The following is a 45386-nucleotide window of genomic DNA, read 5'->3' as shown; positions in this document are numbered from 1 at the left end:
TGCCCATCCGGACGGACCCGTAGCGACGATCATGCCGATCTATCCGCTTGAAGCGCAACTGCCGGTCTATCCCGAACTGTCTACTGGCCCCTTTGCCTATCGGATCGCGCCTTACACGGAACCTGACTTGGCCTCGAAATACGTGATGGCGGATGCGGCCGGGTTGCAGGCAGTGTTTGATTCCAATCCTCCCTCCGCTTTCCTGCTGGGATATGATCCGGCTCTTGAGCAGCCATTGTTGCGCTATGCGGAAACAAACGGCTACCAGCCCGTGGAAATTTCGGGATTGGGCAACCGCTACGGGCAAGGTGTGGTATACTTAAAGCCATCGGGAGCAACGGAATGAGCCCAATTCGATCCGCGGTCTCTGGTGGTCGGTTCGTCAAGCGGCCGGTGTGAGGCCCACGCAGACATGCAGATTTTAGTAACAAGTATTTTGAGGGAGTGGCACGAATGAAAACGATACTGCTTGCTGGCGGTCTGGGGTCTCGGCTGGCCGAGGAAACAGTCTCGATCCCCAAGCCGATGGTCGAAATCGGCGGCCGGCCGATCATCGCGCGCGTCATGGATATCTACAGCCATTTCGGGCACCGCGATTTCGTCGTAGCCGCCGGATACAAGGCGCTTTTGCTCAAGCAGTTCTTCGCGAACTACCATCTCATCGCCAACAATATCTCGGTCGCTCTGGATACGGGAGAGCTCAAGCTGGTGCCTTCGGCGCCCGGCGGTTGGAACGTATCGGTGGTCGATACCGGGGCTCATACCATGACAAGCGGGCGCATCCGGCGTCTGAAGGAATGGCTGGATCCGGGCGAAACCTTCATGTGCACCTATTCTGATGGCCTTGGGAACGTCGACATCAACGCGCTGATCGATTTTCACAAGTCGCACGGTAAGCTGGCGACGGTTACGGCGGTTCAGCCGCCCGCGCGTTTCGGCAACATCGAGTTGAAGGGCGACCGCGTGGACGCGTTCACCGAAAAGGTGCGTCGCCGCGAGACCTGGATCAACGGCGGGTATTTCGTATTCGAGCCGGGGGTCATGGATTACATGGTCGACGATATGGAGCCGCTGGAACAGTCACCGCTGTCTCAGATGGCCCGCGACGGTGAACTGATGGCCTATCGCCACGAGGGTTTCTGGCATCCGATGGATACGATCCGTGACCGCAACGCGTTGGAGGCCCTCTGCGAGGATGATACGCCGCCTTGGCTGCAATTTGATGCCAAGCCCTCCTCTGATTACCCCGCCATAGCGATCTGAGGAACAAATGACTGGTCAGTCCGATCAGATCTTCGGCGGTCAATTCACCGACCGCCGGGTGCTTGTGACAGGGCATAGCGGTTTCAAGGGCGGGTGGATTTCGACCTGGCTGAACCGGCTGGGTGCGCAGGTCACAGGAATTGCCTTGCCGCCCGAGCCCGGGCCTTCCTTCTATCAGGCGTGCGGACTTGATCGGACAATGGACAGCCGTTTTGCCGATATTCGCGATCCGGCGGCCTTGGCACGGGCGACCGAGGGTCTGGATGCCGAAGTGGTGTTTCACATGGCTGCGCAACCTCTGGTGCGCAAATCCTATCGCGAACCGGCCGAGACATTTGCGACCAATGTCCAAGGTACGGTCAACGTTCTGGAGGCCGTGCGTCGAATGCCATCGCTGAAGGCCGTGGTCGTGATCACCAGCGACAAGTGTTATGACAATCGGGAATGGCTGTGGGGTTATCGCGAAAACGACCCTTTGGGCGGGAAGGATCCGTACAGTGCCTCCAAGGCGGCAACCGAGCTTGTGGCTCAGTCCTATGCGCATTCTTTCTTTTCTGACGCGAATGGCCCTCAGCTTTCGACGGTTCGGGCGGGAAATGTATTTGGCGGAGGAGACTGGGGCGAAGACCGGTTGATACCGGACATCATTCGAGCATGGAATGATGGCCAGCCGGTGACCATCAGAAACCCGGATAGCGTTCGGCCATGGCAGCATGTGCTGGAGCCGGTCGCAGGGTATTTGCTGCTGGCCCAGAAGATTCTGAGCGACGGACAGCGTTTTGCCGGGGCATGGAATTTCGGGCCAAACGTTTCGGGCACCGTCAATGTCCGGGATCTGGCGGATATGATGTGGCGCGCCTGGGGGGCAGGCGCGCCCGGGTTCCGGTTCCCGGATGAGTCCGCAACGGCGCCCCACGAAGCTGGCATACTTCGGTTGGACAGCACCAAGGCGCAGACCCGTTTGGGCTGGCGGCCTCGGCTTGAACTGTCTCAAGCCGTTGAACTGACAACCGACTGGTACAAGGCCCACGCAACGGGCGACGACATGGGTAAGGTCACCCAGTCGCAGATCGCCGCGTACCAAGACCTCATGTCCGGCACGGGTTGCGACCAAACCGGGCTGGCCGCACAGTAGATTTTCAGGAGATTATTTGATGAGAGTGAATTACGGACAGACAGTCCACGGCCAGGACGAGATCGACGCCGTCGTCGAGGTTCTGAAAACATCCACCCAAATGGGACCCAAAGTCCGGGAGATGCAGCAGAAAGTTGCCGCGCTGTTTTCGAAGGCACATGGGATCATGGTCAATTCCGGGTCCTCGGCGAACTATCTGGCCGTCGAAATCCTGGATCTTCCCAAAGGATCCGAGGTGATCACCCCGGCATTGACGTTTGCCACCACGGTCGCTCCGCTGGTGCGGCAAGGGCTTGTGCCCGCATTCGTTGATGCGGCCGAGGGAACCTACAACATAGATGTCGAACAGATCGAGCGGATGATTTCGCCCAAGACCTCGGCGATGATGATCCCCTCGTTGATTGGCAACCTCCCGGACTGGCGTCGGATCCGGGAACTGGCCGACGCACATGGCCTGAAGGTCATCGAAGACAGCGCCGACACATTGGGTGCCACGATCGACGGTACCAGCACGGGCGTCTGGTCGGATGTTTCGACCACCAGCTTCTACGGCAGCCATGTCATCAACGGCGCAGGAAATGGCGGAATGCTGTGCGTCAATGATGACGAGTTGGCACGCAAGGCATTGCTGATGCGGTCGTGGGGCCGCAGCTCGTCGCTGTTCGTCGAATCCGAGGCAATCGAGAACCGCTTCAACGTTCAGCTGGATGGGATCGAATATGATGCCAAGTTCCTGTTTGAGGCGCTCGGCTACAATCTTGAACCGTCCGAGATCAGCGCCGCTTTCGGCCTGGTGCAACTGGGCAAGCTTGAGAACAACATTCGGGTCCGCGAGGAAGCCTTTGCTGCGCATCGCGCGTTCTTTGCGCAGTATGAGGAATGGTTCATTCTGCCCGAACAGCTGCCGGGCGCACGCACCGGTTGGTTGGCGTTCCCGCTGACTCTGCGAGAAGGCGCTCCGTTTACCCGTCGCGAGATGCAGATTTTCCTGGAGAAGGCGGACATCCAGACCCGGCCGGTCTTTACCGGCAACATTTTGCGCCAGCCGGCCATGAAAGATGTTGAGTATCGCGCGGATGCCGCAGGTTATCCCGTGTCCGATGCCGTGATGCGCGGCGGCATTCTGTTGGCATGCCATCACGGGCTGACTCAGGCTCATATCGACTATATGCATGAAAAGACGCAGGAATTCCTCAAGCCGTATATGACCGGGATGCCGCGCAAGGCGTCTTGATCCGAGGTCTTCCAGTGGCCGCTTTCCGTCTGCGGTTGGTGGGTGCGGAGTGATCGGTGTTGGCTCAACTATCCCAATGGGCCCAAATTCCATAGTATCGAAGGGACCGGCCAGGGCGCAGGAATGAAGCTTATGACAACTGATCATGATACGGGTGACCCGCAAAGCGCCGGTTTCACCAATCCGGCCCAGAACATGGCCGGCGGCGATTTGTCATGACGAGGCGCGTTCTGATCACCGGGGCCGGAGGGTTCATCGGACAGAATCTGCTCCGAGCCTGTTTGGACAGGGGGGATCAGGTCGTGGCCTTGGTCCGACCCGGATTCCTCTCTGATAGAATGCCCGATGTCGAATTGCAGCATGTCGACCTGAACGACAGGGATGCTTTGCGCCGCGTGTTTGACACGTCCCGACCAGAGGTTGTGTTTCATGCGGCGGCAAACACCCGGGCTGTAGCGCGGCCCGGCCTCAAAGATGCCGAAGCCAGCGTGAGCGACAATCTTGTGCCATTGATGGCTGTGTTGGGCGCCGCTGCGACCTGCGACGCACCGCCGGATGTATTCATCCGTCTTGGAACCATTGCCGAATACGGTGAGGTTCCTTCTCCCTACACTGAAACTCAATGCGAAATGCCGCGCGACAGCTATGGGGCATCTATGCTGGCAGGGACCAAGTACTTGACCATGCTTCGGCCGCGCCTGCCATTCACGGCTATGACGGCACGGCTTTCGCTGACTTATGGTCCGGGTCAGACCGGGCCCCAGTTGGTCCCGTATCTGATCCGCACGTTGCTGAACGGGGATGCCGCGCGCATCGGACGCCCCGATGATATCCGGGATTTTCTGCATGTCGGCGATGCCGTGCGTGCCCTTCTGATGTTGGCCGATGCACCGCGGGTTGACGTTCCGGTGGTGAATGTCAGTACCGGAGTGGCTACTCGAGTCCGTGACGCGGCCGCGATCCTGGCTGAGCTGACCGGTTCCGGACCCGGTCAGCTCGACTATGCCGACCCGCCAAGTGAGCCGATGCACCTGGTCAACGATCCCGGACTTATCCATTCCCTTTATCCCTGGACCGCGCGGATCGGGTTGGAGGACGGCCTGCGGGATACAGTCGATTGGGCCATCTCTTTGGATGCGCGGAAGAACATGGCAGGACAAAACGCATGACGGTCATTTCCATTCTGATCCCCGCCTACAACGAGGAAGACAACGTCCGTATGGCCTATGAGCGCGTGCTGGCGGTGTTCGACAAACTGGATGGGTACGAGCCTGAAATCATCTTCACCGACAACCATTCCGAGGATCGGACGTTTGAAATCCTGTCCGAAATCGCGGGGGAGGATCCTCGGGTCCGTGTGATCCGCTTTGCGCGGAACATGGGGTACCAGGCTTCGGTTCTGACAGCATACAGGTCGGCGACCGGGGCCTGCGCGGTGCAGCTCGATTGCGATATGCAGGACCCGCCCGAGTTGATCCCTCAGATGTTGGATCTGTGGCGGCAGGGGAATCATGTCGTCTATGGTATTCGCCGCAGCCTGCCCGATGGCCCTGTCGTTGCCGCTGCACGGCGGGGGTTCTATGCACTGATCGACTTGATCAGCAACGATAATCTGCCGCGAAACGCGGGTGAGTTTCGTCTGACTGACAGGCGGATATTGGACGAATTGCGCCGGGTTGATGACCGCTCGCCCTATGTTCGTGGACTGATCAGCGGCATGGGGTTTTCGCAGGTCGGATTCGAATATGATCGCGCGGCCCGGACAGCGGGTGAATCCAAGTTTCCGGTCCGGGCGATGTTGGCGCTGGCTGTGGACGGGTTGATCAACCATTCCCTGCTCCCGCTGCGCCTGGCTTCGCTGATCAGCCTTACAGTAGGGCTGTCGATGTTCCTGTTGATGATCGGCTACCTTGTCGGCAAGCTGTTCTTTGGCCAGGATTGGCCCGCAGGTTTTGCAACCACGACAATCCTGCTGCTCTTGTCGATGACCCTGAATGCGATGTTCCTTGGCATCCTTGGGGAATATGTCGGCCGGATTTTTCTGCAGGCCAAAAACCTTAACCAGCCCGTGGTCGAAACCGAGTTGAATGGCCCGGTGGAACAATTGAACACGTCTGGGAAACAGAACCGTGCCGACAGCACGCAAATGGTGGAGCGGGCGCAGTGAAGATACTGATCGTTCAGGGTGGGTTCGGAGCTGGCGGTGCCGAAAAGATCGTCTCGGTTCTTGCAGCCCATCGGATCGGCCTTGGCGATCAGGTCTCGGTTGCGGGCATGACCATGCCCGAGGACGGGTCGTATTTTTCTTTCCCTGACGGCGTCAGCCTGCTGGTAGCCGAAGGCGGAAACGACGGGTTCAGGGGGCTGAAACAGCTGGCCCGCCTGCGCCGGATTCGTCGCTTCATCCGGGACGAGAACCCCGACGTGGTGGTATCCTTTCTGACTAAAATCAATGTCCTGACGCTCGCTGCAGCCCTGGAGCGGGATGTTCCGGTGATCGTTTCAGAGCGGAACAACCCGATCGTGCAAAACGCCAACCCTGTCTGGCGCCACGCTCAAAACATCCTTGGACATCGAGCCAGCACCGTGGTCATGCAGACTGAGCGGGTGCGCCAGGACCTGCCGCCATCATTGCGGAGCAAGGCGCGGGTCATTCCAAATCCCTGTGCGCCAATCGATGGTGCAGCCACGCTCCTTGGCTCGGGTGGCAATCGGCTGGTCGCGGTGGGGCGATTGGATCCGCAAAAGGGGTTCGATCTGTTGATCGACGCAATGTCGGAAATCATCCAGAACAACCCGGACGCGCGCCTGACGATTTTCGGGGAAGGCCAGGAACGTGCCGCGCTCGAGGCGCAGAGGGACCGGTTGGGTCTGCAGGACGTCATCTCCCTGCCGGGCGCAAGCGACACACCCGGAGCGTGGATGGATGGCGCAGACATACTGGTGTTTTCCTCCCGCTTCGAGGGGTTTCCCAATGTGGTGGCAGAGGCGACCGTCGCAGGCTTGCCGGTTGTGTCTTTTGATTGCCCCTACGGACCACGAGAATTGATCCGACACGGTGAGAATGGATTGCTTGTTGCGCCTGAAGACACGGAGGAACTGGCCCGCGCAGTGCTGCAGCTGAGCGACGATCCGGAATTGCTGGACAAGATGCGTCAAGGATACCAACACAACAGGGACTGGCTGGCTCCCGGCAGTATTCTTGAGAAATGGGACCGGATCATTGCCGATGCCGCTCATCGCAGGGTTGGAGCGGGGGTCGAACATGGCCATAGCAGCTGCCGCCGGGAAAGTTGAACCAAACCAGGCGGGCCGCAGCGCCTGCTCTGCCATCAGGAGTTGGCATTGTTGCAAAAGTTGAAACCGCAGGTCTCCCTCCCCACGCGGGCGCGACCACGGATCGTGGTTGTCGCCAATCTGACTGCGTCTTTGCTGAATTTTCGCTATGACCTGCTGAAGGAGTTGTCGGAGCGGGCTGAGGTCGTCGCCTGCGGTCCCGAGCGCCATGAAGCGACGGAAACTGCGCTCGCAGAAGTCGGTGTGGAGTTCGTGCAGTTTCCGCTGTCACGTGCCGGGATGAACCCGGTTGAGGACATGCGCACGCTGCGTGCTCTTGTGCGCGTTTTTAAGGAATTCAAACCCGACATTGTCTTTGCCTACACCATGAAGCCAATCATCTATGGTTGCCTGGCTGCAAAATGGGCGGGAGTGGACCGGATCTATGCCATGAACACCGGGTTGGGCTATGTCTACAGCACCCATGGCCTGACTTTTCGGAGGCGTGCGGTTCGCGCTGTGTCATCGGTTCTGTATCGTATTGCGCTGAAAGGTGTGGACGAGGTGCTGGTCTACAACCGCGCAGATGCCGAAGAGTTCCGAGAAAGGCGCCTTGTTGCACCAGATGCCAAGCTCAGCATCGTGCCCGGGTCTGGTGTAAATCTGGATCGCTACGGATTTACCGATCCGCCAGCTGGGCCGCCTGTATTTCTGATGATCTCGCGCCTGCTGCGCGAGAAGGGCGTGTTTGATTTCGTTCAGGCTGCCCGTTCACTGAAAGAAACGCACCCCCAAGCAAGATGCCAATTGCTTGGTCCGATGGACGCCAACCCGGATTCCATCGGCCAAAGCGAGATCGACGAATGGACGCGCGAAGGCGTGATCGAATACTTGGGAGAAACTTCGGACGTCCGGCCCTATCTGACGGCGTGTTCGGTCTTTGTGCTGCCGTCGGCCTACCGCGAAGGGGTACCGCGCACGATTCTCGAGGCGATGTCCGCGGGGCGGGCTGTCATCACGTCGGATGCGCCGGGTTGCGCTGATCCGGTCATCAGCGGCGAGACTGGCTACGTCGTGCCGGTCCGGAACCCCGAGGCCCTGAGCCGCGCCATGGCCTCGTTTGTCGAGAGTCCTGATCTGGTGGCCCGAATGGGTCAGGCATCGCGGAAACGTGCCGAGGATTCGTTCGACGTCCGTCGGATCAATTCGATCCTTCTCGGCAAGATGGGATTTTCGGCCAATACCCGAGAGGATAAGGCAAATTGAGGGTTGGGTGGCTCTGCCAAGCATTTGTTATTTAATGATAAACGGGAATATTTGAAAGAATTTGCAGAAACTACGGGAAACCCCTAATTCCCAGGCCGCCTGAGACTGGCTAACCTTATTTTAACAACGAAATTCGACCGGTGGGGCCGTTGGCCCGACCACTCACTCGACAAATGACCAGCATATGGGGTGCTGGTCATTTTGTTTTTTGGGGGCAGAAAAGCGCAGTTCAGACTGCGGTTGTGGTCGAAGGCAGCTGATACCCGAACTGACCTAAATCGAGGCCAGTCAAGGATTGGAGTTCAGCGTTGGACTCAGCAAAGGCACCGTCAAATCGGGACTGAATTCTGCCGACCAGCCGGTTTTTGAGCATCTGATCCAGCTTGTCGGGAAAGATGCGCCCGATCGGTCGGCTCAATTTTCCGAATCTGCGCGTTGCATTCGGAAATGGCAACAATGCGCCCTTGCTCAGTTGGTTGTCGCTGAGTGTGAAATTAACAAATCGCTGCAGAATCTGAAAACACTCCGATCTCTTCTCGTTCGTGACTTCAAATTCGCGCTTCTTGTGCTCGACGCCGACGAAATTGCACAGGGTTTCCACAAAAGAATCCGGCTCGGAAATGAACTGTTCGTAGGCCAATCCAAGCACACGATCCTTGCCGAACTTGTCCTGGTAGAACTTGAACAAGCGGTGGTACCGGTAGAACTCCTCCGAGAACATCGGCGCACGTCGCAGGTTCGGTTCAGGTTCGGACAGATATGTCTTGAGCGATCCGTGGCCGCCATCGGTGATGTACTGGCTGTACATCGACAGGATCGACGACAACTGCTCGCGGAATACGACCAAGATGTAGGCGTCGGGAAACGTGCGTTGCAGACGGTCGGCAATGATGGTGCTGTCGAACCCGCCGCTGGCCGGGTAACCAGAGAATCTCTCGTGAGAGAACACCGGAACCTGCCCGCTATCCTGCGATTTTTTCAGGAAACTCTCGTACATCTCGCGAGTTTCTGCGGGATCATAGGTCATCGGCTGCGGCAGTACGATCCGGTTTGAAAGAATGTATTTGCGATCGCCATGCGGAGTCGCGAACGGTGCGTCCTGCGCCGAGAACAGCTGCTGTTGCAGGGACGACGTAGCGGTTTTGTGATAGCCGATATGGACAAGAACGGGTGCACGGGTCATGACGGGGTATTCAACCTTCGGACCGGGTATATTCAGTCTGGCTCCGGGCGCGGTCGGCATCCGACCCGGACCGGTTGGCACCCCGACAGGTGCTCCGAACAAGAATTGGTTTCTGTCGCAACTTCAAAAGCCCTTTCAACAATCAGTACTGGATTCAATCGGCAAACTGCGCTTTCGTAAAACGATATAATCCAAGACAACTAAATGATAGAAACGGAAACAACCGGAAACATGACTTAACCCGTCACAAATTTTGGAAACGTATTGAATTGTACCGAGTGCATGGGTGAATTGATGACCCGCTTCCTGAACGCCGCGTGGATAGTGCCGCGTGGTTTCGCGTGAACCGATGAGTGAGCCAAGCTCGAAGCCGCTGATGAAGCGGCTGGCCAAGAACATGTCATGGATGTTCTTGTCGCAGATTTTGGTTGGTCTGTTCGGTTTGGCCAGCCTCATCTTTACGGCTCGCGCAATCGGGCCGGCTGCGGTTGGGATTCTGGCGCTGGTGGACGCGTACATTCAGGTGATGGACAGGTTGTTCCGGCTCGAGCCATGGCAGGCAACCATCAAGTACGGCAGCGAGGCTCTGATCGAAGAGGATCCGAACAGATTCCGACAATTGATCAAGATGTCTGTGGTGACCGATTGCCTTGGCGGGCTGCTGGCTGGTTCGGTGGCGATAATGCTGGCGCCAAAGCTTGCTCCGTTCATCGGGCTGTCTGAACCTGAAGGCGCGTCCTATATCACGCTTGTTGCCTTTGGGTTGTTTCTATCGCTCCGACCAACCGGCATTGGAGTTCTTCGAATTTTCGACCGGTTCGACGTGCTGGCGATCTCGGACATGGTAATCGCCGGCCTTCGGCTTGTCGGAGTCATCATCGCCTTTCTGCTGGACTTGGGGATCTGGGCATTTGTGGCTCTGTTGCTGATGCATCAGATCCTGACCGGGCTGGTTGCGTTCTTTCTGGCACTGGCCGAATTGAAAAAACGCAACTTGCACAGGTTTTTGTCCCATCCGCTGCGGCGGGCTTTTGCCCATAACCCCGGGTATCTGCGGTTCCTTTGGAATTCGAATTTCAACGTAATCCTGCGACAATCGACTCAGCGGCTGGACATACTTGTCGTCGGCGCCCTGCTGGACGTGACATCGGTGGGCTTCTATCAGGTGGGCAAGCGCATCATGGCCAATGTTGTTCGGATTGGCGGCCCCGTCAGGCAAGTCCTGTACCCCGAGATGACCCGCCTATGGGCCGTCGGCGATTTCGGCCGGTTCTGGCGTCTTGTACGGCTGGTGTCGCTCTCGGTTTGCGGGGTGTCGATCCTGGTCTCCATTCCGTTGGCGCTGAAGATGCCAGAGTTGGCCGTTCTGCTGTTCGGGCCAGAGTTCCGTGGCGCAGCGCCCGTCATGACGATCTTGATGTATGCCGCGATCGTGTATCTGGGGGGCTTGGTGTTGAACCCCGCCTTGCTGAGCATGGGGCTGGACAGCGCGCTTGTGCGCACGACGATTGTTGCGACGGTGATTTTTACAGCCTCATTCCTGCCGTTGCTGTATTGGATGGGGATTGAGGGTATTGCCCTGGCCCATTTGTTGTTCAATGTGATCTGGACGGTGGGCTGCATATTCGCCATCCGGTCTTATCTGGCCAGAAAACACGAAACTTGATGGGTTGGTGATCTTCCGGCCCTGTCCCTAAATCCCTTGATTCACGAGTATTTTGAGACCATCCATGCCAAGACGTATTCTATTTCCCTTCGAAGGTGACACCGTGATTGGCGGCAGTCACGTGTCAGCCTTGAAACTTGCGGCGGCGATGGACCGGTCGAAATATGTGCCCCATATCCTGGTCCACTACGAGGCCGGCCCGGCGGCGGAGTATGCCCGATCGCTGGGACTGGACGTCGAAATCCTGCATGATCCCAGCCTGATGTCTCCGGGCGGGCTCAGCTATCCGCGCGATTGTGGCCCGGGGCGATATCTGACTTCCAGCGCATGGAGGCTGGCAAGTGTCCTAAAGCGCATAGATGCGGACATCGTTCACACAAACGAAGGTCGGATGCATGCGAACTGGGTGCTGCCGGCCCGTCTGGCGGGCAGGAAACACATCTGGCACCACCGGCAGGATCCGACCGCGTTCGGGATCAACAAACTGGCGCCGCTATTTTCCGACCACATCATCAGCGTTTCGCATTTTTCCAAGCCCAGCAACCCGGTGCGGTCGGTCGACAAGAAGTTCACCGTGATCCGCAGCCCATTTGATTTCAACCCTGACCCACCGGATAGGTCCGAAGCCCGAGCAGCCGTAATCGCCGAGATGGGATTACCCGATGACGCGCTGCTTCTCGGGTATTTCGGAAACTTCGTCACGCGCAAGCGTCCCGACCATTTTGTAAGGGTCATCGCGGCTGTGCAAAATGCAATGCCTGACACTCCGGTGCATGGTCTTCTGTTCGGCAGCGCGGCCGAGCGGGACGAACCGCTGCGCCAGACCTGCCTTCGCATCGCAGAAGAGGCGGGGATCAGCGAGCATATCCATATGATGGGGTTCCGTCAGCCGATCGACGGGTACATGGCGGCGATGGATGCCAATCTGGTGACCGCTCTGGACGAACCGTTTGGCCGTACGTTGATCGAAGCGATGTATTTGGGAACTCCAGTCATCGCGACCCGTCACGGCGGCAACATCGAAGCGATCACGGACTGGGAAACCGGTGTGCTGGTCGACCCGGACGATCCGCAGGCATTCGTGGAACCCGTGCGCAAGTTGCATCAGGACAGAGCGTTGTTCGAGAAGATTTCACAAGCATCAAAGAACTATGCCCGCGCAAATTTCGGCTTGGATATTCATGTGCACGGGGTTTGCGAGATCTATGATCGGTTGCTGGCTTGATAGCTTGTTCGGTCAACAACGCGGGTTGTCGAATGCGTAATAGGTATTGCCCGCGACGAATCCATCCAACCCGACCTGGCGGGCGTAATGTGCCAGATCCCGAGTTGTATTAATGAAGCCGGAGTTCTTGAAATTGAGCGAAGTGTTGCAAAGCACGCCCACACCCGACACCGCCTTGAACGCGGCCAGAAGGTCGTAAAAATAGGGGTTCTGGTTGCGGTTGACTGTCTGTACCCGCGCCGAACCGTCGACATGGGTTACTGCGGCCAGGTCCGGATTGGTAACGCGGTAAAAACCCATCATGTATGGCGAGGGCGCGCTGATGTCGAAGTGCAGTGCAGCATCCTCTTCCAGGCAAGACGGCGCCACTGGACTGTTGCTGGCCCGTCCCTTGATCCGGTTCAGTCGCGTACGTGTCTCCGGGGAAAACGGCGCGGCCAGGATCGACCGGTTTCCCAAAGCGCGCGGCCCAATCTCGCAATTACCGCGGGTCCAGCCAATGATCTTTCCGTCCAGCAGGTCTTTGGCGATCGTGTTTAGGTTCAGTTCGGTTGCGGTCATGCCCTGCGTGTCGATGCGGTCGTCGCAGAAGGACTGGCCGGAATAGACCGACCATTCCAGTTTGGCTTGGCCGGTATAGTGGCGCATCGCGTCCACGGCGGTTCCGATAGCACATCCCGAGTCGCCGGTCGTCGGCGGTACGAAGACCTCACGGAACAGCCCGCTTTGCTTCCACGCGGTATTCCAGTGTCCATTCAGGCCACACCCGCCGGCGATCAGCAGCGGATGCTTTTCAGGCAGGTTCTGTTCCGCATAGTCGCGAAACTTCTGGAATATCGCTTTGGACAACTTGGTGGCCATGTTCTTCAGCTTTTGGCTGTCCGTTCCAATGTTGAAGAAGGGTGAATTCACATAATCGCTTTTGCGAAGTGCGTCGCCGCCCAGGTCCGAGGAAAGCACCCGGTTGATCAGTTCCGTCTCATCCGCATCTGGTGGACCGTCTTCGCCAAATGCGCAGGCTGCCATCAGGCGGCCGGGATCCTGTGGCCGGGGTGAGTTGCCCGTGACCGGAAAGTCGGGGTCGGCGAGGGCATTGAGAAACGCAAAGCGTGTGCCTGGGGCCGTCATCACCTGCCCTCGGTGATGAATGGTCAGGTCGCTGTCGATCTCGTAGAAATCTCCCAATGCGCCTTCCCACAGAAGTACATAACAGGGCTCGCCCTGACGAAAGGGGGAGATGGCATAGCTGCACCAGATATGCGCCCGTTCGTGAGTTGAAGAGTAATAATCGACCGACTTGCCAAAAAAGGTTCGTTTGCCAACTGTTTCAGACCCCGCGCCGATGCCGAAGTATCCGGCCCCCGAAGTTGTAACGTGGTCGGCCCCGTTGCTTGACCACCCGCTGAGGGCCAGAACATCAGGCAAATCTTTGAACCATAGACCCGCGTCAATGAACGTGTCGGGCGTAACCGGCGTAAACCGGGGGAAGCTGTTCTTTTCCGCCTCGTAGGAAAACAGCAGACGCCCGTCGGTGCTATCGACACCCGCAACTGTGCCGTCATGTCCAGATTTGAAAGACAGGATTTTCATGAATAGCCCTTCCTTCGACACATCACGGTCCAAAGACCAGGTGCCTCGCAAACAGATGTGACAGTCCGTCGGGTCAAAAATGCCGGGGCGCTGACGGATCGAATTAACCGCAAATCCATTCCACGAATACCAAAACAAATGCCACGATTAAGCCTAGCAGAAGCTCGGTGTTTGGGGGAACCCAAGTTCGCAACCGGCTGCCGTCGGGCTTAACGCAGTGGCTATTCGTGAACGAAAGAGCACTTTTGGCACGATTGTTCACTGGGTGGGTGTTGCGTACCCTGCGCAGTGCCCGGCACCAGACCTTTGCAACAGGCTGACAAGTCCGGTGAATCACACTTGCATGGCTTCCGGGTGGCCGTGAAAGGCTGAAATTTGATCGAGCAGCACCTTCATCCGGGTTGCACCTACCAGCCTCTGACCGTTAACGTGGCCGCGTTATCAGGCAAGTTTTTTGGCCAAGGGTGTTTTAGGTTATGTCAGTAATTTTGGGTTTGGCTACAATGAGCAACAGCGCCGCTGCGCTGTTCAAGGACGGCAAGCTGGTTGCCGCAATCGAAGAAGAGCGGCTGACGCGGGTCAAGAATGACGGGGCATTTCCCCATCAGTCGATCGCCGAAGTTCTGCGCATTGCCGGGCTGAAGTTCTCGGACATCGACGAGGTTGCGGTCTATTGGCAGCCGTGGCGTATGGTCGGCCGAGGTATGGGCACGATGCGCAAGATTTTGCAGCGACCCTCAGCCGCCAAAAGCGTAACGGCGCGGATCGGGGCACTGTTCGTGTCAGATGCCTCGTCGGACGAGTCACAGGACAGCGGCTGGATGGACCTGTTCCGCATCCGCAAGATCCTGACGGCTGTGCATGGTCCGGCTGATTTCAAGTTGCACTACATCAACCACCATCTGACCCATCAACTGTACGCCGAGGCGATGCGTGACTGGGACAGCTTCGTTTCCCTGTCCTATGACGGTGGAGGCGAGGAAAGCTCGACCATCGTGTCAGTTGTGCGGAACGGCAAGCGGGAAGGTCTGGCGGATCATCGCTGGCCAAACTCGCTGGGTCATTTCTACTCGACCTTCACCGGTTTTCTTGGCTTCAAGATGCTGGAAGGTGAATACAAGATGATGGGCTTGGCGCCGTATGGCAAACCCATCTATCGCGACGCCATCCTGCGCGAAATTCTGATCCTGGACGATGACGGCGGTTACCGCGTGAACACCGCGCTGTGCGACTATCACTCAGCCCTGCGCGGCGAGTTCCATCCACGTATGGAAGAACTGTTCGGCACCCGGCGCGAGCCTGGCACCGCGCCGAACGAACGCCACGTGGACCTGGCGGCCTCCGTGCAAGCCGCGTTCGAGGCAGCCCTGCACCATATTCTGGAGCCGGTCCGCAAAGCCAATCCGGACCTGCGCAAATTGGTAATTTCCGGCGGCTGCGCGTTGAATGTCACGGCGAATGGAACGCTGATCGCGGACGGCACGTTTGACGAGGTCATTATTCCACCGGCCCCACATGATGCTGGTTGTGCAGTTGGCGCAGCGCTGGCCTGCATTCCGAGCGAGCAAGTCGATCTGCCCTCGGTCCGCAGCCCATATCAGGGTGCCGATTGGGCAGATGCCGACATCACCGCTGCCCTGGACCAGTATTGTGCGGAACCGCAGCAGGCCCTGCCTGTTGATCAGTTCCTGGACCGTGTGTCCGACTTGCTGGCCGAGGGCAAGATCATCGCTTGGTTCCAGGGGCGGGCAGAGTTTGGCCCGCGTGCTCTGGGTGCCCGATCCTTCCTTGCAGACCCACGCAAGGACAGCATTCGCGACGATCTGAACGTCAAGATCAAGAAACGCGAGCATTTCCGGCCCTTTGCGCCCAGCGTTGCAGAGGAGGCGGCCTCGACCTTTTTCGAGATCGATCAGACCAGCCCCTACATGAACATCGTTGCTCGTGTGCGTGACGATCGGGCGGCAGACATTCCGGCGATCACCCATACTGACCAGACGGCACGCGTACATACGGTATCGCAGTCGGCGAACCCGCTGTACCACGCCTTGTTGACCCGGTTCGGCGAAAAGACCGGAGTGCCTGTGCTATTGAACACCTCGTTCAATATCCAGGAGCCCATCGTCTATTCGCCTCTGGATGCTTGCGCAACATTTGCGGCATCGGGAGTGGATGCGTTGGTGATCGGTGACTACGTCGTACTGCGCGAAGCGCTGAAGGATGACAGCGCCCGGGCCCAAGCTGTCGCGTGACCCGGCTGTTTCTCAGCGTCGATTTCGAAGACTTTGCGCATGATCTAAAACGCCTTCTGGGGGTCTGGGAAACCGGACCCCTCAGAGTTGAAGAGCTGTGGCAAAGCTTTGAAACCATTGATGGCTTCCTTCGCTCACATGGTGGATCGACGGGTTGCGCCGCAACGTTCTTCTGCACGGGGGTCGTGGCACGCGATGCGCCTGATCTGGTGGCCGAAATCGCAAAGCGGGGCCACGAGGTTGCTTGCCACTACTATTTTCATGACAGCATGGACCTGCAGTCTGCGGAGACCATAGACCGTATGCTGGGTCAGGCGCGGCAAGCTTTGGAAAAGGCCGGGAACACCCCTGTTCGAGGGTTTCGCGCCCCGCGCTTTCGATTGAACCGCGCAACGCCTGAACAGTACCGCCTGATTGAACGTCATTTCGACTACGACTGTTCGTCATTCTTCGCCTCGGTGCAGGAATGTGATCGGTTTTCGCAGGAAATGGGGCTGACCACGCTCCGGATCTTGCCGTTGTTCATGACGCCATTGGCGGGCAAGGGGCCGATGGTGCGACTGGGAGGCAGTTACCTGAAGTTCATGACTTCGGGTCTGGCGAGGACATTGATCGAACGGTCTGAACAGGCCGGCATACCGCCGCAAGTTTATCTGCATCCGTACGAGATCGTGAAACCTCAATCGTTCATGGTTTCACGGGACGAGCTCGCGGCCTTGGGAACTGCCAAAGCCGGTTACTGGGCGTTTCGGCAGTCTCAGTGGCTGAACTTTGGCGGCGCGCGACTGCTGCGCAAGGTCGAGGGTTTAATCCCCGCAGGCGGCCTTGCGGGTCGGCTGGATCAGTTGATCGGAGAATAAAAAAGGGGCCGGTCAGTCGACCAGCCCCAGTCATTCGCGGAACCGAGGGATCAGTTCGACGCGGCCATCAGTTTGTCGTTGTGCTCGCGCAGCGAGTCCGAAACGATCGCGTACCATTCGCCGGATTCACGCATTTCGTTCAGGCCCTTGTTCAGCATGGCGAGGTACTGCTTGCCGAACGGGTTCGAACGGTGCGCGATGAAACGCAGTGACGACAGCGAGGTCACGAAGGGGTTCTCGATCAAGTCGTTCTGGTTCAGACCCATTTCAACCATGGTGTCCGAGAACAGCTGAACCTCGAAGGTTGCAACATCTGCAGTGCCGGTCAGGACGGCATCCAGACACTCCCGCGCGGTGATCGGCTGCATCAAGGTGATGGTGTCGCCATTGATCAGACCTTGCTGTTCCAGATCGTGGATGAACCAGCCGTCCATGCGGCAGATGGTCGACCCTTTCAGCTCGTCAAAAGTGGTCGCATTGGCAAACTGGCTTTCGGGCAGGGTGTAGAAACCGACCACGATGTCATAGACCGGGACCGACGAGTCGAACTGCGTGCAGCGCACCTCGGTTTCCCAGGACCATTCGTAGCTGCGGTTGGTGCAGTCCGGCATGTTCCATGCCATCGACACGTCGAACGCGCCCAGCGGCAGAAGGGTTTCCAGGTGCGAGTTCCAGTCGTCAACAAAGCTGACCGAATAGTCGCGGGCGTTGCCGCCCCGCTGCAACGAGGTGGTTGCCAGACGCGGGATGATGCCACCGCCATTCAGCGATTCATCTGCGAAGGGCGCCCAGCCGTTACCGGTGACCAGTTTGATCGGCGGCTCATAGACGCTCGAGCGTTTCACGCTTGCAGCGCGCTGTTCTTCCGCGGCGATGATTTCCTGCGCGCTGCGGCCATTCGGCAGGCTGCCGTCTTCACAGGGCAGGGCCAGAACGATGCCCGGCTCAAGCGAGTTCGGGTTGGTGATGACGTTGCGGTTTGCGTTGAAGATCGGCTGGTAGTTCGATGTGCCGTAGGCCGCGATGGCGATGGTTGCCATCGTGTCACCGTCCTGAACCGTATAGTTGGTACAGGCCTCCTGAGCGGCGGCGGCGCCGGCGCTGAGGGCGGTTACTGCGGTGGCTGCCGCCACCAGTTTCTTCAGATTGATTTCAAACATGTCCACTTCCTCCAGACTTTTGTTTTGTCAGACCTTTCCGGCCCTTATCCGTTTTCCATTTGGTACCGCAGAGCGGTCGAGACGATGTCGCGCCATTCGCCCGATTGCTGCATGATCGCCAGACCCTGATTGAGCGTCTCGAGGATCGCTTCCCCATCCGGATTGTCCTTGTGGGTCATGACGTTGAGCGACTTGATCGCCGCCAGGTTGGGGTTTTCGATGATCTTGTGTTCATAGCCCAGCCGACCGATTGCCTCGACGGCCAGATGCGCTTCGATGGCGACCAGGTCAGCCCGCCCGTCCATGACAGCGTGGAAACACTCGTCCGGATCGACGGGGCGCAAGATGGTGATCGCAGGCTCGTAAAGACCCACAGCGTCCATGTGCGAGGTTGACCAGCCCTCGGGGCGGCAGATCGTGGTGCCGACGAATTCCGCGTAGCTGAGCGAGGTTTCGTAGCCTGAGCCATCCTTCGCGAAGAACGTGTCGACCACTTCGTAGAACGGGTTCGAGAAGTTGTAGGTCTCGCACCGGTTCCGGTCGCTTTCCGAAAGTGTCTCGGCTTCTTCGCAGTTTGGGCGCGACCAAGGGAACGTGGCATCGAAGGCCAGGGTGGGCATCAGCAGGTCCAGATGCGACGACCAGTCGTTCACGAACTGGATCTTATAGGCCTGTTCCGGCGCCGCCCGCAGCATCGCGGTTTCGACTAGGTTCGTGTACAGACCGCGATTGGGCAGGGCTTCGTCCGTAAACGGCGCGTAGTTGCCCCCGGTGATCAGCAACAACTGCCGGTCGCGGATCTCGGGGCGGGTGCCGTCACCGGCGTTGCGGATCAACGCGGCACCTTCTGCGCGGGCGGCCTCGATTTCCTTCTTCGCGGCGGCCTTGGCTTCGATGACAGCCTTGTCGCTGGCCTGCTGGGCCTCCGCAACGCGGGCTTCGGCCTCGGCAATGGCCTTGGCGGCACGTTCTTCCGCGGCCTTGACCAGTTCGGCTGCCATCTCGGCGGCCATGCGCTCGGCCTCGGTTTCCGGTTCAGGCGCGGCACGGCCGACATCCTCGAGGCAGGGGAAGGTCAGAACGTCGCCGACGCGGATGATGTTGGGGTTGGACCCGATCGTGTCGCGGTTGGCGTCGTAGATGATGCGATAGTCTTCGGTCGCATAGACCTTGATGGCCAGTTCACGCAGGCTGTCGCCGCGCTGGATCTCGTAGGTCGAGCATGCCTCTTGCGCCGAGGCTGCCCCCGTTGCTGCCGCCAGGGCAATGCTGGATATGATCAGGTGTGTTCTCATGGGTCCTGTTGCTTTGCTTTTGTTATTGTCGGGCCGTTTTGATGACGGCGATTGAAATGTTGTCCTGATCCGGATCACCCTTGGCGATCAGTGCCTTGAGGAGGCTGTCGGCGATGTCCTGGGAGAGGGCCGAAGCGTTGTCCTGAAGGATGGACTGGATGTCGTGGTTGCCCAGATACTGCAGCCCGTCACTGCCGAGGATGAGGATGTCATCGGTCGTCAGTTCCAGTGCGTCTTCGGGGCAGTCGACCTTGGGGATCGCCGCGCCCATGATGACCGAGGTCAGCTGGTTGCGGTCGGGATGGGACTGCGCTTCGGCTTCTGACAGCTCCCCTCGGGTCACCTGTGCGTCGATGACGGGCGCCATCGAATGATCTTCGTTGATCTGAGACAGAACGCCGTCGCGGAACAGGTACAAAGGGCTGTCGCCGATCGAGATCCAGAACACTTTGTTGCCCAGCAGCAGAACTCCCAGCAGGGTCGAGCCCATGTTGAAGCCTTGTTGCTGGTCGTCGCCATACCCCGCCACGGCCGCGTTGGCCTGCATTGCGGCCATGGGCAGCGCATCCAGCAGCGTATTCTCGGTCAATTCCGGAGGCTCCAGAACTGCGTCGAGCACTTCGCACCAGGACTTGACCACCAGATCCGAGGCCACTTCGCCTGCGGCGTGACCGCCCATGCCGTCTGCCACCACGACGTAACCGGCGTTGGCGGCGTCAAAGACCCGCGAGGCAACCGCGTCTTCCTGCGTGTCGCGCTGACCCTGATCCAGGATCAGTGCAATGTCATATGCCGGAGTAGCCAGCATCCGTTATGCGTCCCGCCAGTCGAAGTTTTCGTCACAGAAGGCCACGAACCGCAGCGACGTTTCGCTGATGCGGATCAGGTCGCCGCTGGACAGCGGCACGGTGCTGAGGACGGGTTTGCCGTTCAGGCGCACAAGGTTTGCCTTGCCGCCATGGCCCAGATAGCATTTGCGGTCTTCGGGGTCATAAGCAATGACGGCGTGGTTCGACCGTGAAATCCCGGTGTCGCCAAAATCCAATTGGATCGCCTGGTCATCGTTGCGGCCAATCTGCATCAGCCCTTCGGTCAGCGTGATGCTGGACCCCCGCCCGGGGCCACTGGTTACTGCCAGCCAACCGACCGGGAATGTCGCGCCTGCGGTTTCGGTCTTGGCCACCGGCTCGGCTGTTTCGATCAGTTCCTGCACATGTGTGTCAGGGCGCTCGAACCCGAGGAAGGTGGTCTTGACGCGCGACCGACGATCCGAGGCCGGCGCTTCGGCGGCTTCCGGGGCGGCTTCGGGTTCTTCGGGCTCGGTGGCCACAGGTTCGGCATCTGCCGCTGCTTCGTCCGGGGCAGTTTCGATTGCAATGGGTTCCGGCAACTCGAACGGGGTCGGCGCCGAGGCCTCTTCCTCTCGGACTTCCTCCAGATCGGGTTCGGCAGTTTCGGCCATGACCGACTGGATGGTCTCTTCTTCTTCGGTTGCCGCAACGTGCAGCGTCACGACCTGTTCGGCTTCTTCCGGCGCTTCAGGCGCGGCTTCGGCTGTTTCTTCGCTTTCTGTTGCCTCTTCCACCGTCTGTTCGGTCTCGGCGAAATCGGGCATCTTCTCTTCAGGGATCAGCTCGTCGGTTTCCTCGTAGCTGTCCGTGCTCAGGTTTCCACCAGCCAGAGCCTGGCGCAGTGCATTGAAGTCCGCAATCGGCTCGGCCTTGTCGGTCGTTTCGACTTCGGGTTCCGACCCTTCGGCTTCTTTGGCTTTGCCGGCACCCTCGAGAAGCCGGCTGAGTGGGCTTTTGTATTTGAACATGGTGTCGACACCTTTTGACTACTTGCACGGGCTTAGGTGACCCGTGGGGCTGCTACGAACCTCTGCGCATGGCGCAGCGGCACTGATGAAGTTGGAAACCTGAAACACTCTTACCTTCCGCGGTGGACCGGTCCCCACCAGGAGGGCCAAAACGCGGCATCCTCCTCAGCAAACACAAACTGGCGGATCAAATACGTACCGGTCTGATCACTCCTGTGCCAAAGGCATCACGGCGGTTGTTTCCGACCCGTTTCTAAGCACAACCAACCGTGCTTCGGGCTTGTTTTCGGAAACCAACGCGTTCAGCGCGGTATCCAGACTGTCGGCAGCAATCATCTCAGTTCCCGAGACAGTCTCGCGGACAAGAATGTCGCCGGTCTGCAGGCCACCTGCCGTTGCGGCCGGTGCTCCGGCAACAACCGTCTGCCATTCGGGCAAATCGGCGCCGCGGGCTTCGAACGAGTAACCGTTGGCCAGCCCGAACTCGCGGATTGCGGGCAGGGCCAGGAGGCCGTTCTGCGCGCGGGTCTGTCCGATGGGGCGATACCGCGCCGCGACACGGATATAGCCGTCAGGGTCAACCTGGAGGTTGTCCAGAACCTGTGCGGCAAGCGTCGTTCCGGCGCGCACAGGGCTGCCGTTCAGGGTATAGATCGCTGCGCCTCGCTGAACCCATTCACCGATCGTGGACATGTCCTGGTCGGCATCCACACCGGTGATGGCGATGATGTTTCCGGTCGAGGCGCGCCGCTGCGAAGTCGAGAACGGGATTTTGACATCCCAATGGGCATAGCTGACTTGGGTCTCGGCCAGATTGACCGGAGCGCTCGGTGCAACCGCCGCCACTTCGACGGGTTCTTCGGGCTGAGCCGCTTCTTCCTGTGTTTCCACCGCCGGCGGTGAGACAGCCGCAGCGGTCTGCTCGACAGGCTGGTCTTCTGCCACCTGCTGTTCTGTTTCGGTTGCTGCTGCGGTTTCTTCTGCCTTGGTTGCTTCGGGCGCGATCACTGAATCGGCTGTCTGCGTTTCGGCAGGTTCGGCCGTCTCGGTTGGCGTTGCGGTCTGGATCGGTGTTGGGTTCGTCTCGGTCGAGCCGCCGGACATCAGGAAGAAGCCACCAGCGGCCAGAATCGCGATTGCGGCGACACCCGCGATCAACTTGCCGTTGCCGCCCGATCCTTTTTGGACGACCGTATCCACCGCCGCTGCGGGCTCGTCCTTCTGGGCAAAACTTGCCGGTCCGTCGTCGTTTTTTTCGCCATGCCCAAGAGCCAGATCGGAATTGCCGGCCAGCAGGGCTGTTACCACCGCTTCGGCGTTTTCGCTTTCGGCCTTGATGCGGGCCTTTTCGGCCTCTTCGTCCTTGCGGTCCAAGGCCACGATTACCGAAACGGGACGATAGGCAAAGCTGTCGAATTCGACACCGGGGCCGCGGAACATCCGCAACCAGTCCAGTGCGGATTGAAGGCGGTCGGTCGCGTGGACCTCCATGGCCTTGTCGATCGCCTCAAGGAAGCCATCCGGGTAACCCTGGAAGCGACTGGTCAGCGGCTGATAGGGATCTTTCTGGCCGTTGTTGAAGGCATTCAGGCGCGATTGGCCGTCGATCGGGCGCTCGCCGCTGATCGCGTGGTAGAGCGTTGCCGCCAACACATACAAGTCGCTGCTGGGACCCTGCTCCGAGCCGCGCACGTAGAACTCGTGCGGCGAGTACCCGTCTTTGATCACCCGAAGCGTCAACAGGGCCGCCGATTGGTTGGCAGCCTGTTCGCGCGCGGCGCCGAAATCGATCAGGATCGGTTCGCCGTTTTCGTCGATCAGGATGTTGTCGGGCGAAATGTCCCGATGCAGCATCCCGCTTTGGTGGATGAATGAAACCGCGGACAGCATCTTTTCGGTGACTTGGACGATAAAGTCCGGGCCGGTTTCGGTCTTGGGGTCCTCGATGTAATCCAGCAGATCGCATCCACGGATCAGGTCCATTGCGATATACGCAGTATCGTTGTCTTCGAAGACCTGGTGCACGTCGACGATATTGGGGTGGACCAGGCGGGCATGGTTGCGGGCTTCCTGAATGAACAGGTCGATGATCGCGCGCAGGTCGTCCTTGAAGGCCGGATCATTGGGTTCGACCAGGTCACCGTTGCGGCGGCACAAGGCACCCGGATAGCATTCCTTGATGACCACATCGCGTTCCAGGCTGTCACGCGCCAAATACGTGATGCCGAACCCGCCATTGCTGAGGAAGCGAAGAATTTCGTACTGGCCGCGCAGCAGTTTCGCGCCCGGTTGCAGACCTTGAATTTGAGGTTCGTCGTGCGATGCACCGACAGCCTGGTTGTGGTTCATTTCTTCCCGCCCATCATTCCAAAAACTTGCGGCCAAAATAACCGGGCAATCAGCCCGCGAACACACAACCAACACAACCGCAGGACACTTGAGAACGGTTAGACGTTTCAAATTTGACTTTAATGGGGCCGCCTCGTGGCTTCACTGAGAACGGTTTCGGACACAGATCAATATATTGATGTAAGGGCTGATAATGAACATATATGTAGTATCGCCCGGCGAACAAAAAGGATTCAGTCCGGGCGCCAGACGACCCATGGTCCACGGATTCGAAACAATGGAATCATGATTCCAGTGTTAACGATTCGCCGCGCCGCGGCTCAATCTTTGCGGGAATGACTCAGGTTCCGGTCTTCGGAGGGGCCGAAGCGACCGTGCTGCCGGCCCACGCCAAGTTGTCGCTGAGCTGCGCCAGTATGCTGATCGCATCCTTGAGTGGCCCTTCGCCGCTCTCGAATTGAAGCAGCAGAAGCAGGTCGGTTGCCTTTTCGAACTCGCCCGGAATCCAGTCGGCTTCGGGGTCGATCTCGGACCCGTTTTCCAGCCGTTCAGCAAAATCCTCGACAATTTCCTGACAGCTTTGCAGGAAGGCGGCCGGTTCGATGTCCGAACTGTCGCGCAGGTCCTCGTAAATGCTGGCGATCGCCGCCAGCCAGTCTTCGAGGATCGGGTTGTCCAGCGGCGGCAGCGCAGATTCCAGACTGGGCTGTACCGTTCTGGTGTCCGAGGCTGCGGCTTCGCCCGCGCCGGTCAATGTCTCCAAGAACGGCAGGAAGTCAGCGGCAAGGTCCTGCCGCGCGGCCTCCAGATCCGTTCGGCGGCGATGCGACGCAATTTCAAGCACCTTCTCCGCAAGGTTCTGGCCGCCGCAGGTTTCCCACAAGGCGAAGTCCGGTTCCGGCTCTTGCGCCATGGCGCGAACGGCAATCGGTGTCCCGATCGGTACGATCGCGCGGAACATGCCCGACTTCTCCTTCTCCAACCGCGACAGAACGCGATCGAGGGCGTCGCGGACAGGGGGCAGGTCCGTGTGAGTGACGGCCAGCAAGCTGTTGTCGCGCAGGTTTTGCGGGACCTGTGCCCACAAATGGCGCTCGGTTTCACGCCAGGCGTTGGTTCCGTTTGTGCACCAGATGGCGCAATCGACGAATTTCAACAAATCAAGCGTTTGTTTGTAAGTGTCGTCCAGCGCGCCCGAGCCAGGCAGGTCGAACAACGAGATTTCGCGCAGGGCAGGGGTGTTCAGTCCCACCGAAATGAAATCAGGATTGTCGGCCGCAGCCTTTTCCAGCGCGATGCCGGAATAAACCTTTGGCTCGCGATCCCACCACCCAACGGTCGTTTCAGGCGTGTCCGCATAGGTGACAATCACCAAAGGCAATTTCAGATGTTGCGGACCCGTGGGCAGGATGTCAGCTCCGGCGAGCATGTTGGCAAGACTGGACTTCCCGGCGCCGAATTCCCCGGCAAAACCGATTGAGACCGCGTTTGACAAACGCTCGGCGTGGGACTGTGCCCGCGCGCGCATGTCGTCCAGCTCGGGCGTGGACGGAAGGCGTTCGGTTGCGGTCAGAAAACGGTCAAGCTGACGCACTTCCGTCTCGGTTCCGGGAAATTCAATCACTCGGCGGCCTCCGCTTGTCGTTCGTCGCTGTGTTCAGCACCAAAGGTCGATTGCAATTCGTCCACGATCCGGCGTGCGCGGTCGAAATCGACCTGCGCCTGGGTGCGCTCACACGTCTCGCCCGTCGCGGTGCGGTTTTCAAGATGCCCGGCGAGCAGGGCCAGGAAATGGTCCAGAGCGGTGTTCAAGCGCTCCAGCAGGTTCTCGCGTGCGGTATCGATCAGATCATCTCCGATCATTTCGAATTCCTGCACGATCATGCGCTCGGCGCGAGAGACGACGGATTTCCGCGAAATCAGACGCGACAACCAGTTCACACGCAACTCGACCGTAATCCCCCGGGTCAGAGCGGTGGTGTCCGGACGGAACCAGCGCACGGCACTGGTGTTCATACGGCTGTCGGTCGGCTCCTGCCAGCCTGGCAGGGACCGCAGGGACGCGTTGGCCTGCATGTCGATGGCATAGAGTTCGCTGAGCATCCGCTGGCGAATGACCTGAGTCGCACCCTGTACCAATTCGCGCATGCGTTCGCGCAACGGCGTAAAGTTCAGTTCGGTTGCACCACCTTTGGCAAGCAACGGGGATTGCCCGTCGGGACCGCGCACAACCGATACGACGGCTTCGGCCACGGTGTCATCCATCACACCGCGCAGGTTTGCCAGAACATCATCCATGTCCCGGGTGATTTCTGCGGTTTTGTCCGATACCAGCTTGCGCAACTCGGCGAGGGTCTTGTCATTCTCGCCAGCCGCGTCGTCCGAAGGTTGGCCATCCTCTTCCAGAGCGCGGAGGCGGGCCTTGCTGCGTTCCAGCTCGCCCTGGGCAAAGCCGTTCAGATGTTGCCACGCCATACGCAGTTGTTCGTTGCGCGGGCCATCAGTCAGCGCAGTGGTGACATGTCGGCGCAGGTCGGGCAAGCCCGAGGCGATCATCGCAGCATACCGCAGAACCGCCTCGCGGCTGATGGGGCCGGGGCCGCGTTTGATCTCTTCGACGCCGGCGAGGTACTGCTTCATCTGTTCGGGATGCGCCCGCAGCCAGGCGAGGATGTGATCGTGGTTGACGCCGGTTTCGTCCCCGGTCAGTGCGTAATGCGCCCACTGAGCGCTGCCCATCAGAACGTCGATGCTGGACTTCCCCAGCGCCTTTTCCAACCCGTCCAAAACGTCGGCGCGCACTTTCGCCGCGTCTTCCGCACCGCCGCCCAATTCGTCGACCCGGTTGATGAAGACCACGATCTGACCCAGCTCAAGCGCCTGCATCAGCCGGAACAGTTTCAAATCGGCGCGCGACAGGGCCTGGTGCGCGGACAGAACCACGACGAAAAAGTCGGATTCCTTGAGGTACTGGCGCGAGATCTCTTCGCGGATCAACAGCGGATCATTGACGCCGGGCGTGTCGGTCACGGTCAGCGGGAACGGGAAGTGGCCCAGATCGAAATATACCTCGGCCTTGCGGGTGATGTCGCTGTACAAACCCCGGTCCGAGCCCGGATCATGTTCGGCTTCGTCGGTCGGATCATCCCCGGCACAGACATAACGGGCAAGATCATCCGACGTCAGTTCTTCGAGGTCGTGATGCTGACCCATCAACTGTGCGAAACTGTCCCCCAGGCGCAGACGAGCGCGGGTCTTCATCGCCTCGACCTGCTCCTCGATCATCTCGCGCTTATAGCTGTCCTCATCGTCGGGGAACATGTTGCGCAGTTCTTCGCCTTCGGCGATCAGCGCCTGCCATTGGCGGTTGTCGAAGAAATGGAATTCGGCCCCAGATGTGCGCCCGGAGGGATGTCCGAAATGCATATCGGTGATCACGGTTGTCCACGGGTTCACGTCCGAAGGCAGGAATTCTGCCTGTCCCGTAAAGCCGTTGATCAGGCGGGACTTGCCGGCCTTGATCTGCCCGACGAATGCAATCGACGGTTTCAGGCCGCTGAGATCGTCAACGATGCGAGAGATGAACTGACAGGTCTCGTCATTGCTCACCTCTTTCATTTCGCTGGCGATCCGGATCAATTCCCGGCGGTTGGTTTCACTCATAACACTACCCTAAAAACTGGTACCCAAGATTTGCTTCAAACTTAACTTCAACTGTCGCGAAAGCGGTGCCATCAGACCGACTCCCGCAGAGATTTCCACAGGTTGACGACGGCACCCAGCTTGCGCGCGTCATGTACGGCGGCGGCTGTTTTGCGACCATCCCGGACCAGAGCGACACCCGCGCCCTTGCCACCTGACGGCCGCATGACGATCAGTTGCGGCTGCTCGAGCAGCCCGGCATTGTCCGCATCCCATCCCGCCAGATCCTGTGCGAACCGGGTCAACAGATCATCCGAAGGGTGAAGAGGCTGGCCATCTGCGCACACGCCATCGAACTGTTGGGTCGCACCCTCCGCACTTGTCAGCAGGCGTCCCATGGCGAACCGCTCGGCGCCGTCGAAGAAAGCCGCGGCTACACTGGGTTCTGCACCTTCAGCGCTGTCCTGTTCTTTCGTGTCCTCGACGGGGTCCGGGACAACCGAAACCCGCGGCTCTGACGGCAGGACGATTTCGGAACAGGCTTTCTGCATTTCGCTGAACGTGATACCGACGTCATCCGCCTCCAGCGGCCCGTCCGGTTTCAGAGACACCACTTTGATCGGAGGAGCGGTCGCGGCCAGGTCGGACACGAGCCGCGCCAGCTTTTCGATCAGCGCTTCGCGCGGTTCGGTTTCGAAATCCGGAAGGGTGCCGGTGCTTGCCGAATACACATCCGTGATCCGTGAGCTGTTCACCTCGATCGCCAGGATCGTTCCGTTCTGGGCGTTGAACTCCAAACGTCTTGGCAGAACCGTTCCGCGGATCAGTTTCAGAATACTGGCCCGCCGGGCCTCGGCCGTGTCCCCGGTCAACCGAACGGCCGGCGACAAACGGGGCGTCGCGGACCGCCCGATGTTTTCGAGCATGTCGATTATGTCTGTCGCCATCATGCCGTGACCCCCTCTGGTCCCGTCTAAACTGCGGCCGCTACCGGCCCCAGGCTGAGAAGTGATTTCGTAAGCGTCAGCCCGATATTCGCGCTGTCGCGGCAGATGTAGCAGACCACGTGTTCCGGATAGGCCCGGGTCCGCATGAAGATGTGCAGCCGGTCGTTCGAGAACACCGAGATTTCCCCAAATCCCGGGTTCTCCGGATCCTGTAATCCGGCCGAGGCCAACAGCGCTTCGAATGCTTGAACGCCTCGGCCCTGAAACAGGTTTGCCACTGCAACGGCGAGGGTTTCCAAGGCTGTGCCATCCTCGGTCTCGGTTGCCGACATGCCCAGAAGCATGCCCGTTTCCATGTCGACATATCCCGCTGCGATGCAGTCGGGAATGGTCTCCATGGCGGTGGTTAATGCGGCGTCAATCGTCATCTAAAGCTCTGTTATCCCTTATTAAGCCCAAAGGCGCAGCGGTTTGAAACCGTCGCGCCGCTGAGTAGCATTGCCGTTCGGGACGGGAAACGGTCTATCGTTTCCCAAGTGTCCCTTGAGGCCCGGTTACAACACATGCCACTCCGCCCTGTCTTTCGGATTTGGCACGGGTTGAATCGTATCCTGTTCGTTGTGCCCGGTGTGCTCGTGAGCGATCTTGTCGAACTCCTCAAGAAAGGCCTGGAACACGGCGTGCAGCCCGTCCACGTCTTGGGGAATATCTTCGCTGGTCGCGATTTCCCGCCACATCGCCGCTGCGCTGAGCGGAGCTCCTGCCGGCACGCTCAAAAGGTGTTCCAGCGAGGTTTCGCCTTCACCGACCTGCTCACAGGGCGCTTCGGCTTCCCGTTCTTCAGGGGTTTGTGCCGCGACCAGGCCGTTCGATTCCGGCTCAGGCTCATAGGTCGTGGCATCGTCACCCTGTTGCTGGGACAAAAGCGAAGCGATGGACGAGACCGAGTCCTCGACACTGGGTCCCGGGGTCTCGTCCTGTTCGTCCGTTACCGGCGCGGGGGTCTCGCCAACCAAACGTTCGGACAGCGTGGCCAGCAGATCTTCGTCTTGGGCACCCTGACCGGTGGTCTGGTCATCGCTATCTGCGACCAGTATTTCGTCGTCCTCGACATCGGTCTCGTCAAAGTCTTCGTCGTCCAGCTGAGTCACTGCTTTCGAAGTTGCCGCGACGCTGAGCCGATCCTCATCCTCGTCCCGGAACAAGGCCCGCAAATCGTCATCGGGCACCGGCGACATTTCGGCGCGCAAACGGTCGGCGTCATCCGGGTTGATCCGCTCACGTTCGGTCGACTCGCCGCGGCGCTCCACCCGGGCCGGTCGAACCGGGAAGGTTGCGATCACATCGTCCGAGTTCCGGACCGCTTCGAATCCATCATCCTGATCCAGCGGGTTGGTCAACTTGAAAGGCGCGGGCTCTTCCGCTGCGGTCTGGCGATCGGATCGTTCGGGCCGCACCGGTTGGACCGGGGGCGTGCCGGCGAGGCTCTTGTCTATCTGGTAGCGGGCGAGCTTTTCCGCACGGCTGTCCATGATCTGCTCGGTGATCTCAAGAAAGCTGTCGATCATCTTGCCGCCGCCGCTGCGCGACCACAGCTCGGCGTCGCCCGTTTTGTCACGCGCGATGATCGCGTCACGGGCGGAAAACAGGATTGTCCGATTGAACAGGTGCCCCGCTTCGCGGTTGATGCGGCGGAGCACTTTCTGGCGGTCTTTCAGATCCAGTGCGTCCGCGCGCGTGACCAACAGAAGCGAGTTGTGCTGAAGCCGTTCCGGCAACGAAACCCACGTGGCGCGTTCGGTCTCGCGCCAGGCCTGCGTCGAGTGCGTACACCATAGCACCCCGTTGGCTTGACCTAACGCACGGCGCCAGACATCGGCCTGAATTTTGGGGTCCGAAATGCCGGGCGTGTCGATCAGGTCGACGGCCTCGAGAATGTCCGCTTCAAGATAGATGCGGATGAACTGCGCGTCGTTGACGCCCACCTTGTCCAATTCGTCCAAACCAATTGGAGAAGTGGTCCCGTCATGGCGCTGGACGTAAGCCGGTTTGTTGCCCCAACTGAACCAGACCGGCGGCAGCTGGGTGGCCGTCACCTGCGTCGGTAGGGCCTGCTTGCGCAGCAGGAAGTTCATGAGCGTGGACTTTCCGGCGCTGAACTCTCCCATCAGCGCAAAAACCGGTTTGCGGCGGGACCACTGCTCGATGCGTTCCCATGCCCGAGGAGAGACGAAGCGGATTTGTGAATCTTTTGCCATGGCTTTCTTACGCTGCTTCGTTGCTGAGGTCTTTGAGGATGTCGCCGAGGATTTCGTCACGTGACTTCTTCGGCTCGAGCCCGGCCATCAGGTCCGGGGCGGTCCCCGGTGCCTTTTCGGCGGATTGCGAGATGCTCAGAAGGGTTTCCTGCTGCTCGCGCATGAAATCCGACAGGACGGCCCGAACATTTTCCAGAACGGCTGCGATCTGGGTTTCTTCGAGATCCTTGGTGATCGAATTGGCTTCTGATGCGATCAGGCGGGTGTAGTCCGCCGCATAGGCTTCAAACCCTTTCCGGCGTTGCCACCAGCGACGCCACCATGTGCTTTGAAGGTCCAGCGCGATCGTTCTGCCAATGCCCAATGGCGGCGGTACGCGCGGCACAATGGGCGCCTCGATGCTGAATTCGCCCAAGTGGTTACCCAGAAGCTTCTGATACAGGGCCTCGACATCCGCTGCGGCTGCGGAATACAGCGCGCTGGCGTCCTTGCGCATTGCGCGGGCAAAGCTGAAATAGGCGGCCTTCTGAAGGGTACGAAGCCCGGCCGGGTCGTATTGCCAGGTGCCCTGTTCGCCGTTCTGCTCGAGATGCGCGATCAACGAGTCCGTTGCACGTTTGACGAAGTTTGCCTCGGCCGATGCCAGACGTTCCAACACCTTGTCGCGCAGGGATGTCGTCAGGGCAGCAGCTTTCTTGTCATATTCGGCCGCGACAGTGGCGATCGCATCTTCGGGTGACACGCCGTCCAGATCGCGAACAACACCGCCTCCGCCCGACAGGCTCTTTGCGACCGAGGTGGCGCGAATCTGACTTGCGATGTTGCGGGCGCGGTGACGGACACGGTCCAAAAGACGCGTTCCTGCGCCTTGGGCGATACGTTCGTTCATGGCCAACAGCAGGTCAGGCAGACCAGAAAGGGCCCAGATCTTGTCCAGCGATGCGGCCTGATCTCCGAAGCCGGCGGCCAGATAGAACGTGTTGAGGGCCTGGCGGGAATCGTCGGTGAGAATATCGGGGTTGCCGGTCAGCGCGGCCTCGGCCCACAACGCACTGCCGAAAACAACGCTGGTGCTTGTGTCGATTCCGTTTTGCTTGAGTGTATCCTGAATCCGGTCGCGAATTTCGGGGACTTGCTTGACCGGGTCGGTCAGCTCGTCGATCCGGTTGACGAACAGGACGATCTGCCGGTTCTCGAACTGCGCGATGATCCGCATCAGCGCCATGTCCATCGTGGTCAGTGCCTGGCTTGCCGCCAGGACCACGACGCAGACTTCCGAACCGCGCAGGCTGCGCAGAGTGATCTGTTCGCGCACCATGAACGTGTCGTTGACGCCCGGCGTGTCGCACAGTTTCAGCGCGATCGGGTACTGCGGAATGTCCATGTACAATTCCGCGGCTTTGGTCACGTCGGCGAACCGGCCCGTCTTCGGGTTGATGTCCGGATCGTCTTCGTCACCCAGGCAGACATAGCGCTGGATCAGCTCTTGGTCGAAGTAATCGTATTGGTGGCTTTGGCCCAGGATCAGGTCAAAATGCTTGCCAAGGCGTTCCTCGGACTTGGCCTTCATCTGCGCGATCTGACGGCGGATGTCCTCCATCTCGTCATCGGCGCCTGCGCGATTGGCCAGTTCGCCCAAACGGCCACCGCCGACCATAAGATTGTCCCATTCTTCCTGCTCGAAGAAGGTGAACTTGGATCTGTATTCACCGGGCATGCGGGCGTTGATGTTCAGCGTGGTCACAACCGAGGTCCACGGGTTCACATCCGACGGCAGCAGACCGGGCCGACCGGCCAGAATGTTGACGATCGAAGATTTGCCCGCCTTCACCTGGCCGACGAAAGTGACGCTGGCGGTGAAGTTTTCCATACGGGTCTTGAGCGTGGCCAGCCGCGCAGTCGAGCGCGCATCCGCCACCTCTGTCAGTTGGTCGATCTGTGTCGTCAGTGCGGACATGGCTTCCGACATCGGCGCCAATGCCTCGTTTCCTACAGACAAAAGGTGGTCGTTGCGGGCCATGTTCAGCCTCCGGTTCCGGTTGCAGCGATTTGGGTATGCCCGGATTCCGTCAAACTGGCAGGCGCCATGCCTGAAAAGCTGTCGATCCGGGCGATCAGTTCGAGAGCGTTGCCCAGCATCTCGGCCTCGGTTCCGGGCGAGATGGTATCGAAGGCGCGCGAATCGGCCAGCACTTCGATCGAGCTGAACCGGGTTCCATTGTCCAGGCGCGCGACCCGACGTCCGGTCGGAAACCCATTTGATTTGGCCGATGGAAGGGGCATTCGCGCATTTGCCAACAGGTATTCGTTGCCCTCATGCGTCTTCAGGGCAATGCCGAAACCTGTGTTCGGGAATTGCTGGTTGAGGTTTTTGAGCTCGCCGACAAAGCTTTCTCTTGCAAGAAAGACGACGTCTTGCTCGGTGGCAGCGGAGTTGATCTGTTCGGTCACTACTGAGACCCTTGTACTGGAGTTGAGCAAAAAACTCGTACGGTGCCGAAAAGGCGAAAAAGACTCATTAACTCCTTGGTAGACAGAATTACCTTCATCACGGTGTTAATTTGACGTGATTGAGATATTTTGGCGTTTGAAATGTGGCGCAATTATGGTGACCGTTGCATGACAATGCCGCAACTTCAGGATGTAATAATCAAAATGGGTAAGGCCGCGGGTCTGAATTCGGGACAAGTTAACGCGTGCGATTTGGTTTTTTGTGATGTCCTCGAATGATAGGTAGAGGTCTGTAAAGTAAACGGAAATAAGGAGGCGGGACTGGAGGTTGAGCGTGTGTCTCGGGAGAAGGCGAGGGGACCGCATTGCTTTGGGTGCAGGGTGGGGTTGATAACGGTGGTCTAGGCGCCCCGATGCGATCCACAACGTCAGCGAGAATTTTGTTTTTTTTGAATAATTGGGAATGTGTCCAAAAACAGAACAATTATGGCGTTTTGTTTCGTTCCGAAAACGACGGGTTTCTGCGTTAAGAATTCCATTTGGCGATAAAAATAAACCGGGAAGCCGGATGCCACACATTCTGGCGCCGTTGCGCGGGTCGATCTCCCCCTCGCCTAGGTCATTTCCATTGTTTCCGAACGGGGGTCAATATTCCGTCGCAGACGGCAAGATTTCCTCTCGCGCTTGTCCAAAAGGTTTGTTATCAGCCCTTCCATTCGGCGCGTCGGCGCCGTGTTGCGGGTGTGGCGAAATTGGTAGACGCACCAGATTTAGGTTCTGGCGCCGCAAGGCGTGGGGGTTCAAGTCCCTCCACCCGCACCATTTTCTTTCTTACCGATCATGCTGCTTGGGCGGATGCTGAGGCGCTACAAAGATGCCGCCGCGCGGCTGGCTTGATCATAGTGGCCGGACAGGGCCCGCAGGTCGCGGGCCAGGTCCCTCAGATCCGGGCCCGACAGGTCGGTCGCTGAAAGCCCCTCCAACAGGCATTGCTGGCGGACTTTCCGGTAGGCATCGCATAGCTCCACGCCCTCGGGCGAGGTGCGGTAGAACACTTCTTTGCCACGCTTCTCCGACGTCAGCAGCCCGGTCTTCAGCAGTTTCCGCAGTGCGTAGTTCACGGTGTGGCTGTCCTCGATATTCAGAAGAAAGCAGATGTCGGTCAGGCGTTTGTCGCGGCCGCGGTGGTTGACGTTGTGCAGGATCAGGATGTCGAGCGGTCCCAGATCGGCCTGCCCAGCTGCGGCCATGCAGCGGGTCATCCAGCGTGAGAACGCGTTGTAGACAATGATCAGGCCGAATTCGAGTTCAGAAAGTTCCCAGCCTTCGCCCTCGGCCAGGTGGCGAGAGGAAACGATGCGGCGTGTGTCGGGGGAAGAATCGGTCATATTGCGGCCTTTTGATCTGCAAAACGCTGAGAAATTATCAGTGTTTTGGCATGACGCGCGTGTATTTTCAACGTGCTGACCTTTGGAGTCTGCAGAGTTTTGGTCAAAACGATAACAAAACGTTGACAAATCGTAAACGTTGAGTCAGCTTCTGCGCCAGTACTCAAGCAGGGAGAGCCAAAATGAAACTGTTGAAGATTGCCGGTGGCGCGGTTGCCGCGCTGGCCGGGTTGGCCATGCAGGTGCAGGCCGAGACCTGGGACATGCCGACGCCCTATCCGGACGCCACCTTCCATACCGTGAACATCCACGACTTCGCCAAGGACGTGGCTGCGGCCACCGACGGCGCCCTTGAAATCAAGGTCCACTCCGCCGGGTCGCTGTTCAAGCACCCCGAGATCAGCAAGGCAGTTCGCAGCGGCCAGGTGCCCGTCGGAGAGTTTTTCCTGTCGTTGTTGGCCAATGACAACCCGGCTTTCGGCGCGGATTCGCTGCCATTCCTGGCCACCAACTATGACGACGCCCAAAAACTGTGGGCGGCACAGAAAGACGTGATCAACGCTCTGCTGGACGATCAGGGCATGATGGTGCTGTACGCCGTGCCGTGGCCGCCGCAGGGCCTTTACACCACCAAGGAAATCAACAGCGTGGATGACCTGGCGGGCCTGAAGTTCCGCACCTACAACGCCACGCTGGAAGAATTCGCCAACCTGGCGGGGGCCGCGCCCACGCAGGTCGAGGTTCCGGACATTCCGCAGGCCTTCAGCACCGGCCGGGTCGAAGCGATGATCACCTCGCCCTCGACCGGGGTGAACTCGAAGGCGTGGGACTTTCTGACCCACTACACTGACATCCAGGCCTGGATTCCCAAGAACGTGGTCGTGGTGAACAAGCGCGCCTTCCGCCGTCTGGATGACGCAACCCAAGCCGCCGTGTTGGAGGCCGCCGCCGCCGCCGAAGCCCGCGGCTGGGAGATGAGCCAGGCCGAGACCGCCACGCAGACCGCGGTTCTGCAGGAAAACGGCATCACAGTAGTGCAGCCGTCCGAAGAACTGATGGCTGGCCTGCGCGCGATCGGTGCACAGATGCTCGAGAACTGGACCGCCGAGGCCGGCGACTCGGGCGCTGCGTTGCTGCAGGCCTATCAGCAGTAAACGATCCGACCCGGCCGGGCGCGACACGTCCGGCCGCGGTTCGACAACAAGGGGAGGGGATGGCGATGCTGCGGCGCAGTCTTGATTTCATCTATCGTGCGGCCGGCGGATTGGCGGCGCTGTTCATTCTGGCCATCGTCTTGCTGGTCTTTGCGCAGGTCGGGTTGAACCTGGCCGACAAGGTCTGGGCCGCGTTGACCGGGCAGGGCGTGGGCCTGACCATCCCGTCCTATGCCGATTTCACCGGATTCTTTCTGGCCGCATCCAGCTTTCTGGCGCTGGCTTATGCGTTGCGCGCCGGAGGGCATATCCGGGTGACGCTGCTGATCGGGCGGATGCCCAAGGGGCCGCGCCGCCTGACCGAGATCTGCGTGGTGACGGTTGCCCTGGCCATGAGCGCCTATGCCACTTGGTATCTGGGCCTGCTGGTGCTGGAATCTCTGGAATATGGCGACCGCAGCCCGGGCATGGTTTCGGTGCCGTTGTGGATCGTGCAGATGCCGGTCCTGCTGGGGCTGGCCATCCTGACACTTGCCCTGATCGACGAACTTGTCGGTCTGCTGGCGGGCCGCGCGCCCAGCTGGGACGGCAAGGGCGAAAACCTTTTGAGCGAATAGGGCCAGCAGATGTCGATTGCCACGCTTTCCATCATTCTTCTTGTTCTGCTGTTCGCCTTTCTGGGGTCGGGCCTGTGGGTGGCGTTTTCGCTGCTGGGGGTCGGGATCGCGGCGATGGCGCTGTTTTCGGATGCGCCGCTGGGGCTGGTCATGGCGACCACCTTGTGGGGGCACAGCAATTCCTGGGCGTTGGCGGCGCTGCCGCTGTTCATCTGGATGGGCGAGATCCTGTTCCGCTCGCGCCTGTCCGAGGACATGTTCACCGGCCTGTCGCCCTGGATGAACCGACTGCCGGGGCAGTTGCTGCATGTGAACGTCTTTGCCTGCGGGATATTTGCGGCTGTGTCCGGGTCGTCGGCGGCCACGGCGGCCACGATCGGCAAGCTGTCGATCCCGGAACTCTCGCGCCGCGGCTATCCCGAGAAGATGATCATCGGTACGCTGGCCGGCTCGGCCACGCTGGGCCTGCTGATCCCGCCGTCGATCATCCTGATCGTCTATGGCGTGGCGACCGAGCAATCCATCGCCCGCCTGTTCGTGGCCGGAGTTCTACCGGGACTACTGCTGGTGTCGCTGTTCGTGGGTTATGTCGCAATCTGGGCGCTGATCAACCGCGCGAGCCTGCCCACCGAGGATATTCGGGCGAGTTTCGCGGAAAAACTGCGTCGCTCGCGCCGACTGGTGCCGGTGATCCTGCTGATCGTCGGTGTGATCGGCTCGATCTATGCCGGGATAGCCTCGCCCACCGATGCGGCCGCCGTGGGCGTGGTGCTGGCGCTGCTTCTGTCCTGGCGCGAGGGCACGTTGACCCGGGCCAGCTTCGTCGATGGGCTGATGGGAGCCACCGTGACCTCGTGCATGATTGCCTTCATCCTTGCAGGGGCCTCGTTCCTGACCGTGGCGATGGGCTTCACCGGCATTCCGCGCGTGTTGGCAGAATGGATCGGGTCGCTGGGCCTGTCCACCTTCACGCTGCTGGCGGCACTGACCGTGTTCTTCGTGATCATGGGGTGTTTTCTGGACGGGATCTCGGTCGTGGTGCTGACGGCTTCGGTCATCATGCCGATGGTGATGCAGGCGGGGATCGACCCGCTGTGGTTCGGCATCTTCCTGGTGATCGTGGTCGAGATGTCGCAGATCACCCCGCCCGTTGGCTTCAACCTGTTCGTGCTGCAATCGCTGACCGGGCGCGACATCCTGCGGGTGGCCCATGCGGCGCTGCCGTTCTTCTTCCTGATGATCGTGGCGCTGGTGATCATCGTGGTTTTCCCTGGCATCGTGACCTATCTGCCGAACCAGATGTGACGGGGGCAATGCAAGATTTTCCGATCATACGTACCGCCGGGGTGGACGGGCTGTTGATCAGCTTTGCCGCCGCACTCAGCGAACCGGCCAACCGGGCCGCGCTGGCCTTTCGCGCCGCGCTCGAGGCGGAAGGCTGGGCGGGGGTCGAGGAAACCTCGTCCTCACTGGTCTCGGCCTTCGTCCGGTTTGATCCGCTGCGCCTGACGCATGCCGCGCTGCGACAGCAGGTGCAGGCGCTGCTGGACCAGCGCGATTGGTACGCGGCCGACCTGCCCGGCGGGCGCAGGCTTTGGCGGGTACCCACCGTCTTCGGTACGGATCTGGCGCCGCAGCTGGAGCAGGCGGCGCAGGCGGCGGGCTTGTCCGAGGCCGAGGCGATCCGGTCGCTGTCCGAAGCGCGGGTGCGGGTGCAGACCATCGGCTTTGCCCCCGGCCAGCCTTATCTGGGTGAATTGCCGCCCGCCTGGGACATCCCCAGGCAAAAGGAATTGACCCCGCGCGTGCCCGAAGGCGCGCTGGTGGTGGCGCTGCGGCAGCTTGTGCTGTTCTCGGTCACCACGCCGACCGGCTGGCAGCATGTGGGCCAGACCGCCATCCGTCTGTTCCAGCCGGATGTTCCCGAACCTTTCCTTTTGCGCCCCGGGGATGAGGTGCAGTTCACGCCCACCAACCCGGAAACGCTGGCGCGGATGCGCAGCGATCCGCGCGGCGGCGCCAGTTGCGAGGCGCTGGCATGAGCGCGCATCTGACCATTCTGCGCGCCGGGCCCGGCCTGACGGTGCAGGGCCTGGGACGGCCCGGATATCTGGACATGGGCCTGTCGCGCGGCGGTGCAGTAGACCGCCTTGCCCTGGCCGAAGGCGCGGCGTTGCTAGGGCAGCCCGGCGACCTTGCCGCCGTGGAAATGGCCGGCATGGGCGGCGAGTTCCAGGCTGATCAGGACCTGCGCATCGCTCTGACAGGCGCCCGGATGCGGGCGCAGATCGATGGCGCGACCGCGGTCTGGAACGCCTCGCACCTGCTGCCTGCGGGCGCGCGGTTGAGCATCGGACCAGCCGTGGCCGGCAGCTATGGATATCTCAGCGTCGGCGGCGGGGTTCAGGGCGATCCGGTTCTGGGCGCTTGTTCGGCGCATCTGACGGCGGGGATCGGTGCTCTGCTGAAGGCAGGGGACCGGCTGGCGATCGGCCCGTACGCGGGCGGTGCAACCGGGATGACCTTCGACCCTGACGACCGGTTTTCGGGCGGGGAAATCCGCATCGTGGCCAGCTTCCAGACTGACCTGTTCGCCCCAGACGTTCTGGAGCGGCTGCAAGGTACCGCGTTCCGTCGGGACGCGCGCGCCAACCGCATGGGCGTGCGGCTGGAAAGTGATGGGCCGGGCTTTCATGTCTCGGGCGGACGCAGCGTGCTGTCGGAAACCATCGTGCCGGGTGACATCCAGGTCACCGGCGACGGCACGCCCTTCGTGCTGTTGGCCGAGTGCCAGACCACCGGCGGCTATCCCCGCATCGGCACCGTTCTGCCCTGCGACCTGCCCAAGGTGGCGCAGGCCCCGGCCGGGGTCGATCTGCGGTTCCGCTTCGTGTCGATGGACGAAGCGGTGGCGGCCGAGCGCGCCGCCGCCCAGGCCCGGGCCGCGCTGCCTCGGGCGCTGCGCCCGCTGATCCGCGATCCGCGCAGCATGTCCGACCTGCTATCCTATCAACTGGTCAGCGGCGCCATCGCCCGCGAAGAAGACGTTTTGTAGAAAAGGAGCCTGTGCCATGGCACATCAAGTCGATCTGAACGCCGATATGGGCGAAAGCTTTGGCCCCTGGAAAATGGGCGATGACGCGGCGCTGCTGAAGATCGTTACGTCGGCCAACGTGGCCTGCGGGTTTCATGCGGGCGACTGGGACGTGATGGCCACGACGATGGCGCAGGCGGTCGAAAACGGCGTGGGCATCGGCGCGCATCCCGGCTTTGCCGATCTGCACGGCTTTGGGCGTCAGCGGATGCACTATCCCCTGCCGTCGCTGCAGAACCTGATCCGCTATCAGGTCGGCGCGGCGCAGGCGATGGCGCGGGCGGCCGGCGGACAGGTGCGCCATCTGAAATTGCACGGCGCGCTGGCCAACATGGCGTCCGAGGATCAGGCGATGGCACGTGCCTGCTACGAGGCGGCGCTGTCGGTGGCTCCGGATCTGATCATCATGGTTCTGGCCGGAACCGCCCAGCAGCGCGCCGCGCGAGACCTGGGCTGTCCGGTGGCTTGCGAGATCTTTGCCGATCGCGCCTACAACGATGACGCCACTCTGGTCGACCGCAGCCTGCCCGGCGCGGTGATCCACGACCCCGACCGTGCCGCCGCGCGCATGGTCGAGATGGTCAAGGCCGGGGCGATCATCACCGAAAGCGGCAAGCATATCCCGACCCGCATCGACACGATCTGCCTGCATGGAGACACGCCCACGGCGGTGTCGATTGCGGCCGGTGTCCGCCATGCCCTGCAGAAGAGCGGGGTTGAGCTCAAGCAGTTCGCCGGTGGCCCTGCCTAGGCTTCTCGATCGACGCGGCTGTTCAATGCGTCTCGCGTTCGATGACGCTGGGGTCCAAAAAGATACTCTCTTCGGGACGTCCGGGATCGACGAGCCTACGCTCCAGCAACGCGATGATCGCGTCAACGGCGGCGTCGATGGGGTTCCGGACTGTCGTCAGGCGGAATGTCGGCCATTTCGCCATGGCGATGTCGTCGAAACCAACAATCGCCAAATCGCCGGGTACGTTCAGAGACAGATCGCGCGCAGCCGATAGCGCCCCGATCGCCGTGGCGTCATTGGCGCAGACCAGCGCATCCAGAGAAGCGCGAGACAGCAGACTGCGCGCGGCGCCGTATCCGCTGTCGACCGAGTAATCAGTCGGGTATTCGGCCAAGAGGTCAAGCCCCGCCCGATCCAGCGCCTGGAGGACCCCGGCGCGACGCCGCGAAGACGAGTAGAACTCCTCGGGCCCGCTGAGAAACCCGAACCGGCGCCTCCCCCTGCTGATCAGCAAGTCGGTGATCATAATCATGCCATCGGCATTGCGGCAACAGACATTGTCGACACGGGGCCCTTGAACGGGACGGCCTGACGAGATCATCGGGATGCCGAACCGCGCACATCTGTCGACGATCTCTTCGGACATGCTGCCGCCGCGCAGAATCAATGCGTCCAACGGATAGCGCAGCAGCTCTCGCAGCGCCTGATCCGTGTTGGCGCCGGTTCGGTCGATCAGAATGGGCCATTTCTTCAACCCGCTCAGGGCCTGGGCCAGTTCACCGACAAAGGCCGAGTCGTAGGGGCTGCGCATGTTGCCGACGAAGACGGCGACCAAATTTGATTGCCCGGCCTTGAGGCCAGCGGCCAGGGCATTCGGCTGATACCCGGTATCGGCTGCGATCTTGAGGATCCGTCTACGCTTCTCGGAATCGACATAGGCACCGGGCGTGAAAGCGCGCGAAACAGCTGAACGCGAGACGCCCGCAAGGTCCGCAACGGTCTGGGCCGTTGCGCGCCGGGGGCGTTTTGCGTCCTTGTTTCTCTCGCTACACATGCGGTTTGCGTTTCGCCTGTTCAGAGGGTTTCAACATTCTTGCAATGAATCGAATCTTTCATCAAACTGTCACGGTTGGAAGCTAGTGAACACGTGTGCACATTTTGCGAAAGGTGTCAGCCTTTTTCTGGATGTGAAATATGTCATCGGGGAAAATACCCCATAGTTTCCAGGGCTTTGGCCCGCCCGTAGGGGCGCAACATGAATCGGAGGAACTACATGATAAACGTCAAAACAGGTGCTGCTGCTGCCGCGTTCGCGATGATAGCGAATACGGTCTCGGCCGAAGTCGAGATTACGTGGTGGCACGCCATGGGAGGAGCCCTGGGTGACACCGTCAACCAGATTGCCGAGGATTTCAACGCGTCCCAGGACGACTACAAGATCACGCCGGTTTTCAAGGGCACGTATGAAGAGACCCTGACCGCCGGCATCGCCGCATTCCGTGCGGGTGAACAGCCCAACGTCCTGCAGGTATTCGACGCCGGCGCCGCCACCGTGATTGGCGCCAAGGGCGCGACCGTTCCGGTTCAGGACCTGCTGGAACAGAACGGCGTTGCGTTCGACATCGAAGACTATATCTCGGGCGTTCGCTACTTCTATGCCGACAGCGATGGCAAGATGATCGGGATGCCGTTCAACTCGTCCTCGCCCATCATGTATTACAACGTCGATGCGCTGGAAAAAGCGGGTGTGACGCCGCCGAAAACCTGGGAAGAGTTCCAGACCGTGACGGCGCCGGCGCTGAAAGAGGCCGGTTATATCGGCCTGTCGCAGTCGCATCTGCCCTGGATCTTCACCGAGAACTTCCATTCGCGCCACGACCTGCCGTTTGCCACCAACGACAACGGCTATGAAGGCGCTGACGGCACCAAGATTCTTGTCAACAACGACGCGATCAAGGCACACTTCACCGCCGTCAAAGACTGGAAGGACAACGGGTTCTTCGAATGGTACGGCACCGGCTGGAGCGACAACCAGACTCCGTTCGAAGAAGGCAAGGTTGCCATCTGGCTGGGCTCGTCCGGTTCGTTCGGCGGCCTGTCCAAGAAGGACCTGCCGTTCGAGTTTTCGGCCACCTTCCTGCCCTATTGGGAAGCTGTGACCAAAGAACCCAAGCAGACCTTCATCGGTGGTGCGGCCCTGTTCGCGATGGCCGGCAAGAGCGACGAGGAAAACAAGGCCACCGCGGCGTTCTTCGAGTTCCTGACCAAGCCCGAAACCCAGTACATGTGGCACCGCGAGACCGGCTATGTTCCGATCACCACCGCCGCCTATGAAATGGCGAAGGGCGATGGTCACTATGACCGTGCTCCGGCCGCCGAAGTCGGCATCAAGCAGCTGTCGCTGCCTGCTGGTGAAAACACCAAGGGCTATCGCATGGGCTTCTACGTCCAGATCCGCGACGTGATGAACCGCGAATATGGCCGCATCCTGACGGGTGAAACCTCGGTCGAGGACGCCTTCAAGGCAATCGAGGACGAAGCCAACGGTCTGCTCGAGCGTTTCGCAAAGACCCAGAGCTGATCCCACTCGCCAAGAAACGGGCGGTCGCAGAAGTGCGACCGTCCTCCCTTTTTCGGAGTTTTTATGAAACGCGCTGGTTTTTCCACTCGCTGGCTGCCGGTTCTTCTGCTGTTGCCGCAGCTGTTGATCATCGCGGTCTTTTTCTACTGGCCTGCCGCTCACGCGGTGCAGTCTTCGTTCTTCCTGCAGGATCCGTTCGGGTTTGGGTCGACCTTCGTCGGGCTGGACAACTACAGCGACCTTGCCGGGAATTCCGAGTATCTCAGCATTGCCTGGTTCACGGTGATCTTCACCGTTTTGGTCACGTTCTTTTCGCTGTCGATCGCGTTGTTGCTGGCCGTGAAGGCCGACAATGTGCTGCGCGGCGCCAAGACCTATCGCACGCTGCTGATGTGGGTTTACGCCGTGGCGCCGCCGGTGGCGGGGTTCATCGGCCTGATCCTGTTCAACCAGAGCTGGGGGCCATTGACCGAACTGGCGCGCTCGATCGGGTGGGATTTCAAACTGGGCGTGAATTTCAATGACACTGCCACCGCGATGGTTATCGTTTCGGTCTGGAAACAGGTTCCGGTGAACTTCATCTTCTTTCTGTCTGGCCTGCAATCGATCCCGCGATCGGTGCGTGAGGCGGCTTTGATCGACAACCGCTCATCCACGGGTCGGTTCTGGGACGTGACTTTCCCCCTGCTGGCGCCGACCGGGTTTTTCCTGCTGATCATCAATATCACCTACGCATTGTTTGATACTTTCGGTGTGATCGACACGATGGTGAAGGGTGAGCCGGGCAACAACCCGATGACGTTGGTCTACAAGGTCTATGTGGACGGCTTCCGCGGCAACGACCTGGGTGGCAGCTCGGCGCAGTCGGTCGTTCTGATGGTTCTGGTTCTGGCCCTGACGGTGTTCCAGTTCCGGCTGGTCGAGCGCCGCATCCACTACACGTAAGGAGGGCAGACAATGACCGAAGCACATACCCCTGCGATGGCGTCCGCCACTTCACCCACCCAAACACGAAAGCGCGGCATCCGACTGTCCACGATACTTGATCACACGATCCTGATCGTCGGATCGTTGTTCATGATGCTGCCGCTGCTGATGATCTTCCAGATGACGACCGTTCCGGATGTCGAGGTGATCAAAACCGGACCCAGCCTGACGATCGGGGACGAACTTGGCCCCAACTTCCAGAAGGCAATGTTCGAGGCCTCGGGCTTTTCCGGCCAGAACACGGGCATGAACATGCTCAAAAACTCGTTCATCCTGGGCATCGGTTTTGCCCTCGGCAAGATCATCATCGGCATGATGGCGGCCTATGCGATCGTCTATTTCCGGCTGCGCTTTGCCACGCTGGCTTTCTGGGTGATCTTCACCACGTTGTTGCTGCCGCTGGAGGTGCGCATTCTGCCCTCGTACGAAGTGGTGCAGAAGCTGGGGATGCTGAACACCTATCAAGGCCTCATCATCCCGCTGATCGCCTCGGCCACCGCCACGTTCTTCTTCAGGCAGTTCTTCCGCTCGGTTCCAGAAGAGTTGGTCGAGGCCGCGCGGATCGATGGCGCCGGCCCGGTGAAATTCTTCATCGACATCCTGGTGCCGCTGTCGCGTACGATGATTGCGGCGATGTTCATCATCATGTTCGTGTTCGGGTGGAACCAGTATCTGTGGCCCACCATGATCACCACCGAAGAGGACATGTTCACCCTGGTGCGCGGGATCAAGCAGATCACGCAGGTGCTGGAGGGCAACCGCATTCCCGAATACGGCCGGGCCAACCTGCTGGCGATCATCGCCATCATCCCCCCGGTCATGGTCGTCATCTTTTTCCAAAGCTGGTTCGTCAAGGGCCTGACGGAATCCGACAAGTAAGGCAGAATCAATGGCTCAGGTATCCCTGAAGAACATCCGAAAAATCTATCCCAACGGCGCCGAGGCGCTGACCCCGTCCAGTTTCGACATCGGTGATGGCGAATTCGTGGTTCTTGTCGGCCCGTCGGGCTGCGGCAAGTCCACACTGCTGCGCATGGTGGCCGGCCTGGAAGAAATCACCGAAGGCGAACTGACGATCAATGGCCGCGTCATGAATGACGTTGATCCGGCCGATCGCGACATCGCCATGGTGTTCCAGAACTATGCGCTGTACCCACATATGAGCGTGCGCAAGAACATCGCCTATGGTCTGAAAAATCGAAAGACGCCCAAGGACGAAATCGACCGCAAGGTGGCCGAAGCCGCTTCGATGCTGAACCTGAACGAGTTTCTGGATCGAAAGCCCTCGCAACTGTCGGGCGGTCAACGCCAGCGGGTTGCCATGGGACGGGCCATCGTGCGTGATCCGGCGCTGTTCCTGTTCGACGAACCGCTGTCGAACCTCGATGCCAAGCTGCGCAACCAGATGCGGATCGAGATCAAGGCGCTGCAGCGGCGTCTGGGGGTGACCTCGATCTACGTCACCCATGACCAGGTCGAGGCGATGACCATGGCCGACCGCATCATCGTGATGAACGCGGGCCGGATCGAACAGATCGGCACCCCGGCCGAGATCTATCACCGTCCGGCCTCGACCTTCGTGGCCAGCTTCATGGGCGCTCCGCCGATGAACCTGATCGGCGCACGTCTGGAGGGCGGCCGCGTGATGATCAACGGCGACACGGTGCTTGCCACGGCCGAAGGGTCTGGCGCGGTGACTGTAGGTGTGCGACCCGAAGATGTACTGATCGGGGCGGAGGGCTCGATCGCCTTTCACGTCGACATCATCGAAGAGCTTGGCGCGCACCGCCTGTTGCACGGGCGTCTGGCAGATCAGGAGTTCACGATCCACGTGGGCAAGGATGTCGAAGCCGCGCCCGGAGAAACGCGGATCTCACTCAAGCCCGACGCGATCAGCCTGTTCCACCCGGAAACCGGAAAAGCCCTGTGATCACGAACATCGTGTCGTCTTTGCCGCCGGT

At 60.0% G+C, this 45386-nt stretch carries 39 protein-coding genes and 1 tRNA gene (1 of these 40 only partly in view); 24 read left to right on the top strand and 16 right to left on the bottom strand.

The window, feature by feature from the left end; all coding sequences use genetic code 11:
• From ACR0JC_RS14785 to ACR0JC_RS14750, 8 genes are all read left to right on the top strand, one after another.
• Positions 1-346: hypothetical protein (locus ACR0JC_RS14785; RefSeq protein WP_480763983.1), on the top strand; the 346-nt coding region annotated here is incomplete at its 5' end.
• Between the two features lie 107 nt (positions 347-453).
• Positions 454-1263 carry a glucose-1-phosphate cytidylyltransferase gene (rfbF, locus tag ACR0JC_RS14780; RefSeq protein ID WP_170341712.1) on the top strand — a complete coding sequence of 270 codons (810 nt, stop codon included), beginning with the start codon at positions 454-456 and terminating at the stop codon, positions 1261-1263.
• A gap of 7 nt (positions 1264-1270) precedes the next feature.
• Positions 1271-2398: a CDP-glucose 4,6-dehydratase gene (gene rfbG / locus ACR0JC_RS14775; protein ID WP_170341710.1), complete on the top strand. Its 1128-nt coding sequence runs from the start codon at positions 1271-1273 to the stop codon at positions 2396-2398.
• A gap of 19 nt (positions 2399-2417) precedes the next feature.
• A complete protein-coding gene (locus ACR0JC_RS14770) occupies positions 2418-3632 on the top strand; it encodes a DegT/DnrJ/EryC1/StrS family aminotransferase (protein WP_170341708.1) in 1215 nt (404 codons plus the stop codon).
• 215 nt (positions 3633-3847) lie between these two features.
• The gene (locus ACR0JC_RS14765) at positions 3848-4801 is read left to right on the top strand and encodes an NAD-dependent epimerase/dehydratase family protein (RefSeq protein WP_170341706.1); all 954 of its coding nucleotides are present in this window, start codon (positions 3848-3850) and stop codon (positions 4799-4801) included.
• On the top strand, positions 4798-5799 hold the full coding sequence (locus ACR0JC_RS14760) for a glycosyltransferase family 2 protein (RefSeq protein ID WP_170341704.1): 1002 nt from the start codon (positions 4798-4800) through the stop codon (positions 5797-5799). Before ACR0JC_RS14765 ends, ACR0JC_RS14760 begins: the two co-directional genes overlap by 4 nt.
• A complete protein-coding gene (locus ACR0JC_RS14755) occupies positions 5796-6929 on the top strand; it encodes a glycosyltransferase family 4 protein (protein WP_170341702.1) in 1134 nt (377 codons plus the stop codon). The genes ACR0JC_RS14760 and ACR0JC_RS14755 overlap by 4 nt, the downstream gene beginning before the upstream one ends.
• Positions 6930-6980: 51 nt before the next feature.
• A complete protein-coding gene (locus ACR0JC_RS14750; protein WP_480763982.1) occupies positions 6981-8174 on the top strand; it encodes a glycosyltransferase family 4 protein in 1194 nt (397 codons plus the stop codon).
• Positions 8175-8403: 229 nt separating this feature from the next.
• Here the strand turns inward: ACR0JC_RS14750 and ACR0JC_RS14745 are convergent, their stop codons facing one another.
• On the bottom strand, positions 8404-9417 hold the full coding sequence (locus ACR0JC_RS14745; RefSeq protein ID WP_170341700.1) for a sulfotransferase: 1014 nt from the start codon (positions 9415-9417) through the stop codon (positions 8404-8406).
• 289 nt (positions 9418-9706) lie between these two features.
• On the opposite strand from ACR0JC_RS14745, the gene ACR0JC_RS14740 reads away from it, so the two are divergent.
• Both ACR0JC_RS14740 and ACR0JC_RS14735 read left to right on the top strand, forming a co-directional pair.
• The gene (locus ACR0JC_RS14740; protein WP_170341698.1) at positions 9707-11023 is read left to right on the top strand and encodes a lipopolysaccharide biosynthesis protein; all 1317 of its coding nucleotides are present in this window, start codon (positions 9707-9709) and stop codon (positions 11021-11023) included.
• Between the two features lie 64 nt (positions 11024-11087).
• Positions 11088-12248 (top strand): glycosyltransferase, encoded by a 1161-nt coding sequence (locus ACR0JC_RS14735; protein ID WP_170341696.1) that lies wholly within the window; start codon positions 11088-11090, stop codon positions 12246-12248.
• Positions 12249-12260: 12 nt separating this feature from the next.
• Here ACR0JC_RS14735 and ACR0JC_RS14730 read toward each other — a convergent pair whose 3' ends face one another.
• Positions 12261-13838 carry a carbamoyltransferase C-terminal domain-containing protein gene (locus tag ACR0JC_RS14730; protein WP_170341694.1) on the bottom strand — a complete coding sequence of 526 codons (1578 nt, stop codon included), beginning with the start codon at positions 13836-13838 and terminating at the stop codon, positions 12261-12263.
• A 476-nt stretch (positions 13839-14314) separates the two neighbouring features.
• Between ACR0JC_RS14730 and ACR0JC_RS14725 the strand changes: the two genes are divergently transcribed.
• Positions 14315-16090 (top strand): carbamoyltransferase family protein, encoded by a 1776-nt coding sequence (locus tag ACR0JC_RS14725; protein WP_302478333.1) that lies wholly within the window; start codon positions 14315-14317, stop codon positions 16088-16090.
• Entirely contained in the window at positions 16087-16950 is an 864-nt protein-coding gene (locus ACR0JC_RS14720; RefSeq protein ID WP_480763981.1) for a polysaccharide deacetylase family protein, read from the top strand. The genes ACR0JC_RS14725 and ACR0JC_RS14720 overlap by 4 nt, the downstream gene beginning before the upstream one ends.
• 50 nt (positions 16951-17000) lie before the next feature.
• Here the strand turns inward: ACR0JC_RS14720 and ACR0JC_RS14715 are convergent, their stop codons facing one another.
• The 12 genes from ACR0JC_RS14715 to ACR0JC_RS14660 form a co-directional block, all read right to left on the bottom strand.
• Positions 17001-18110, bottom strand: a complete 1110-nt coding sequence (locus ACR0JC_RS14715; RefSeq protein ID WP_170341645.1) for a transporter substrate-binding domain-containing protein — start codon at positions 18108-18110, stop codon at positions 17001-17003.
• 44 nt (positions 18111-18154) lie between these two features.
• On the bottom strand, positions 18155-19405 hold the full coding sequence (locus tag ACR0JC_RS14710; RefSeq protein ID WP_170341687.1) for a transporter substrate-binding domain-containing protein: 1251 nt from the start codon (positions 19403-19405) through the stop codon (positions 18155-18157).
• Between the two features lie 22 nt (positions 19406-19427).
• Positions 19428-20213, bottom strand: coding sequence for a PP2C family protein-serine/threonine phosphatase (locus ACR0JC_RS14705; RefSeq protein WP_170341685.1), 786 nt, complete (start codon positions 20211-20213; stop codon positions 19428-19430).
• 3 nt (positions 20214-20216) lie between these two features.
• Positions 20217-21224, bottom strand: coding sequence for an FHA domain-containing protein (locus ACR0JC_RS14700; RefSeq protein WP_170341683.1), 1008 nt, complete (start codon positions 21222-21224; stop codon positions 20217-20219).
• A gap of 207 nt (positions 21225-21431) precedes the next feature.
• Positions 21432-23573: a serine/threonine protein kinase gene (locus ACR0JC_RS14695; RefSeq protein ID WP_170341681.1), complete on the bottom strand. Its 2142-nt coding sequence runs from the start codon at positions 23571-23573 to the stop codon at positions 21432-21434.
• Positions 23574-23913: 340 nt separating this feature from the next.
• Positions 23914-25197: a dynamin family protein gene (locus tag ACR0JC_RS14690; protein WP_170341679.1), complete on the bottom strand. Its 1284-nt coding sequence runs from the start codon at positions 25195-25197 to the stop codon at positions 23914-23916.
• Positions 25194-27236 carry a dynamin family protein gene (locus ACR0JC_RS14685; protein WP_170341677.1) on the bottom strand — a complete coding sequence of 681 codons (2043 nt, stop codon included), beginning with the start codon at positions 27234-27236 and terminating at the stop codon, positions 25194-25196. Before ACR0JC_RS14685 ends, ACR0JC_RS14690 begins: the two co-directional genes overlap by 4 nt.
• A 71-nt stretch (positions 27237-27307) precedes the next feature.
• Entirely contained in the window at positions 27308-28162 is an 855-nt protein-coding gene (locus ACR0JC_RS14680) for a hypothetical protein (RefSeq protein WP_254430775.1), read from the bottom strand.
• 26 nt (positions 28163-28188) lie between these two features.
• Positions 28189-28590: a hypothetical protein gene (locus ACR0JC_RS14675; RefSeq protein ID WP_170341673.1), complete on the bottom strand. Its 402-nt coding sequence runs from the start codon at positions 28588-28590 to the stop codon at positions 28189-28191.
• A gap of 126 nt (positions 28591-28716) precedes the next feature.
• Complete coding sequence (locus tag ACR0JC_RS14670; RefSeq protein ID WP_170341671.1) at positions 28717-30420, bottom strand: dynamin family protein; 1704 nt, start codon at positions 30418-30420, stop codon at positions 28717-28719.
• Between the two features lie 7 nt (positions 30421-30427).
• Positions 30428-32440, bottom strand: a complete 2013-nt coding sequence (locus ACR0JC_RS14665; RefSeq protein WP_170341669.1) for a dynamin family protein — start codon at positions 32438-32440, stop codon at positions 30428-30430.
• Positions 32441-32442: 2 nt separating this feature from the next.
• Positions 32443-32871 carry a hypothetical protein gene (locus ACR0JC_RS14660; protein ID WP_093963272.1) on the bottom strand — a complete coding sequence of 143 codons (429 nt, stop codon included), beginning with the start codon at positions 32869-32871 and terminating at the stop codon, positions 32443-32445.
• A gap of 737 nt (positions 32872-33608) precedes the next feature.
• Between ACR0JC_RS14660 and ACR0JC_RS14655 the strand changes: the two genes are divergently transcribed.
• Positions 33609-33693 (top strand) — tRNA-Leu (locus ACR0JC_RS14655).
• Between the two features lie 44 nt (positions 33694-33737).
• On the opposite strand, the gene ACR0JC_RS14650 is transcribed toward ACR0JC_RS14655, so the two are convergent.
• Positions 33738-34259 carry a winged helix DNA-binding protein gene (locus tag ACR0JC_RS14650; protein ID WP_170341667.1) on the bottom strand — a complete coding sequence of 174 codons (522 nt, stop codon included), beginning with the start codon at positions 34257-34259 and terminating at the stop codon, positions 33738-33740.
• A 182-nt stretch (positions 34260-34441) separates the two neighbouring features.
• On the opposite strand from ACR0JC_RS14650, the gene ACR0JC_RS14645 reads away from it, so the two are divergent.
• The 6 genes from ACR0JC_RS14645 to ACR0JC_RS14620 all read left to right on the top strand — a co-directional run bounded on the left by ACR0JC_RS14645 (position 34442) and on the right by ACR0JC_RS14620 (position 39875).
• Entirely contained in the window at positions 34442-35413 is a 972-nt protein-coding gene (locus ACR0JC_RS14645; RefSeq protein WP_170341665.1) for a TRAP transporter substrate-binding protein, read from the top strand.
• A 65-nt stretch (positions 35414-35478) separates the two neighbouring features.
• Entirely contained in the window at positions 35479-36030 is a 552-nt protein-coding gene (locus ACR0JC_RS14640; RefSeq protein WP_367647296.1) for a TRAP transporter small permease, read from the top strand.
• Between the two features lie 9 nt (positions 36031-36039).
• Positions 36040-37335 (top strand): TRAP transporter large permease, encoded by a 1296-nt coding sequence (locus tag ACR0JC_RS14635; RefSeq protein ID WP_170341663.1) that lies wholly within the window; start codon positions 36040-36042, stop codon positions 37333-37335.
• Between the two features lie 8 nt (positions 37336-37343).
• A complete protein-coding gene (locus ACR0JC_RS14630; RefSeq protein ID WP_170341662.1) occupies positions 37344-38072 on the top strand; it encodes a 5-oxoprolinase subunit B family protein in 729 nt (242 codons plus the stop codon).
• Entirely contained in the window at positions 38069-39085 is a 1017-nt protein-coding gene (locus ACR0JC_RS14625) for a 5-oxoprolinase subunit C family protein (protein WP_170341659.1), read from the top strand. Before ACR0JC_RS14630 ends, ACR0JC_RS14625 begins: the two co-directional genes overlap by 4 nt.
• Positions 39086-39101: 16 nt before the next feature.
• Positions 39102-39875 (top strand): LamB/YcsF family protein, encoded by a 774-nt coding sequence (locus tag ACR0JC_RS14620; protein ID WP_170341657.1) that lies wholly within the window; start codon positions 39102-39104, stop codon positions 39873-39875.
• A gap of 22 nt (positions 39876-39897) precedes the next feature.
• Here the strand turns inward: ACR0JC_RS14620 and ACR0JC_RS14615 are convergent, their stop codons facing one another.
• Positions 39898-40911, bottom strand: a complete 1014-nt coding sequence (locus ACR0JC_RS14615; RefSeq protein ID WP_170341655.1) for a LacI family DNA-binding transcriptional regulator — start codon at positions 40909-40911, stop codon at positions 39898-39900.
• 219 nt (positions 40912-41130) lie between these two features.
• Between ACR0JC_RS14615 and ACR0JC_RS14610 the strand changes: the two genes are divergently transcribed.
• The 5 genes from ACR0JC_RS14610 to ACR0JC_RS14590 all read left to right on the top strand — a co-directional run.
• Positions 41131-42438, top strand: a complete 1308-nt coding sequence (locus ACR0JC_RS14610; RefSeq protein WP_437342531.1) for an extracellular solute-binding protein — start codon at positions 41131-41133, stop codon at positions 42436-42438.
• Between the two features lie 63 nt (positions 42439-42501).
• Complete coding sequence (locus tag ACR0JC_RS14605; RefSeq protein WP_093963282.1) at positions 42502-43383, top strand: ABC transporter permease subunit; 882 nt, start codon at positions 42502-42504, stop codon at positions 43381-43383.
• Between the two features lie 36 nt (positions 43384-43419).
• Positions 43420-44304: an ABC transporter permease subunit gene (locus ACR0JC_RS14600; protein ID WP_170341801.1), complete on the top strand. Its 885-nt coding sequence runs from the start codon at positions 43420-43422 to the stop codon at positions 44302-44304.
• A 10-nt stretch (positions 44305-44314) separates the two neighbouring features.
• Positions 44315-45355, top strand: coding sequence for an ABC transporter ATP-binding protein (locus ACR0JC_RS14595; RefSeq protein ID WP_170341652.1), 1041 nt, complete (start codon positions 44315-44317; stop codon positions 45353-45355).
• Positions 45355-45386 carry the 5' end (the start) of an endonuclease/exonuclease/phosphatase family protein gene (locus tag ACR0JC_RS14590; RefSeq protein WP_170341799.1) on the top strand. The gene runs 979 nt beyond the window's last position, so 32 of the gene's 1011 nt are visible here — the first part of the coding sequence; it begins with the start codon at positions 45355-45357; its stop codon lies off the right edge, out of view. The genes ACR0JC_RS14595 and ACR0JC_RS14590 overlap by 1 nt, the downstream gene beginning before the upstream one ends.

This window comes from Ruegeria sp. CH5 (assembly GCF_056537025.1).
Note: the sequence above shows the minus strand (reverse complement) of the source record. Positions and strands in the feature narration are given on the sequence as shown.

Coding starts and splice junctions, on each gene's coding strand:
- ACR0JC_RS14680 (WP_254430775.1), bottom strand. CDS start 28,162: ATGGCGACAGACATAATCGACATGCTCGAAAACATCGGGCGGTCCGCG.
- ACR0JC_RS14685 (WP_170341677.1), bottom strand. CDS start 27,236: ATGAGTGAAACCAACCGCCGGGAATTGATCCGGATCGCCAGCGAAATG.
- ACR0JC_RS14715 (WP_170341645.1), bottom strand. CDS start 18,110: ATGTTTGAAATCAATCTGAAGAAACTGGTGGCGGCAGCCACCGCAGTA.
- ACR0JC_RS14670 (WP_170341671.1), bottom strand. CDS start 30,420: ATGGCAAAAGATTCACAAATCCGCTTCGTCTCTCCTCGGGCATGGGAA.
- ACR0JC_RS14695 (WP_170341681.1), bottom strand. CDS start 23,573: ATGAACCACAACCAGGCTGTCGGTGCATCGCACGACGAACCTCAAATT.
- ACR0JC_RS14730 (WP_170341694.1), bottom strand. CDS start 13,838: ATGAAAATCCTGTCTTTCAAATCTGGACATGACGGCACAGTTGCGGGT.
- ACR0JC_RS14710 (WP_170341687.1), bottom strand. CDS start 19,405: ATGAGAACACACCTGATCATATCCAGCATTGCCCTGGCGGCAGCAACG.
- ACR0JC_RS14640 (WP_367647296.1), top strand. CDS start 35,479: ATGCTGCGGCGCAGTCTTGATTTCATCTATCGTGCGGCCGGCGGATTG.
- ACR0JC_RS14600 (WP_170341801.1), top strand. CDS start 43,420: ATGGCGTCCGCCACTTCACCCACCCAAACACGAAAGCGCGGCATCCGA.
- ACR0JC_RS14625 (WP_170341659.1), top strand. CDS start 38,069: ATGAGCGCGCATCTGACCATTCTGCGCGCCGGGCCCGGCCTGACGGTG.
- ACR0JC_RS14650 (WP_170341667.1), bottom strand. CDS start 34,259: ATGACCGATTCTTCCCCCGACACACGCCGCATCGTTTCCTCTCGCCAC.
- ACR0JC_RS14705 (WP_170341685.1), bottom strand. CDS start 20,213: ATGCTGGCTACTCCGGCATATGACATTGCACTGATCCTGGATCAGGGT.
- rfbF (WP_170341712.1), top strand. CDS start 454: ATGAAAACGATACTGCTTGCTGGCGGTCTGGGGTCTCGGCTGGCCGAG.
- ACR0JC_RS14605 (WP_093963282.1), top strand. CDS start 42,502: ATGAAACGCGCTGGTTTTTCCACTCGCTGGCTGCCGGTTCTTCTGCTG.
- ACR0JC_RS14610 (WP_437342531.1), top strand. CDS start 41,131: ATGATAAACGTCAAAACAGGTGCTGCTGCTGCCGCGTTCGCGATGATA.
- ACR0JC_RS14595 (WP_170341652.1), top strand. CDS start 44,315: ATGGCTCAGGTATCCCTGAAGAACATCCGAAAAATCTATCCCAACGGC.
- ACR0JC_RS14740 (WP_170341698.1), top strand. CDS start 9,707: ATGAGTGAGCCAAGCTCGAAGCCGCTGATGAAGCGGCTGGCCAAGAAC.
- ACR0JC_RS14725 (WP_302478333.1), top strand. CDS start 14,315: ATGTCAGTAATTTTGGGTTTGGCTACAATGAGCAACAGCGCCGCTGCG.
- ACR0JC_RS14630 (WP_170341662.1), top strand. CDS start 37,344: ATGCAAGATTTTCCGATCATACGTACCGCCGGGGTGGACGGGCTGTTG.
- rfbG (WP_170341710.1), top strand. CDS start 1,271: ATGACTGGTCAGTCCGATCAGATCTTCGGCGGTCAATTCACCGACCGC.
- ACR0JC_RS14760 (WP_170341704.1), top strand. CDS start 4,798: ATGACGGTCATTTCCATTCTGATCCCCGCCTACAACGAGGAAGACAAC.
- ACR0JC_RS14735 (WP_170341696.1), top strand. CDS start 11,088: ATGCCAAGACGTATTCTATTTCCCTTCGAAGGTGACACCGTGATTGGC.
- ACR0JC_RS14635 (WP_170341663.1), top strand. CDS start 36,040: ATGTCGATTGCCACGCTTTCCATCATTCTTCTTGTTCTGCTGTTCGCC.
- ACR0JC_RS14620 (WP_170341657.1), top strand. CDS start 39,102: ATGGCACATCAAGTCGATCTGAACGCCGATATGGGCGAAAGCTTTGGC.
- ACR0JC_RS14745 (WP_170341700.1), bottom strand. CDS start 9,417: ATGCCGACCGCGCCCGGAGCCAGACTGAATATACCCGGTCCGAAGGTT.
- ACR0JC_RS14645 (WP_170341665.1), top strand. CDS start 34,442: ATGAAACTGTTGAAGATTGCCGGTGGCGCGGTTGCCGCGCTGGCCGGG.
- ACR0JC_RS14700 (WP_170341683.1), bottom strand. CDS start 21,224: ATGTTCAAATACAAAAGCCCACTCAGCCGGCTTCTCGAGGGTGCCGGC.
- ACR0JC_RS14765 (WP_170341706.1), top strand. CDS start 3,848: ATGACGAGGCGCGTTCTGATCACCGGGGCCGGAGGGTTCATCGGACAG.
- ACR0JC_RS14615 (WP_170341655.1), bottom strand. CDS start 40,911: ATGTGTAGCGAGAGAAACAAGGACGCAAAACGCCCCCGGCGCGCAACG.
- ACR0JC_RS14675 (WP_170341673.1), bottom strand. CDS start 28,590: ATGACGATTGACGCCGCATTAACCACCGCCATGGAGACCATTCCCGAC.
- ACR0JC_RS14665 (WP_170341669.1), bottom strand. CDS start 32,440: ATGGCCCGCAACGACCACCTTTTGTCTGTAGGAAACGAGGCATTGGCG.
- ACR0JC_RS14770 (WP_170341708.1), top strand. CDS start 2,418: ATGAGAGTGAATTACGGACAGACAGTCCACGGCCAGGACGAGATCGAC.